This window comes from Paraburkholderia sp. GAS333, from assembly GCF_050435665.1.
In the GTDB taxonomy this organism is placed as follows: Bacteria; Pseudomonadota; Gammaproteobacteria; order Burkholderiales; family Burkholderiaceae; genus Paraburkholderia; species Paraburkholderia fungorum_A.
This window is the reverse complement of the sequence record NZ_JBNDKS010000004.1, coordinates 461,372-518,660: the sequence shown is the minus strand read 5'-3', so window position 1 is coordinate 518,660 and position 57,289 is coordinate 461,372. Positions and strand designations below refer to the sequence as shown.

The window sequence follows — 57,289 nt, the reverse complement described above, 5'->3', positions numbered from 1 at the left end:
CAGCGGGATATCGCGCCGCAATAGCGCGGGAACAGGCATAAGAGCGCGAACGGGAGCAGGCACGGCGAACGGTGTTCAAGCGCACCGAAGATGGCTCCCACGCGTGGCATCGTGTCGAAAAACCAGCGCCGGAGACCATCTTGTCACGCACGTTGTCACCCCTTTTCGACGCAATTGCATGGACCCCCAGGCTCCTTTGGGTCTGGCTTCTGCTGTGCTTTATCCGCGATGAACAAACAGTCGCGCCGCGTCGCCCTGCCGATTACCGCGCCAGACGCGCCAACCGCGCTGCGTCGATCCGACCTGATCTGACCGCAGGCGAGCGCATAACACTGCAATAACGAATTTGGCGCACCCGGAGCAACCGCTTCCAGGTGCGCGTCACGCTTCATCAGGCCTTAGTACGACAGCCCGTACCCGTACGGATATAACGGATGCGCGGTGTCGTGCGGCACGTCTTCGAGTTGCGCGGTGACTTCGGCCATCGACGACGGCAATTCGAACGGCAGCTTGCCCTCGGGCTTGCCCTTGCCGGTCAGCACGTCGAACAGCGCGGTGTCGCTCGCGCCGAAGTTGGCGAGAATGGCAGTTGCCTTGTCCTGCACGTTGGTCAGAATGGCCGGCCGGTCCATGTAGACAGAGACAATCGACTGCGGCGCCGCAGCCGCCTGCTTGATCGCCTCGTAGTCCGCACTGCCGTCGACGAACGCGAGACTGCCTTCATGCTGCATCGAGCCGAACACGTAGTTCGGATGCAGCGTTTCATGAGGCGTACTCACACGCAGAATTGCCACGTCCGCGTCCTGCGGTTGCGCGACCACCGTCAGGCCGTACTGCTGCGCGACCGTCGGGTCGATGCCATACAGCCAGACCTTCTTACCCGTCGCCGCCAGCGGCAACACCTTGCCGTTGTTCTGCAGCAGCACCATCGAGCGACGCTGTGCATCGAGCGCCTGCGCCTTGAAATCCGCATTGCCGACGACCGCGTTGGCTGCGCTGGCATCGACATACGGATGATCGAACAGGCCTTGCTGGAATTTTTGCAGCAGCACGCGATAAGCCGAGTCGGCCAGCCGTGCTTCACTCAGCAAGCCCTGATTGACGGCCTGAACGAGAAACGAAGGATCGTCTTCGCCGCCGAACTGGTCGACGCCCGCCGTGACCGCTTTCACGAAACGTTGCAGACGCGTGGCGCTTTCCATGCCCCACGGCATGCCCAGTCCGACGAACGACGGCGTGCCGGACGACACGCCGTTCATGCAGTCGGCGTTGCAATCGGACGCGATCAGCCAGTCGGAAACGACCAGCCCCTTGAAGCCATACTTGCCGCGCAGCAGATCGGTGATCAGCGCCTTGTCGTACGCCGCGCCCACCTGTTCGAGCGAAATACCATCGATGGTCACCGGCGTATCCGACTCGGAGTAGGTCGGCATGACTGAGCCGACGTTCGCGGCGAACGCACCCTCGAACGGCTTGAGGTGATACGCGAAGTTATTGCCGGGATACGTCGCCCAGCGGCCATAGTAGTTGTGGCTGTCGAAGCCCGACTTTTGTGCGCCGTAAGCGGCCCAATGCTTGACCACCGCGATCACGCTCGTGTCGTTGATGCCGGTACTGCCGCCCTGAAACCCTTCGATATAAGCCTGAACCTGCGCGCGGGCGACATCCGCGTCTTCACCGAACGTACCGTTGATGCGCGACCAGCGAGGTTCGGTCGCGAGATCCGCCTGCGGCGACAGCGCCTCGGTAATGCCGACCGCGCGATATTCCTGACGCGCGATGTCGCCGAACTTGCGCGTCAGCGCCGCGTCGCCGATCGCCGCGAATCCGAGTGTCTCAGGCCATTGCGAAAATCCGCTGCTGCCCGCGCTCGCGCCCAGCACATACTGGAAATGATTGCGCGGATCGGAACTGATCGACACCGGAATGCCGAGCCGCGACTGTTCTGCGAGCGTCTGAATCTGGTTGTATTGCGACGCCATCGAGTTCGCGTCGCCGCTCATCCGCGTGATGTACGTGCTGATGTCGAGATCGTTGATCTGCTTCTTCAATGTATCGAGGTCGTAGGCCGTGCCGGTTCCCGCACCCGTCGTATCGTTGAGCACAGGCGCCGTGCCGTGCATCATCAAGCCCGCTTTTTCGGCCAGCGTGAGCCGGTTGGTCAGATCGCGCGCGCGAACCTCGGCGGACAGACGCCAGTCTTCGTAGGGATCGAGTTGACCATTGCGGTTCATGTCCTTGAACTTGAGATTGCCCTGCGAGATCACCGGCAACGTGGTGTATCCCAGGTCGCGCTGGGTGACCGTTTTCGAATTACTGTCGATGTCGCTGCCGCAGGCAAACAGGCCGACCGCCAACGCCGCGCTGGCCGCCGCGATGGCCGTGACCCGGCAGGCAGGCTGGGAAAAAAGGTGCATCTGTGTCTCCGGATTCGGTGGATTTTTAGAGTTTGGACAAGCGGGTATGACCTTATCCTTACCGTTCCCTACCGGTTTGACTCTCAGGTGCACGGTTTATCTTCGCGGAGCAGCCCGCGTAAAAACGAAGATGAAAGCACGGGAAGGCAAAATGTAATGGCAATTCCTGGTAGCTTTGATTTTGCGGTGCGCAGCATGATCGGTGGATTCCGTACTGTCTTTGGGTCACATGCCGACATTCATGCCCGACATTCCGCTGCCGCGCGTCGGCCGACGCCTTCGCACCGTCTCGAATCGAATCGCCTGCGCCGCGCAGCAGGTCGCGCAATCGGCGGGGATGTCGCCGGATATTTTTGTCGCGCGCACCGGCATTGCGGCGCAGGACCTGGCTGACTCCGATGGCCGGATCGACGGCGCGCGGCATCGACGGCTCGTGGAATTGATGGTGTCGGTCGGGCCGGCCATCGAGCCGCTTCTGGATGACCGTTGCAGTCTCTTTCCCGATTTCCCCTTGCTCGGCAACCTGTGTCTGAACGCGCGCACCTTGCGCGAAGCGATCAATGCGTTCATCACGTTTCGACCCATCATTGGCGAGTTCGATTTTCTTTTCTACAAGGAAACAGCGGACGCCGTGCAGTTCGAGTACATCGCGGAATTCGCGCCCGATAGCAGCTTCCAGGCAATCGCGAATTTCCGCGTGCTGGCCACGCTAATCCGCGCTTACGACATCGATCATCGAACGGTATTTCGGGTTGCGTTGTCGGGCAGCGAACCCGCCCGCTCCCGCTCGTTCGACGAGTTTTTCGGCGACTCCGTGCAGTACCGCGCGTCTGCGAACCGGATGCAGTTTGCGTCGGCCGCGCTTGACCGGCCTTTCCCGCAATACAACGCGGTGCTCGCGCCGTTCCTGCTGCAACAGACGCAGCAGCAGATGTTGCGCATCCAGCAGCACAGTCTGTTTTCCGCGAGCGTGGCCGCTCTGATCAAGGAAGTCTTTGCCGAACAAACCGGCGACGCCTGCACGTCGTCTTCGTTGCTGGCGCAGATTTGCGCACGGCTGAACATATCGCGCTGGACCTTGCGGCGTCAGTTGCAGGCCGAAGGCGTTCATTTCAGCGAACTGGAAGCGCGAGTCAGACTAACGGAAGCGCGCAGGCTGCTGGCCGAAACGCGTCTGAGCGTCGCGCAGATCAGCGAGCAACTGGGCTTTTCATCGCAAAGCGCGTTCACGCGTTTTTTTCGCAGCCGGCACGAGACGCCCCCCGTCGCGTTCCGTCAATGGGCGCAGCGACAAAAGTCGCAGCAGGGTGCGCTGGTGTCCGGCTAGCGTCATGACCAGCGAAGCATTGCGCTGACGACGGCTTCGATGTTGACGCCGGTCAGCGGTTGCTGGTGCTCTCCGCTGCCGGCTGCTGCTCGCATACGATCGCCGTCAGCACCATGGGGATGACCGGATGCACGACGGCGGAACTTCCCGCGTCGGTGAGACGCCGTTTGACCGCATCTGCCGAACCCAGCACGACCACACCGTAGACCGGACCCGACGGTGTTTCATTGCCGCCCGCCTTGAACAGCGGATCGCCCGGCTGGTATCCGAACACAGCGTGAACGCGCAGACCGAACGCGGTCAGCGGGTTGTTTTTTGTGGGGCGAAACGCGTTGACCGAATTCGGTTCGACACGCATCGGCGTGACTTCGATCGATTGTGTTCCGACGAGATCGGCGACGAAATCGTGGGCGGTTTCCGCGCACGACAAATCGTGATCCAGCGTCTGGCTGAAGGCCGATGCTGGAACAATTGCAAGGAAAGCCAGTAACGCAAAATTCAGACGCATGGCACAAATTTCCTTCAACGTCGCCCCAAAATTGGTCACCGGGTGACCGCCTGGTGATGTCTGGACCGCGCAGTGCTGACAATGCGCGTGGCCACAGGGTTTGAAGCATGTGTTGTACCAGGCTCTTGTGACCCGGAGTTCATCTCCAACTCATCGTCGCCCTCGCAGCAGTGGCCAGCCCAGGCGGGTCGCGCTACGCAAGCTCCGCCCCCGCTTCCCGCTTGCCGCCGCGCAACTCGCGCACCCCTTTGCCCAGGCGCCGGCGCAATAACGTACGCAGCGTCGCGCCATCCACATAACCGACCTCGGCGGCGATTTTCTCGATATCGAGTCGGCTCGTACGCAACAGATGGACCGCGCGCTCGACCCGAAGATCCTGAAAATACGACAGCGGTGATTTTCCCAGCACGGCCTCGATGCGACGTTGCAACGTACGTGTGCTGGTCGCCAGCGAAGCGGCGGCGGCGTCGAGCGAAAAGCCCTCTGCCAGCCGCGCTCGCGCCCATCGTTCGAAACGTTCGACCAGCGGATCGGCGCGCGCCAGATGATCTGGAATCATATAAGCCGCTTGTGAAGGCCGTGAGTCCAGCAGCAGATAACGCGCGACCACCGCAGCGACGTCGGGGCTCGCCTGGTTCAGCAGCCACAGCGCGAGATCGAGATGCCCCAGCGCCGCGCCCGCCGTGCAGAAATCGCCGGATGGCACCACCATCCTCGAACTGTCCAGACGCACTTCAGGATAACGCTGCCGGAAAAGCGGGGCGAGCCACCAGGTCGTGGTGGCTTCCTGCCCGCTCAGCAAGCCCGACTCCGCCAGCACGAACGTGCCGATGCAGGCCGCGGCGACCTTTACACCGTCCGCGTGACTGTCGCGCAGCAGTGCCATGGCGTCGGCGACATCGCGCCTGGCGAGCGCGGGCAGCAACTGCTCGGGCATCTTGGTGCCGGGCGCGGGCACGACGATCCAGTCCGGCCGGTCCATCGTACTGGCGGACTTGACCGGCACACGCATGCCGAAACCGGTGCGCACGTCGCGCCTCATGCCGATCACGCTGACGTCGAAATGCGGACCCACGCCGGGTTGCTGGCGGGCCGACAGATCGTTGGCGGTTTTGAACGCGTCGACCAGCGCGGCGAGGCCGGTATCGAACAGTCCATCGAGCGCGAGGATCGCAATCTTCATGGCGCAAATGACTCCAAAAATGTCATTTGCGACAATAGTACGGATGCTGTCCGGTGTCTACAGTGGACCCCAATCCGGAGCGCGACAACGAACATTCCGGACCACTTCCCAACGACACACAACGATTTTTTTCTTCTGGAGCAAATCATGAAAGTGATGGCAATCGGCACCCTCAAACCCCTCAGCCCCGAACAGCAGCAGACCTATATGCCGTCGGAAGTCCCGGCGACGCTGCAGCTTTACCTCGAAGGAAAAATGGAACAATTCTGGTTGCAGGACCAGAAGAAAGGCGTCATTTTCCTGATGAATGTCGATTCGGTCGACGAAGCCGACCAGCTTCTGAAAAACCTCCCGTTGGGTCGCGCTAACCTGCTGACCTTCGACCTGCTGCCGATCGGCCCGCTTCTGCCGCTCGGTCTGCTGATGAAAGCCGCCTGACAACACCACACGAAAGTAGCGCAAGCAAAAAGGCAAAAGGAACCGCAATGAATGATTCTGCACACCACCCGCTCGATCGCCCGATCTGGTCGGCGCTCACGACCCGTCAGGCGCATCTGCGGCAAGGCGACCGGCTTGTTTGCCGCTACTTTCCCGATGTGGCGCCGTTCGCCGCGATGTCGGCGGACCCGGCGCAGGCCGCAGACGCGTGGCAGGCTCTGCACGAGCTTCTGCAATCCGACGAACAGGTCGCGATGTTGTCGCTCGACGCGCTCAGTCCGATCGAAACACTGCACGAGGAGCGCATCGGCCAGCTTCATCAGATGATCGCGCCGCACCCGGTCGATCAAGCCGCCGACGACCCGGACATTGTCCGCCTGACTGAACGCGACGCGCCCGAGATGTTCGATCTCGCGCAAAAAGCCAAACCGGGCCCGTTCGGCAAACGCACGCACCAGATGGGTAACTACATCGGCATTCGCGATGAAGGGCGTCTCATCGCGATGGCTGGCGAGCGCATGCAACTCGACGGATTCGTCGAAATAAGTGCGGTGTGCGTGGACGCCGATTATCGCGGCAAAGGTCTCGCGGGACGGCTCGTGAACGCGCTGCGCCAGCAGATCGGACTGCGCGGCGACACACCTTTCCTGCATGTCCTCAGCGACAACCGCGCCGCCATCGCGCTGTACGAACGGCTCGGCTTCGAACAGCGTCAAACGTTCTTTCTCTCGCGGATCAAACTCGCAAACGCCGCCTGAACGCGACCCCATGTCCGGAAACTGAACACTTTCAGGCCGCCCTGCCGCCCGCCGCAATGCTTCCAGCCGGTGGAAGAAATACCGATAGCCGCCCAGTCGTCGACCCCCTATCTTCAACGACCGGCGGCCCTTTCGCGGCGGGCCTTGGCGATACTGAACCGTTCAGGAGAAAGCATGAGCGTGGACCTTCCGTCGACACTACTCGACAGCGACATCTGGCAAGCACGTCTTTACACCGGCAACTGGCGCACCGGCAGCGGTGAGGCCGACGTTGTCGAGCCGGCCACTGGCCAGCGCCTCGGCCGAATCGGCATGGCCGACGCGGCGCTCGTCGCGGAATCGGCCGCGAGCGCAGCGCGTGCGCAGCTTGCGTGGGCGGCGACGCCTTACGACGAACGCGCGGCCGTGTTGCGCCGCGCCGCGCAAATCGCCGAAACGCATTTCAAGGAAATCGCCGAATGGATCGTTCGTGAAAGCGGCTCGACCCAGATCAAGGCGGGTTTCGAGACCTCGGTGACCATCAAGGCGCTTCACGAAGCGAGCGGCCTGCCGTCGCGCTCGGCGGGCGAAGTGCTGCCGTCGTCGCCCGGACGACTGTCGCTCGCACGCCGGCGGCCGCTTGGCGTAATCGGCGTGATCTCGCCGTTCAACTTCCCGCTTTATCTGGCGATGCGCGCCGTTGCGCCCGCGCTGGCGCTCGGCAACTCGGTCGTGCTGAAGCCGGACCCGCGCACGGCAGTGTGCGGCGGCTTTGCGATTGCGCGTCTGTTCGAACTGGCCGGTTTGCCCAAGGGCGTACTGCATGTGCTGCCGGGCGACGGCGGCGCGGGCGCGGCGCTGACCAGCGATCCGCATGTGGCGATGATCCAGTTCACCGGTTCGACGGCAGCGGGCCGCAAGGTCGGCGAGGCGGCGGGACGGCATCTGAAGAAGGTGTCGCTCGAGTTGGGCGGCAAGAATTCGCTGATCGTTCTCGACGACGCCGACCTCGATCTCGCGATTGCGAACACCGCGTGGGGCGTCTATCTGCATCAGGGACAAATCTGCATGGCGACCGGCCGCGTGCTGGTGCAACGCAAGATCTACGACACGTTCGTCACGAAACTGGTGGCGAAGGCGGCCAGCCTGAAAGTCGGCAACCCCGCTTCCGGCGATGTCGCGCTCGGCCCGCTGATCAACGCGACGCAACGCGACCACGTCGCGCGCGTGGTCGCGGCTGCGCAGCAAGCGGGCGCGAAACTCGAGACCGGCGGCAAGAGTCAGGACCTGTACTTCGAGCCGACCGTGCTGAGCGGCGTCACGCCCGACAACCCCGCGTTCCACGAAGAGATTTTCGGACCGGTCGCGGTCGTGGTCCCGTTCGATACAGACGACGAAGCCATCGCGCTCGCCAACAACACCGAGTACGGGCTTTCCACCGCCATCGTCACGGCCAACGTGGGCCGCGCGTTGCAGATGGGCGAGCGTCTGCGCACCGGCCTGCTGCATATCAACGATCAGACCGTCAACGACGAGGTGATCAACCCGTTCGGCGGGGTCGGCGCGTCGGGCAACGGCACCAGCATCGGCGGACCGGCGAACTGGGAAGAGTTCACGCAGTGGCAATGGCTCACCGTGAAGGGCGAAGCGCCGCTCTATCCGATCTGACAACAGGGAGACACACATGACAACAACAACGGGATTTCGCACGATCACCGCCGCCGTCGCCCGTGCAAAGGGCGAGCCGTTCTCGATCCAGCAGGCGCGCATTCGCGGCCCGAAAGCCGACGAGGTGCTGGTGCGCGTGGTGGCGACCGGCCTCTGCCACACCGATCTGATCGTGCGCGATCAGTACTATCCGGTGCCGCTGCCTTCGGTGCTCGGTCACGAGGGCGCGGGCATCGTCGAGGAAGTCGGCCCGGCGGTGAAGGACCTCGAGCCCGGCGATCACGTCGTGCTGACCTATGGCGCGTGCGGCCACTGCAACGCGTGCAACGGCGGTCACGGCGCGTACTGCAAACAGTTCTTCGGGCTGAACTTCGGCGGCGGCGATCTGGAAGGCCGTAGCGCGATCGAAGACGAAGAAGGACGGCCGCTGCACGATCACTTCTTCGCGCAGTCGTCGTTCGGCAGCTTTGCGCTGGCTCGTGAGAACAACGCGATCAAGGTGCCGCACGACGCGCCGCTCGAGTTGCTCGGGCCGCTCGGTTGCGGCATCCAGACCGGCGCGGGCGCGGTGATCAACTCGCTGAAGGTGCGCCCCGGCAGCAGTTTCGCGAGCCTCGGCGCGGGCGCGGTCGGCCTGAGCGCGGTGATGGCGGCGCGGGTCGCGGGTGCCACCACCATCATTGCCGTCGATGTCGTACCGTCCCGTCTCGCGCTCGCCAAAGAACTCGGCGCGACGCACACGGTGAATAGCCGCGAAGTCGACATGATCGAGGCGATCCGTCAGATCACCGACGGCGGCGTCGATTTCGCGCTGGAGTCGACCGGACGGGCGGAAGTGCTGTCGCAAGGCATCGACGCGCTCGGCAGTCTCGGCGCGATGGGCGTGGTCGGTGCGCCGCCGCTCGGCACGAAGGCCGAGTTCGACATCAACAGCCTGTTGCTCGGCGGGCGCACGATTCGCGGGATTGTCGAAGGCGACAGCGTGCCGCAAGTGTTCATTCCGCAGCTCGTGCAGTTGTATCAGCAGGGTCGTTTTCCGTTCGACAGGCTGGTCAGGTTCTATTCGATCGACCAGATCAACCAGGCCGCCGACGACAGCACGAGCGGCGTCACGCTGAAGCCGATTCTCCGGTTCGCGCATTGAGACGATTGATGTGCGTTGAGGTGCATTCACGCGAGCCGGGCCGCCGACGGTGCGCGCAATTGCTGAGGTATTCTGTGCACGAACAAACGCGGCGCATGCCGGGCAACCTGGCCGCGCCGCGTTGACAGGAGACTCGTGTGGCAAAAATCTCATCGGCGGATTCAGCGGATTCCCGGCAGGCACGTCTGAACGCGGCTCGCGCGCAGTTCATCGGCGGCGAGCAGTTGCCCTCCACTCTTTTATCGGCGCCGGTTGCGCGCTCGTGGGAGCGTTCGCGCGGCGCGGGTCTTCTGCCTTCGAGTGCGCCGCAATACGAGTTGCTCGACAAATCCCGCACGGTGCCCGACTCGAAGGCCGACCGTCGTCTCTACAGCTGCGTCGTCGATGAAATCGAGCAGTTGTGGAGTGCATTCGGCGGCAACTACTGGACGATTTTCTGCGTCAATACCGAAGGCACGGTGATCCACGCGCGGCACAGTCCCGCTTGCGACGACGACCTGTTGCTGCCCATCACCTGTGGCCGGCGCATCGTCGAATCCAACATTGGCACGACCGCGCCGAGCTGCGTGATCCACGAGGGCATCGAAGCGATCGTGACGGGCGGCGAGCATTATCTCGACGAGTTCGAACGGGCCTTCTGCGTCGCCGTGCCGCTGTTCGGATTTCACGGCGAAGTGATCGGTGCGCTGGATATCACGGGGACGGGAGAGCGCGACGTATCGCAGGTTCAGGAGCAGTTCCGGCTTGCCGCGCTGGCCGCCGAACAACGTCTGTTCGCGACGCTGCGCGGTTGTCATCTATTGCGCTTGCAACATGATCCGCGCTGGCTGGGCACACCGCTCGCGGGCGTCATCGCCATCGAGGACGACGGCCAGGTGCGCGCCGTCAGCCGGATGGCGCGGCGCATGCTGTCGTTGCCTGCCAGCGGCCCGCTGCCCTCGCTCGATCTGCGGCGGATTTTCGACGATGCGTCTCCAGCGCTACTTGGCCGGCTGCTTCAGCGGGGCCGTGGCGTGCAACGGGTAGCACGCGCGGACGGCAGTCATGTGTGGATCGAATATACGCGCGGGCCGCTGAACCGGAGCACGGCGCGCCGGACGAATCAGACCGTCGCAGCACGCTTCGATGATCCCGCACCGGCTGCGACGGCCGCCAGCGCAAGCGGCAGTCTGAAGGAACAGACGCTCAGCGCGATCCAGAGCGCGCTACAGGAGCACAACGGAAACATCGCGGCGGCGGCGCGGCAACTCGGCTTGTCGCGGACCACGCTCTACACGAAGCTGCGCCAGCTTCGCGACACGGGGATGATCGGCGCGGCGGATTAGCGCCACGCTTCGTCTGGTGCGTTGTTCTCGCCGCTTGCCGGCTTGGCGCGGCAAGCCTGTTGCTCGCCGCGCGACCGGCGCTTTGTCGAGCCAGCCTTATTTCTTCGAAATCGCCGCCGTAGCCGGGTCGTACTGAAAACCCTTCTGCGCGAGCCGCTCGCCCATCGTCGAACTGATGAGTTTTTGCTGCGCGTCGCGCGATATCAATTCGTGATCGGGCTTGAAGCGTTCGAGTTCGGTCGCAAGCCGGCGAATCAGCGCGACTTCGCCCATGCTGCGGGCGTCGATGAACACGATTCTTTCGTTCGATACGCTAAGGCGCTGCTTCAGATCCTTCGCGTGCGCGACCCATTGTTCGGCCAGAGCATGAAGTTCGTTGAAGGCTTTTTCGTGCGCTTTGGCCTGGGCCGTCAGTTGACGTTGCAGCGACGCATATTCGTCCGGTTTCGACGAGTCGCCCCGCTGGGTTTCCTCCTGATGCGCGGCGCTGAGTTCGGCGAGACGCTGCTTCAGTTCGGCGACCTGCTGTTCGGCGGCCTGGGTCCGTTGCAACGCGGCGGAGAGATGTTGCGCGGCCTCGGCAGCTTCGCCGCTGGTCGCCGCGTGGGTGGTCTCGACGGCGGCGAGTTGCTGCTCGGCGGCTTCAGCACGCTGTATTGCTGCTGACAGTTGCTGCGCGGCCTGGGCCTTTTCATCGCTGGCGGCGGCTTTCGCGTCTTCCAGCGCGGCGATTTGATGTTCGGCGGACTCAGCGCGCTGAAGGGCGGCGGATAGCTGCTGCGTGGCTTGAGCTGCGTCGTCGCTGGTGGCGGCTTTGGCGTTTTCCAGCGCGGTGATCTGCTGCTCGGCAGCTTGCGCGCGATGCATCGCAGCGGACACCTGTTGCGAGGCCTGGGTTACTTCGTCGCTCATTGCGGCTTTGGTGTTTTCCAGCACCGCGACCTGCTGTTCCGCAGCTTCCGCACGGTGTAGTGCGGCGGATAGCTGTTGTGCCGCTTGTGCGATTTCGTCGCTCGCGGCAGCTTTGGCGTTCTCCAGTTCCATGACTTGCAGCTCGGCGGATTCGGCGCGTTGGGTCGCGGCGGACGCCTGTTGCGCAGCCTGAGCCACTTCATCGCTCATCGCTGCCTTTGCACTTTCCAGAGCCGAGACCTGCTGTTCAGCAACTTCTGCACGTTGGATTGCAGCCGATAGCTGTTGTGCAGCCTGAGCAACTTCATCGCTCGAAGCGGCTTTGGCGTCTTCCAACTCCATGACTCGCAGCTCGGCGTTTTCGGCGCGTTGCGTCGCCGCCGACACCTCTTGTGCCGCTTTAGCCACTTCGTCGCTCAGCGACGCCTTTGTGGCTTCCAATGCGGCGTTTTGTTGCTCAGCAGCTTCCGCGCGCTGCATCGCGGCGGATAGCTGTTGCGCGGCTTGTGCGATTTCGTCGCTCGCTGCAGCTTTGGCGTCTTCCAACTCCATCGCTTGCAATTCGGCCGTTTCTGCGCGTTGCGTCGCGGTCGACACCTGTTGCGCAGCTTGAGTCACTTCATCGCTCAGCGCTGCCTTTGCGATTTCCAAAGCTGAGACCTGCTGTTCAGCAGTTTCCGCCCGTTGCATCGCGGCGGATAGCTGCTGCGCCGCTTGAGCAACTTCATCGCTGGCTGCAGCTTTGGCGTCTTCCAACGCCATCACTTGCAGTTCGGCAGTTTCAGCGCGCTGTGTCGCTGCCGACACCTGTTGCGCAGCCTGAGCCACTTCGTCGCTCATCGCTGCCTTTGCGCTTTCCAAAGCTGAGACTTGCTGTTCAGCAGCCTCTGCGCGTTGGATCGCGGCGGATAGCTGTTGCGCGGCTTGAGCCACTTCATCGCTCGCAGCGGCTTTGGCGTTTTCCAGTTCCATCACCTGCAACTCGGCAGATTCAGCGCGTTGGGTCGCTGCCGACACCTGCTGCGCCGCCTGAGCCACTTCATCGCTCATCGCCGCTTTTGCATCTTCCAGAGCGGCGACCTGTTGTTCAGCAGCTTCCGCCCGCTGTGTCGCGTCGGAAATCTGCTGCGCAGCCTGTGCCACCGCGTCGCTCGCGGCGGCCTTCGCCCCCTGTAGCGCCGCTATCTCCTGCTGTGCTTTTTCGAGCGCTTCGACCAGCCGCTGCAACTCCTCCAGATGAATCGACGCCTCTTCCATCCGCGCCGCCGACGTATGCTGTTCCGCCGTGAGCGCAGTGCGAGCTTCATCGAGATCGGCTTCGCGCGCGGCGATCTGCGCGAGATGCTCGTTCGCCTGCGCCGTCGCGGCGTCAGCGCGCGCCGACGCGTCACCGGCCTCGGCGGTCAAGCGCATCAGTTCCGCCGACGCCGCCTGGCCCGCCTCACTCAGCGTGGCCGCTTCGTGGCGCGCGTCGTCGCGCTCGCGGGTGATCTGCGCAATCGCTTCGTCCTTGCCCGCAGCAGCCGACTCAGCCGAGGTCAACTTCTCGCGCGTTTCATCGAGTGCCGATTGGGTGGCTTCGAGCCGCGCATCGTTTTCCGATGCCCGCTGCACCAGTTCGCCGACCCGCGCCTCGGCCGCTTCGGCGCGGCTGATTGCGCTCGCGAGTTCCGCCGTTAGAAGCGAGGCCGCCTGGTCCGATGCATCGCGCTCGTGGTTGATCCGCGCGATCTCCTCGTCCTTGCTCGATACGACCGACCCTAGCGTCGCGCGCGCGTCGTCGAGCGCCGACTCGAGATAGTCGATCCGGCTGTCGTCCTGTGCGGCCCGCTGCACGAGTTCTTCGACCCGCGTTTCGGCCACGCCGGCGCGGCTGGTCACATCGGCGAGTTCCGCCGACAGACGCGCGGCCGCCTGCTCCGACGCAGTGTGCGCGTCAGTCAGCGCGGCGAGCCGTTCGCGCTCGATCCTCACCTGCTCGACCGTTTTTTGATACTCGGCCAGCGCTTCACTGCGCTCGGTCAGCGTGACGTCGAGATGGCGATTCACTGCCTCCACGCGCTGGGTCGCGACTCGCTGCGCCTCGTCGTGCGCGGTGGACCAGATTCGCGATGCCGCGCCGATCAGCGTTTCGGCAAGATTCTCCGGCAACGCAACCGCAGCCTGAGCGGGCGGCGATTGCGATTCGCGCGTGTTGCGCCAGCGGTCGAGCGCCGCGGCGACCGCGACGATCGATTCGCCCTGAACCTCTGACCAGACGGCCACAGGAGACACCTTCCGACCTTCCTGAATCAGGCGATCGGCCGCTCCTGCGACCAGTTCATCCGTGATTGCGTTTGCGTCCGTCGACATAAATCGCCTCGAAAACCTGCATGATCCAAGGGTGTTTAAAGCTTTCAATACACTTTTTCCACCCGTAACCTCTTAATGATAATGGATGACACCCCTCCTTCGCTTCGTCGAAATGACGGGACAACCGCCGCCAATTCTGCGCATTGACGCTCGCGCACGGATAACGCACAGCCCACCGGCAAGCCATTCCGGCCACCAATTTTTAACTATCCAGTTAATATTTTTGTAAATCAGAGGCTGCATCCGGCCCGAGGCCGATAAGCGTCGATTGACGGCATAGCCACTGAGATTGCACGAAAAGCCGGCGTGGCGACACGCCGGCTTTTTGCATTCCTGGCGACGACATACTGCGTCGAAATTATGCGTATCAGTAATTTCCCCAGGATTGACCTCGGCTGTCGGGCCTCCCGATAATAGCCATATAGTGGACTACACGTCCACAATATGGACATTCTAAGAAAGGATCCCCTTATGTCTGAGGCTGCTTACTCCCCGATGACGCCGTACCAGCTGCCGTTCCCGAAGGAAGCGCAGCAGGAAATCGTGGTCCCCTTCGCGATTCCGACCGATGAGCGCGTGTGGGTCCCGCAGGCGGAAAACGTGTCGTTCCGCCCGCTCTGCCTGAACGCGTCGCAGGGCTACTGGATGAACCTGCTGCGTGTGCGCAAGTCGGGCGTGCTGAGTCGTCACCGTCATCCGCAAAGCGTGCACGGGATGGTGCTCAAGGGCCGCTGGCGCTATCTCGAACACGACTGGGAAGCGACCGAAGGCAGCTACGTCTACGAACCGCCGGGCGAAACGCACACGCTGTATGTGCCGGAAGACGTCGAGGAAATGATCACGTACTTCCAGGTGAACGGCGTGATGTTCTACTGCGACCCGTACGGCAACTACACCGGCTACGAAGACGTGTTCACGAAGATCGACATGTGCCGCAAGCACTACGCGGCAGTGGGCCTCGGCGAAGACTACGTGGACCAGTTCATCCGATGAGCACGGCCGCCGGTTTCGCCAGCTACGATTTTTCCGGGCGGGTCGCGGTCGTGACGGGCGCGGCCACGGGCATCGGCCGCGCGATCTGCGACGCGTTCGCGCAGAACGGCGCGTCGGCGGTCAACTGGGACCGCGTGCCCGGCGACCTCGACACGCCGCACGCGCCGCGCCACTTCGCGGTGGACATCACGCGGCCCGAGTCGATCGAAGCCGCTGTTGCGGCCACGCTCGACGCCTATGGGCGCATCGATTACCTCGTGAACAACGCGGGTTTCGCCGGTCCGACGATGCCGCTCGACGAATACGATCCGCTCGAATGGCAACGCGTGATCGACGTGAATCTGCTCGGCACCTATCACGTGAGCCGCTTCGTCGTGCCGGTGATGCGGCGTGCGAATAGCGGGCGCATCGTCAACGTGGCGTCGCTGGCGGGCAAGGAAGGCACGCCGAACGCGTCCGCCTACAGCGCGGCGAAAGCCGGCGTGATCGCGATGACGAAGTCGCTCGGCAAGGAACTGGCGCAAACCGGCATCCTCGTGAACGGCATTGCGCCGGCTGCCGTCGAAACCTCGCTGCTCGCGCAGATGTCGCCAGCCCACGTGCAGACGATGATCGACAAAAGCCCGCTGCGGCGTCTCGGCACCACGCAGGAAGTCGCGCAACTCGCACTGTGGCTCTGCTCGGATTCGTGCTCGTTCAGCACTGGCGCGATTTTCGATCTGTCTGGCGGACGGGCCACTTACTGATAGCGGCGCCCTGAATCACCACTACTAAAGCCACCGAAAACCACATTGGGCAGGAGACAAAACATGCTTCAGAAGTCACCGCGTCTGAAACGCATCCAGGTCGTCGCAGTCGTCTTTCTGACGATTGCGGGCGTGGTCAATTATCTCGACCGCAGCACGCTGTCGATTGCGAATCATCTGGTCAGTCAGGAGCTTCATCTGTCCGCTTCGCAGATGGGCTTGCTGCTGTCCGCGTTTTCCCTGTCGTATGCGTTTGCGCAGTTGCCCGTGGGCGCGCTGCTCGACCGTTTCGGCTCGCGCGTGATGCTCGGGCTCGGCATGCTGGTGTGGTCGATCGCGCAGGTGGCGGGCGGCTTCATCCAGACGCTCAACCATTTTCTGATCGCGCGGGTCGTGCTCGGCGTCGCCGAAGCGCCGCTCTTTCCGGCGGGCGCGAAGGTGGTCAACGAATGGTTCGCGGTGCGTGAGCGCGGCGGCCCGACCGGCACCTTCATCTCGTCGTCGACGATTGCGCCGATGCTCGCGCCGCCGATCCTGACCGTGCTGATGCTTTCATTCGGATGGCGAACCATGTTCATCATCATGGGCGTGCTCGGCATTCTGGTCGCGCTCGGCTGGTACATGGTCTATCGCAACCGCGACGAGATCGCGCTGACCGAAGCTGAAACCGCGCACCTGAACGAAGGCTCGGTGCAGACCGAGGCGCGCGCGAGGAAGGGCCTGAGCTTTGCCGAATGGGGCGCGCTGTTCAAGCTGCGCAACACGTGGGGCATGATTTTCGGCTTCATGGGCGTGATCTACATGGTCTGGCTGTATCTCACGTGGCTGCCGGGCTATCTGGAGAACGAGCGTCATCTGAGCATTGCGCATACCGGCTGGCTCGTGTCGATTCCGTATATCTTCGGCACGATCGGCATGGTGAGCAGCGGCTATGTCGCCGACTTTCTGCTCCGCCGCGGCATGGCGCCGATCCGCAGCCGCAAGTGGCCGGTCTGCGTCGGACTGATCGGCGCGGCGGCGTTCACGGTGCCCGCTGCCTACACGCCAAGCACGGCGCTCGCGATCACCTACGTGTCGCTCGCGATGTTCTTCGTGAATCTTTCCAGCGGCAGTGCGTGGGCGCTGGTGACGGTTGCCGCGCCCCGCCATCTGGTGGCGTCGCTCGGCAGCATGCAGAACTTCGGCGGCTATCTGGGCGGATCGTTTGCGCCGGTCATCACTGGCATCGTCGTCGATCAGACGCATTCGTTCGTCAACGCGCTGCTGATCAGCGCCGGGGTCGCGTTCGCCGCCGCCTTCGTTTATCTGTTCGTGGTGAAGGAAGTGGCGCCCGCGCCGCTGCCCAACGCTGCCACGACTCAACCTACCTGACCTCAACCTGAGCACTCGTTGCCGACTCTTATGACATTCCAGAACAATCTCCTCGAAGGCAAGGTCGCATTCGTCACGGGCGGCTTGTCCGGCATCGGCGCGGCCATCGCCAACGGACTCGCGCAACTCGGCGCAAAAACGGTCGCGGCCGGGTTGCCGCTGCCACAAGGCGCACCCGATACGCTGAACCGCGATGTCGAGCGCGTCACGCTCGACATCCGCTCGACCGACGACGTCGCCGCCGCGCTCAAAGCGTTCGACCGGCTCGATATCGTGGTCAATTGCGCGGGCGTGATCAGCCGCATCGAAGAACATCGGATCGACGTGTTCGAGCGCGTGATGGACATCAACCTGAATGGCACGATGCGGGTGTGCTCGGCGGCGCGTGAATTGCTGAAGGCGTCGTCGGGGTGCATCGTCAATACCGCTTCGATGCTGAGCTTTTTCGGTGGCGGACTCGTGCCCGCGTACAGCGCGAGCAAGGGCGCAGTCGCGCAGTTGACCAAGTCGCTCGCGCTCGCTTATGCGGCCGACGGCATCCGCGTGAACGCGATTGCGCCCGGCTGGATCGCCACGCCGCTGACGCAGGCGTTGCAGGACGACGACGGCCGCTCGCAGGCGATTCTCGACCGCACGCCGATGCACCGCTGGGGCACGCCCGACGAAGTCGCTCAAGTGGCGGCGTTCCTCTGCACGCCGGCCGCGTCGTTCATGACGGGCGCGATCGTGCCGGTGGATGGCGGCTATCTGGTCGCATAACGGCTGACCGCGCGCCGGTCCCGATGAGCAGGCCACGGTGGATCGACACCATTCGGGCCTGTGATTGAAGGCATAATCTTTCAACCGTGCCTGACTACTGCCTGATGTCGACCCTAGATTCCAAGCCCTCTTCGAAAGAATCCACCGCCGGTGCCGCCAGCACCGCCGATGCGAAAACCGTGGCCGGCGCTGCCGCGTTCTCCAAATTCATTGCCGTGCTGCAACTGGTCGCCGATGCCGAGACGCCGCCCAATGTCGCGAAGCTGAGCGCGGCGAGCGGCTATCCGCGCCCTACTGTTCACCGTATCGTGGCCGCGTTGCAGGCCGAGGGGTTGATCGTCGCGGCGGCCAACGGCACGACCTTCGGCCTCGGCCCGCGCCTCGTGAATCTGGCGAGCCGTAGCTGGGAACGCTCGGACTTGCGCCTCGCCGCCGTCGATGCGCTGATGGAATTGCGCAACGTCACATCGGAGACGATTCACCTGGCGGTGCCGAGTCAGGGCGAGATGGTGTACATCGAAAAGCTGGAAAGCCCGCACGCGGTGCGCATGGCATCGCGCGTCGGCACGCGGGTGTCGCTCACGTCGAGTTCGGTGGGCAAGGCGTATCTCGCGACACTCGGTGTGGCCGAGCGCGAAGCGTTGCTGAAAGACGCGCCGCTGGAGCGCTTCACGGAACACACGCTGGTCAGTCTCGACGACGTGCGCAACGAAGTCGCCGCTACCGAACAACGTGGCTACGCCGAAGATCGCGAAGAAAACGAAATCGCGATTTCCTGCTTCGGTGCGGCGATTCGCGGAACCGATGGGCGTGCGGTCGGCTGCATCAGTATCAGCATGCCGACTTATCGGTTGAAGGCGGACGCGCAAGCGTCCTATATCGAGCCGTTGCTGGCGGCGTGCAGGACGATTGCCGCGCGACTCGGGCCGACTAGCGGCCGGTAGTTTTGCCGAAGCCGCTTCATCCGCTTCGTCCCTAACAGACAACGTAGACACGCCCGGCGCGACCGATAAAGATCGGCAAGCGCCGGACGTGCGTCAATCCCGATCCGGCGTTAAATGCTTACGCCGGCTTCGCAACACACATCACTCCGCCACCGCGTACCGCTCCAGCCAGTGCGCGTACGGCGCGGGCAACACCCACGACGGCTTCTCGGCCTTCAGCGCCAGCGCCGCGTAATACGGCCAGTGCGGATCGGCCAGATGCGCGCGGCCGACCATCACCAGATCCAGTTGCTCCTGCGCGATCACGCGCTCGCAGTTCTCCGGCGAGTCGATGCCCCACGCCGACGATACCGGCAACCCCCCTTCACGCCGCACGCGCTCGGCAATCGGCGCGAGGAACGCAGGTCCCCAGGGGATTTTCGCCTTTGGCGTCGAAAAGCCGACGCTCACGCTCAGCATGTCCAGGCCGCCGGCGCGCATCGCCTTCGTCAGTTCGATCGATTCGTCAAGCGTCTCTTCATCGCGTCCGTCGTATTCGATCACGCCGAAACGCGCGGTCAGCGGCAGGTTGTCCGGCCACACTTCACGCACGGCAGCGAGCGTTTCCAGCAGGAACCGGCTGCGGCCCGCGAGGTCGCCGCCGTACTGATCGTCGCGCTGGTTCGCGTGCACCGAGAAAAAGCTCTGCGCGAGATAGCCGTGCGCGAAGTGCAGTTCGAGCCATTCGAAACCGGCGTCGCGGGCACGGCGGGCGGCGGCCACGAAGTCGGCCTTCACACGCGCGATGTCGTCGAGCGTCATCGCTTTCGGCACTTTGGGCAGGTTCGCGCCGAACGCGATCGCCGACGGCGACAACGTGTCCCAGCCGCGCGGATCGCCTTCGGGAATGTGGTCGTCGCCTTCCCACGGACGGTTCGCGCTCGCCTTGCGTCCCGCATGCGCGATCTGGATGCCGGGCACCGAGCCCGCCGCCTTGATCGACGCCGCGATCTGCGCCATGCCTTCGGCCTGCGCGTCGTTCCACAAACCCGTGCAGGCCGGCGTGATGCGTCCTTCCGGCGACACCGCCGTCGCCTCGACGATCACCAGCGCCGCGCCGCCGCGCGCGAGGCTCGCGTAGTGCGTCTGATGCCACGCGTTGGTGAAGCCGTCGACGGCGCTGTACTGGCACATCGGCGGAACGGCGATGCGGTTGCGCAGTGAGACGTCCTTGAGTTGAAACGGAGTGAAGAGTGCTGACATGCTTATTCCTCGGTGTGTCCCGATGTTGCCGGGAGAAATCGGTTGTTCAGGCTGGCTAGACCGGCTCGGTGTGTCGGATCGGCTCGACGGCGACCAGCGGCTTGCCGGAGAAACGGCGCTGTCTCAGCGCGTCCAGTTGTTCGGCCAGTCCCTCGAAATCGCCGACGATACCCGGTTCCGCTTGCAGTTGCCCTGCCGCGATCTCGCCGAGCATCTGCTCGCCGGCCTGCGTGAGCGCGTTCCATGCGGCGCTGTCGCCATAAATGTGCAATGCGCCCAGCGCGACCTCGTGCATCGACAATGCGCGGCCAAACGGCGCGCACGGCCATTGCGCGACACGCCCCTGGATGCAGACCAGGTGGCCGTTCGCCAGCAACGCGGGTGCAAGGCGCGCGGCGTGATCGGCGTCGACGCTGTCGATGATCGCGAAGAAGCGTTTCGGATCGTTGACAGGCCACGCCTGTCTGTCGCCCAGCGGACCTTCGATACATTCATCGACGCCGAGCGCCAGCAGGCGTTCCCAATGTCGCCGGTTGCACATGGCCGTGACGGCAAAGCCGCGCGCCACCGCCAGTTGCACCAGATACCGGCCCACCGCGCCGCCCGCACCGCTGATCAGCAACGTGCGGCCCCGGCCCGGCGGAAGTTTTTCGATTGCCTGAAACGCGGTCAGCGCCGGGCACGGGAAACTGGCCGCCACCGCGAAGTCCATGTTCGCCGGTACGCGCAGCAGCACTTCGGCGCGTATCGACGTGTATTCGGCGAAGCTGCCGTGTCGATGCAGGCTCTGGTGATAGGCGACGCGCTGCCCCAGCAGATCGTGCGGCACGCCGTCGCCGATTGCCACCACCGTTCCCGCGCCGTCGACTCCCGGTACATGGCCGGGTTGCCAGCCGAGCTGCTCGTCGCCGAGCACTTTCCAGTCGACCGGATTCAGGCCGATCACCGCGTTGCGCACCAGCACTTCGCCGGGCGCGATGGCCGGACGCGTCACGCGCTCCAGCACCAGATCGAGCGGACTCGCGCCGCCGCGCCAGACCCACGCCCGCCACGAAGCGGGAAGTTCCCTCTGCATTGCTTCAGCCTTGTCAGACATATGTGAGTGGACCATTGGACAAGCGGCGGATCAGCTAGCCGTGCCCGACTGATAAGCCCCCGCCGAATACGTCAATTCGTAGCTATGGCTATAGATTTCGAGAATGTTGCCGAACGGATCTTCCATATAGACCATGCGGTACGGCTTCTCGCCAGGAAAATATTCGCGCACCGGCATGCGCTGCTTGCCGCCCGCCGCGACGATCTTTGCGGCCAGCCCTTCGACGTCGGGGTCCTGCACGCAGAAATGGAACACGCCGGTCTTCCAGTATTCGAAGTTGTTGGCGGGTTTTTCTGCATTCGGAAATTCGAAGATTTCCACGCCGACGCGGTCGCCCGTCGACAGATGCGCGATACGGAACGAGCCCCAGCCCGCGCCGAACACATCGGTGCACATCACGCCGATCGCGCTCGGGTCCTCGGCAATCGTGGTGGGCGGCATGATCAGATACCAGCCGAGCACTTCAGTGTAGAACTTGACCGCCGCGTCGAGATCGGTCACCGACAGGCCAATATGGGAAAACGAACGAGGATAGGTTGTGGACATAAGCGGGCTCCTTCCGGGCAAATGGTGTGCTGGAAGGTTAGGCTTCCGTCGCTATAATTAAAACCACGTCCAGATTATCAATTCGATAAATTATCCTTATGCTGAATCCGCAATGGCTGCGAACTTTCACGACGCTGGCCGAACTCGGCAGCTTCACGCGCGCGGCTGAGCGGCTGCAATTGACGCAGGCCGCCGTGAGCCAGCATCTGCGGCATCTGGAGGACGAGTTGGGGTTGCTGGCGATCCGCCGTCCGCGTCAACTCGAATTGACGCCCGCCGGCCATGCGTTGCTCGCGTATTGCGAAGAAGCCGATCTCGCCGACAAGCGCTTGCGGCTAAGACTGAGCGGCGCGGACACCGAATCGGGTGAAATCAGTCTGATCAGCCCCGGCAGCATTGGACTTGCGCTGTTTCCGATCTTGCTGGGATTGCAGCAGGCCCATCCCGGCTGGGTCGTGCGGCACCGCTTCGCGCCCGATTCCGAAGTGTTGGCCGCCGTGTTGCAGAACCAGTACGAACTCGGTCTGGTCACGCTCAAGCCTGACGATCCCCGGTTGGCCGCCAGTCATTTCACCGAGGAACCGCTGGAACTGGTCGTCCCCGCCGCGCATGCCGAGATGCACGAATGGAGCGATCTCGAACGGCTTGGTTTTATCGACCACCCGGACGGCCAGGCGATGGCAAGCCGGCTGCTGAGCCGCCGTTTTCCCGGCAATCCCGGTGTGCAGACATTGCGCCGCCAGGGTTTCAGCAATCAGATCGGTTTGATTCTCGAGCCGGTGGCGCGTGGCCTGGGATTCACGGTGATTCCGCGTTATGCGCGCACCGCGTTCGCGCGTCAGGAGGCGATTGCAGTCGTCGAATGCGGCGCGCCGGTCGTCGATACGCTGTGGCTGATTCATCGGTCGGAATGGCCGGTGTCCAGCTTTGCCGCGCGGGCTATCGAGCACCTTCGCGAGCAGGTCGCGAAACTTGGGACGGCGGGACGGTAGCAGCAACGCAGGCTGCCATTGCTGCGACCGCTGCAACTCGCCGCGATCCGTCCCCGTCGATTCCCCCGACCTCAATCTGCCGCCGCTCCTGGCTGCGTCGTGGCCTGGTCAGCCGTTCTGAGCGATTTAGCGCCATCGGTGCCGTGCTGGATCGCATACAGTTCGCGGTTGCGCTCGACCGTGGCCGCCGACGGCGGATAGTCGTTGCTGCGCGTCGGGACGATGCCGTCGACCTGTGCCTCGTGCAACTGCGCCATCACTTCGGCCCGCGTCAGTCCTGAATGGCTGGTCTGAGCAAACGCATTCGCGCCGAACGGCAGGCTGAGGGCGGCAATGGCAATAGCGGTAAGCAGTTTCATGGTGTTTCTCCGTTAGCGACCGGCCAATTGACCTGTCATGACAAGGACGTGTTGTGGCCTGAACCACGCTTGCATTCTTGTCATTCGAACTGTCGGAGCGCTGACCCGCTGATTACGGTTTCGTTATCTGCGCCTCGCCGTCGCCGCCCGAACCTTGTCCCGCGTTGCGCAGATCGTCCGTTGTCGTTACGCCGTCGGGCCGTTAGATAACAAAACGGTAATCTGGCCGTCCGCCGCCGGTAAGCGCCCCGCCCGCACACTCCCGATTCACACAGTTCGCGTCACGCATCCGTGCATTCGTGCATTCCGTGCGGCCGTGCCCGCTCACCGGGCACGGCCAGGACGCGCGCTTCCCTGGTCTCTTTTCAGGAACCCCTCATGTGGATCGTCAGGCTCGCGCTGCGCCGGCCCTATACCTTCGTGGTCCTCGCGGTGCTGATTTTTATCGTCGGCCCGCTTGCGATACTGCGCACGCCGACCGATATCTTTCCGAATATCGATATTCCCGTCGTCAGCATCGTCTGGACGTACAACGGTTTTTCCGCGCAGGACATGGCGAACCGGATCACGTCGAACTACGAGCGCGCGCTGACCTCCGACGTGGACGACATCGAGCACATCGAGTCGCAATCGCTGAACGGCGTCTCGGTGGTGAAGATCTTTTTCCACCCGGGTGCCGACATCAATCGCGCGATTGCGGAAGCGGCGTCCAACTCCGCATCGATCCTGCGCGTGCTGCCGCCGGGCACGTTGCCGCCGAACATCATCACGTACAACGCGTCGACGGTGCCGATCCTGCAACTCGGGCTGTCCAGCAACACGCTGTCCGAGCAGCAGCTTTACGACCTCGGTAACAGCGCGATCCGCACGCAACTGGCGACCGTGCAAGGCGCGTCGGTGCCGTTGCCGTTCGGCGGCAAGGTGCGGCAGATCATGGTCGATATCGATCCGCGCGCGTTGCAGGCCAAGGGGCTCGCGCCGCTCGACGTGGTCAACGCGGTGAATGCGCAGAATCTGATCCTGCCGGGCGGCACCGCGAAGATCGGCACGAAGGAATACAACGTGCAGATGAACGGCAGCACCGACACCGTCGCCGCGCTCAACGATCTACCGGTCAAGACCGTGAACGGCGGCGTGGTCTACGTGCGCGACGTCGCCCATGTGCGCGACGGCTACGCGCCGCAAACCAACATCGTGCGGGCCGACGGCAAACGCGCCGCGCTGCTGACCATCGAGAAATCCGGCAGCACGTCGACGCTGACGATCATCCAGCAGGTCAAGTCTATGCTGCCGCATATCGCGGCCGGCCTGCCCAGTTCGCTGCACATCACCGCGTTGTCGGATCAGTCGGTGTTCGTGAAGTCGGCGGTGCTTGGCGTGGCGCGCGAAGCGTTGATCGCCGCCGCGCTGACCGCGCTGATGATCCTGCTGTTTCTCGGCAGCTGGCGCGCGACGCTGATCATCGCGGTGTCGATTCCGCTCGCGGTGCTGACCTCGCTGATCGCGCTGTCCGCGCTTGGACAGACCATTAACATCATGACGCTCGGCGGGCTGGCGCTCGCGGTCGGCATTCTCGTCGACGACGCGACCGTCGCGATCGAGAACATCACCCATCATCTGGAAAACGGCGAGCCGCTGCATGACGCGATCCTGAACGGCTCCGGTGAAATCGCGGTGCCGACGTTCGTGTCGACGCTGTCCATCTGCATCGTGTTCGTGCCGATGTTCCTGCTGTCCGGCGTGGCGCGCTATCTGTTCGTGCCGCTCGCCGAAGCGGTGGTGTTCGCGATGATCGCGTCGTACTTCTTCTCGCGCACGCTGGTGCCGACGCTGGCGATGTATCTGATGCGCGCGCGCAGCCGGACGCCGGTTGGCGGCAACGGGCCGGTGGCGCGGCTGATCCGTTTTCAGGGCGGCTTCGAACAGCGTTTCGAGCGCTTGCGCGAGCGGTATCGCGGCGTGCTCGGCGCGGCGATGGCGAGTCCGCGCCGCTTCATCGTGATTTTCCTTGTGCTGTGCGTCGGCTCGCTCGCGTTGCTGCCGTTCGCGGGCCGCGACTTTTTCCCCGCTGTCGATACCGGTGAAATCCGTCTGCATCTGCGCGCGCCGACCGGCACGCGAATCGAGGACACCGCGCGCATCACCGATCAGGTCGAAGCACGCGTGCGCAGCGTGATTCCGAAACCGGAACTCGCGGCGATGCTCGACAACATCGGCGTGCCGGTGAGCGGCATCAACCTGACTTACGATTCGTCCGATCCGATCGGCCCCGAAGATGCCGACGTGATGATCTCGCTCGCGGCCGGGCATCAGCCGACCGCCGGCTATGTCGCGACGCTGCGCAATACGCTGGCGAAAGAGTTTCCCGGCGTCACGTTCGCGTTCCTGCCCGCCGATATCGTCAGCCAGATTCTGAATTTCGGCTTGCCCGCGCCGATCGACATCCAGATCGTCGGCAACAAGCTCGATGCGAACCGCGCGGTCGCCAACCGCCTGCTCGCGCAATTGCGCGGCGTGCGCGGGCTGGTGGACGCCCGTATCCAGCAACCCGGCGATGCACCCGCGATCAACGTGAACGTGGACCGCACGCGGGCAATCCAGGCGGGCCTGCTGCAACGCGACGTGTCGCAGAATCTGCTGATCGCGCTGTCCGGCAGTTCGCAGACGTCGCCGAATTTCTGGCTCGATCCGCGTAACGGCGTGAGCTATCCGCTGATGGCGATGATGCCGCAGTACGACGTCAACTCGTTGCAGGCGCTGGCGAATATTCCGGTGGCGGCGGGCGGCAGCGCGAGCGCCGCCGCGACGCCTGGCGTGCCCGCTCCGCAAAACCTGCTCGGCGCGCTGAGCACGCTGACGCGCGGCACGCAGCAAGCCGTCGTGTCCCACTACAACGTGCAGCCGGTGCTCGACATTTTTGCGTCGACGCAAGGACGCGATCTCGGCAGCGTCGCCGCCGACGTGACCCGCCTCGTCGATCAGATCCGGCCGCAGCTGCCGCCTGGCGCGTCGATCGTGATGCGCGGCCAGGTGCAGGCGATGCACGACTCGTTCAGCGGTCTCGCCGCCGGTCTCGTGTTCGCCATCGGCCTCGTGTACCTGCTGATGGTCGTGAACTTCCAGTCGTGGCTCGATCCGCTGATCATCGTCAGCGGCCTGCCGGGCTCGCTCGCGGGCATCGCGTGGATGCTGTTCAGCACGGGCACGCGCGTGAGCGTGCCGGCGTTGACCGGGACCATTCTGTGTATCGGCATCGCGACCGCCAACAGCATTCTGGTGATCAACACCGCGCGCGAATTCCACCACGGCGGCCAGCCGCCGCTGCAGGCCGCGCTCGATGGCGGTTTCAGCCGCTTCCGCCCGGTGCTGATGACCGCGCTCGCGATGCTGATCGGCATGCTGCCGATGGCGCTCGGTCTCGGCGACGGCGGCGAACAGAACGCGCCGCTCGGCCGCGCGGTGATCGGCGGGTTGGCGCTGGGGACGGTGTCGACGCTGCTGTTCGTGCCGGTCGTCTATGGGACGGTGCATGCGTGGCTCGACAAACGCCGCGCGGCACGTTCTGAACGGCGGGGCGATCCGCAGAAAAACCCGCACGAAGCCAGCATTGCCGAACGCACCCATTGATTCAGACGAGACCTCGCCCATGAACGATTCATCCCTTCCGCCCGAACTCGATGAGCAGCGCGCAGACCGAAGCGCCGGAGCACAACAGGAGGCGCAGGCTGCAAGTGCTGGCGGCAGCGTGCCCGCAGGCGTGACCCAGGACGAAAAGTCCTCTCATGCCACCGACGCGAGTTCGACCGCCCATGCCGCGACAAGCGCCGATGCAGGCACAACGGCCCCGAGACGCGCAGACGCGAACGCAGGCACCTCGCCGACCGCAACCGCAACCCCACACCGGCGTCGCCTGTGGCCGCTCGCGCTAACCGGTCTCGCCGCCGCGTTACTGCTGGTCGGTATCGTGCCCCGGCTCCACGCAAGCGCCGCGCTGACCCAGCAGACGCAAGCGCAAAGCGTCCTCAGCGTGTCGGTCGTCACCCCGCGCGCCGCGCCCGCCGTCAACGAAATCCTGTTGCCCGCTGCCGTGACGCCGTTCGCCGAAGCGTCGATCTATGCGCGCACCAGCGGCTATCTGGCGCACTGGAATGCCGACATCGGCGCGCATGTGACGGGCGGCCAGACGCTGGCGACCATCGAGGCGCCGGAACTCGACGCGCAACTGCGTCAGGCCCGTGCCGACGAAGCCACCGCGCAGGCCAATTTCAACTTCGCGAAAACCACCGCGCAACGCTGGCTGGACATGCTGCAAACGCAGTCGGTCGCGCAACAGGACGCGGACACCAAAGTCAGCGACATGGAAGCGCGTCGGGCGATGCTGGCGTCGGCTCAGGCCAATGTCGCGCATCTCGCCGAACTGGTGTCGTACGAGAAGATCACCGCGCCGTTCGACGGCGTAATCACCGCGCGCAACGTCGACACCGGCGCACTGGTGACGGCGGGCGGCACGCCCGGTACGGCAGGCATGTCGGGTGAGTTGTTCCACATCCAGCAGACCGGCGTGCTGCGCGTGTTCGCCGACGTACCGCAGAACGACGCGCCTTACGTCACGTCCGGCACCGGCGTGTATCTGACCGCGCCGCAGTATCCCGGGCGGCATATCGCCGGGAAGGTGGCGCGCAGCACCGGTTCGATCGATCCGTCGAGCCGGACGCTGCGCGTCGAAGTCGATGTCGACAACAAGGACGGCGCGCTGATGCCAGGCGCGTACGCGCAGGTGCATCTGCAATTGCAGAACCCTTCGCCCGCGCTCGATCTGCCGGTCAGCGCACTGCTGTTCCGCCCGGACGGCGTGACGGTGGCGGTGGTCGACAGTCACGGCCGGGCGGCGCTCAAGACGGTGCATATCGGCCGCGATTTCGGCACGCACGTGGAGATCACGACCGGGCTCGCGGCGACGGATCGCGTGATCAACAACCCCGGCGATTCGCTCGGCAACGGCCAGATGGTTCAGGTCATGCCGGCCGCGCAGGGTTGAACCGGGTTGATCCGTGTTGAACCACGTTAAGCCCGGCCCTCGTCATCGAAAGGATTTGCCGATGTTTTCATTGAATGTTTCGCGCTCGTCGTTGCGCCGCTCCGTCGTGGCAACGCTGATCGCCGCGCTGTTCAGCGCGTGCTCGACGCTGCCGCCTTATCAGCGGCCTGCCACCGACATGCCCGCGCGCTATGCAGGCGCGGCTGACACCGCCGCCGCCGCGCCCGGCTGGGCCCAGGCTGCTCCCGCCGACGCCTCCCCGCGCGGCCCGTGGTGGACCGTGTTCGGCGACCCGGTGCTGAACGGCCTCGAAGCGCGCATCGACGTGTCGAACCAGAGCGTGCGCAAGGCGGTCGCGCAGGTCCAGCAGGCGCGATCGATGGTCGACTATCAGCGCTCCGGCTTTTTCCCGACCATCACCGCAGGCGTCGCGCAGAACCGCTCGCGGACTTCGCAGAATGTCGAAGGCAAGTCGCTCGCGGGCAAGACGGTGCCCGACTACGCGGCGGGCGTGTCGGCGAGTTGGGAGCCGGACCTGTTCGGCCGCGTGCGCGACAGCGTGAACGGCGCTCGGGCCGACGCGCAGGCGAGCGAATCGGACCTCGAAAGCGTGCGTCTGACGATGAGCGCCGATCTCGCCACCGACTACTTCACGCTGCGCTCGCTGGACGTGCAGAAAAAGCTCCTCGACGACAGCGTGAATGCCTACGCCGCCGCGTTGAAGCTGCTGCAGCAGCAACTCCAGCACGGCGCAATCGACGCCTCCGCCGTCGCGCAGGCCACCGCGCAACTCGAAGCGACGCGCACCCAGGCCACCGACATCGACGTGACCCGCGCGCAGATGCAGCATGCAATCGCGACGTTGATCGGCGAACCCGCATCGACCTTCACGCTGCCGCCGCAGGAAGCCGTGGCCGCGCTGCCCGCCGTGCCCGCGATTCCGGCCGGTCTGCCGTCGCAACTGCTCGAACGGCGGCCCGATATCGCCGCCGCCGAACGGCGCGTGGCGTCGGCGAATGCGCAGATCGGCGTCGCGCACGCGGCGTTCTTTCCCGATCTGATTCTGTCCGCGAGCGCCGGGCTGGAAAGCACCTTTTTCGCGCCGTGGCTGAGCGCGCCGAGCCTGTTCTGGTCGATCGGTCCGCAACTCGCCGGCACGCTGTTCGACGGCGGCAAACGCAAGGCGAGCCTGCACGGCGCGACCGCGCAATATGACGGCGCGGTCGCCGATTACCGGCAGTCGGTGCTGGTGGCGTTGCAACAGGTCGAGGACAACCTGTCCGCGCTGCACGCGCTCGCCGACGAAGCCGCCAGTCAGCAGCGCGCGACCACGGCCGCGAATCTGTCGCTGCGGCTCACGACCAACCGCTTCAACGCAGGCGCGGTCAGCTATCTGGATGTGGTGACGGCGCAGACCATCGCACTGACGAATCAGCGGCTCGCCGATCAGATCGCGGCGCGGCAGTTGACTTCAAGCGTGTCGTTGATGAAAGCGCTGGGCGGGACGTGGGGAGCGGCCGCGCCGGTTTGACTGTCAACGTCCGCTTGACGCCGTGGATGCGGCGCTCACCCTGCCCGTCTGAACGTCAGGACAAACCGCGTGCTTCGTGCATCGCTCTCCGCGTGCACGGAGCCGCCGTGCAATTCCATGATGGTGCGCACGATCGCGAGCCCCAAGCCCGTCGATCCCGCCGATCCTTGCGACAACCCCGCCGACGGCAGCGCGCTGCGCGACGGATCGACACGATAGAAACGGTCGAAAATCCGTTCGAGGTCTGCCTCGGCAATCGGCTGACCCTCGTTCGACACGGTCACGCGCACCGCGTCGGGCGACGGCTCGACATCGAGCCCGATCGCGCCGCCCGGCGGCGTATAGCGAATCGCGTTCGCCAGCAGATTGCTGACCGCGCGCCTGAACAGTTCGAGGTCGGCGGTTAGCGTGGCGGTGCCGCGCACCTGCACGCGCACGCTCGCTTCGTCGGCGACACCTTCGAAGTAGTCGGCGATGTGAGTCAGTTCCTGCCCGACGTCGAATTCGCGCATGTGCCTGACAAATTGCGGATGCTCGGCGCGCGCAAGAAACAGCACGTTCTCGATCATTCTCGACAGCCGGTCGCACTCTTCCACATTCGACGCGAGCAGCGCCTCGTATTCGTCGACGGAACGCGGGCGGCTGAGCGCGACTTCCGCCGCGCCGCGCATATTGGACAGCGGCGTGCGCATGTCGTGTGCGAGGTCGGCGGTAAAGCGCGAGAGCCGCTGAAAACCCTGCTCGACCCGCTCGAACATCGCGTTCAGCGATACCACCAGCGCGTCGAGTTCGCTCGGCACGCGCGCCACCGCAATCCGCGTATCGAGTCGGTTGACGGTGACGCCGCCCGCGCTCGCCGCGATATCGCGCAACGGCCGCAACACCGCGCGGATCAGCAGATACCCCAGCAGCATCGACAGCAGCACCCCGGCGACGCCCGCCGCCTTGATCTGGTCGCGGTAATGGTCGAGCAATTCCCAGCGGTCGCTCATGTTGCGCGCGACCAGCACGCTCGCCGTGTCGCCGTTCTGCAGGCGCGCGTCGGTGAGGATGCCGCGAATCGGCGCGCCGTCGTGGCCGGTCCAGTCGCTGATATCGGCATCGGTGATACGCGCCGTCGCCGAGGCACGCGCGAGCGGCGGCAGCGCGGCAACGGTGGCTGCGCCGCTGGCCGAATCGGGCGCGGCGAGCGCCTGCGCGATGTTGTGATCGATGATGCGGCGGCCGTCGGGACCGAACACTTCCATCGACATCGCCTCGTTGCCGAGCACGATGCTGGCGAGGCGATCGCCGTGCTCGCGAATGTCCTGCGCCGATTCGAGTTCCTGCGCGAGCCGCCGGGCGTGACGCGCGGCCAGCACGATGTCGAGATTGTCCTGCGCCTTGATCTGCTTTTCGAGCGCGAGGTACAGGAAGCTGCCGACCAGCACGAACACCGCGAACGTGGTGACGCCGAACGCCAGCGCGAGCGTGGCGGCGAGGGAGCGGCGCCGCATCAGGCGGAGTCCTTCAATTCGAGCACGTAGCCGACGCCGCGTACCGTGTGGATCAGCTTGACCGGGAAGTTGTCGTCGATCTTGGTGCGCAGACGGCGGATCGCCACCTCGACCACATTGGTGTCGCTGTCGAAATTCATATCCCACACATACGACGCGATCTGCGTGCGGCTCAGCACCTCGCCCTGACGGCGCGCGAGCAGTTGCAGCAACGAAAACTCACGCGGCGTGAGATCGATGCGCTGGCCGCCGCGTTTCACGCGCCTGCGGTTCACGTCCATTTCAAGATCGCCCACGCGGATCAATTCGCTTTCGCGCGGCGGCCCGCGCCGTGCGAGCGTGCGCACGCGGGCCAATAGTTCGACGAACGCGAACGGCTTCACCAGATAATCGTCCGCGCCGAGTTCCAGCCCGCGCACGCGGTCGTCGACGTCGTCGCGCGCGGTGAGGAACAGCACCGGCGTGGTGCGCGTGCTGCGCAAGGTCTTGACGATGGTCCAGCCGTCCATGCCGGGCAGCATCACGTCGAGCACGATCACGTTGTATTCCTCTTCCTGCGCGAGGAACAGGCCGTGCGGGCCGTCGTTCGCGACGTCGACCGCATAGCCCGACTCCTCCAGGCCTTTCTTCAGATAGGCCGCTGTTTTCAGCTCGTCCTCGATTACCAGGATTCGCATCGATTGCTCCGCTTTGCATTGACGATCCAATCATACCGGCAGCGCCATGGCCCCAGATTACGATCCGGTAATGTGCGTACGCATGGCGGATAGCGGCACGCGAAGTTCATGCGCAGCCGGTATTTGCAGTACACCAACCATCATGCAACAAGGCCTTAAAAGGGCCGCGCCGATCCCAGGCGCACACCCTGCCCAGCCGCTGGCGACGCCCGCCAACCGATCACCCGCCGCGGCCGCCAACCTCGCGCCCGCAGCCGAAACTGTTATTCTTCCCTCTCTTCCGACCGTCACCTGGTCGCCTGCCGCCAACGCGCGGCGCTCCCATGCGGCGCTCTGGCGCCCGGCATCCGAGAGACAGGAATAGGCATGTTCGGTTTTCTACGCGGCTATTTTTCCAACGACCTGGCCATCGACCTCGGCACGTCAAACACGCTGATCTACATGCGTGGCAAAGGCATCGTGCTGGACGAACCTTCGGTGGTGTCGATCCGTCAGGAAGGTGGTCCGAACGGCAAGAAAATCATCTTGGCCGTCGGCAAGGAAGCAAAGCAGATGCTCGGCAAAGTGCCGGGCAACATCGAGGCGATCCGCCCGATGAAAGACGGCGTGATCGCCGACTTCAACATCACCCAGCAGATGATCAAGCGCTTCATCCAGATGGCGCATGAGTCGCGCATGTTCGCGCCGTCGCCGCGCATCATCATCTGCGTGCCGTGCGGTTCGACCCAGGTCGAGCGGCGCGCGATCAAGGAAGCCGCGCATAGCGCCGGCGCTTCGCAGGTCTATCTGATCGAGGAGCCGATGGCCGCCGCGACCGGCGCGGGCCTGCCGGTGTCGGACGCGACCGGCTCGATGGTGGTCGATATCGGCGGCGGCACGACCGAGGTCGGCGTGATCTCGCTCGGCGGCATCGTCTACAAAGGCTCGGTGCGGGTGGGCGGCGACAAGTTCGACGACGCGATCGTTAATTACATCCGCCGCAACTACGGGATGCTGATCGGCGAGCAGACCGCCGAGGCGATCAAGAAGGAAATCGGCTCGGCGTTCCCCGGCTCCGAAGTGCTGGAGATGGAGGTCAAGGGCCGCAACATGTCCGAAGGCATTCCGCGCAGTTTCACGGTGTCGAGCAACGAGATTCTCGAAGCGCTGACCGATCCGCTGAATCAGATCGTGTCGGCGGTGAAAATCGCGCTGGAACAGACGCCGCCGGAACTCGGCGCGGATATCGCCGAGCGCGGCATCATGCTGGCGGGCGGCGGCGCGTTGCTGCGCGATCTCGACCGGCTGCTGGCGGAGGAAACGGGCTTGCCGGTGTTTGTCGCCGAAGCGCCGCTCACCTGCGTGGTGCGCGGCTCGGGCATGGCGCTCGAGCGGATCGAGAAGTTCGGCGGCGCGTTTTCTTACGATTGAGTGTGAAGCGCGCCACGCCGGATGAGTACGCGTGACGGCCTAAGCCGAGCGGAGCTAAACGGTGCGCGCTGTCCGGTCAACCGCATTCACGACACGAACGGCAACTTGCTGTCGCGCGCGGCGGCCAGCATCGACAGCGTGATCTTGCGCACTTCCAGCTTGCTCTGCGTAATATGCGCGCGCAGCAGGATGATCGCTTCGGTCAGCCGGTTGCGCTCGATCAGATTCAGCATCGTCGAATGCTCGTCGTAGGTTGCGCTGGTGCGGTGCGGCTTCAGAAAATCGAGCCGCCGCACGATGCGGATGCGCTCGGTCACTTCGTTATGCACGCGCAGCATTTCCGCATTGCCCGTCGCGGCCACCAGTTGGCGGTGAAAGTTTTCGTCCATGCCAAACATCTTCACCGGATCGCTTTCGCGTAGTTCGGGCTCGACGCACCACACCGCCTTCAACGCTTCGAGCGCCGCATGCGCGATCTCGCCACCCGCGCCGACCCGCTCCACCGCCGCCACTTCCAGCACGATCCGCAGGTCGTAAAGCTGATCGAGCTGATCGAAGTTGATCGGCGACACTTTCCAGCCGCGCCGGAACCCAACCTCCAGATAGCCTTCGCGTTGCAGCCGGAACAGCCCGTCGCGCATCGGCGTACGCGACACGCCGTAGTGCTGCGCGATGCCGTTCTCCGAAAAGCGGTCGCCCGGAAACAGCCGGAAACTGAAGATGTCGTTCTTCAGCTGCTGATAGACCTGCTCGGCGAGCGGGTTGGCCGCAGCCGGCACCTGCGCTTGACCTTGCGCAGCGGATGCTTCGGCGGACGTCTCCAGCAGATTGGTCGGGTCGTCGTTCATAAGTGAAACCAGGGTCCTGTTTTCTTATTATCGGCGCTTCGCAGCAAGCGGATCAGCACCTCATTTCCGTCACGACACGACCGCAGGATCGATCAGGCTGACATGCGCGGCGACGATCTTCCAGCCCTCGGTGGGACCGAGCCGGGCCCAGCTTTGCATCTGACGGCCGATGAGCGCGGTCGCGTCGCTGGTGAACTCGGTGCTGACGGTCGCGAAGTCCGAACCGAAAGTCGTCACCACCGTTCGATGCAGCTTGCGCGACTTCGGCACCGGCGCGCAATTCTCGCGCCACGCACGGATCGCTTCACCGCCGTGCTGGATTTCCGCGATGCCGTAGCGGACCGTTTCCGGCGCGTGCCAGAACAGCGCGTTCATCGCGGCGACATCGTTATCGACCAGCGCGCGTTCGTATTCGACAAATGCCGCCTGAACCTGCGCGACGATTTCGGGCTGATTGATATCCATGCTGAGGTCCATGCGTCAGTTTTTTCCTTCGATGCGAATGAGTGACGAAAGCGGTGCGGTCCAGCCGACAATGCCGCCTTGCGAGCGCACCATGTCGAGCGTCGCCTGTTTGAAGGCGGGGAAATAGCTGGCGGTCGCATCGTCGACGAGCAGACTGTCGTAGCCGCGATCGTTGGCTTCGCGCATCGACGTCTGCACGCAGACTTCGGTGGTCACGCCGGCGAACACGAGGTGCGTGATGCCGCGCATCGCCAGTTCCTCGCCGAGCCGGGTCGCGTAGAACGCGCCCTTGCCGGGTTTGTCGATGACGATCTCGCCCGCTACCGGCGCGAGCGGCTCGATGATCGCGTTGCCCGGTTCGCCGCGAATCAGGATGCGGCCCATCGGTCCCGCATCGCCGATACGTGCATTCGGTGCGCCCCGGAGCCGCTTGGCGGGCGGACAGTCCGACAGATCCGCCGCATGCGATTCGCGCGTGTGTACGACCAGCCAGTTCTGCCGGCGCGCGAATGCGAGCAGTGCGGCCACGGTCGGCACGATTTCCGCGAGCAGCGACACGTCGTTGCCGAGCGATTCGCCGAAGCCGCCCGGCTCGATGAAATCGCGCTGCATGTCGATCACGACCAGCGCGGTTTTCGTCGAGTCGAACGTGAACGGGCCGGGCTGGGCGTCGATCGAATGGGTCGTGCTGCTGATCGTGCTGTTTGAAGTGTTGTCGCTCATCCAACCGTTTCCTTGATTTTCTCGACCGGCGCGGCGTGCGTTTGCGCATGCGCGTCGCCGTGTCCTGCCATATGTTGCCCGAGCACGGCGCGATCCGCATGCGCGGCGGGCGTGTCGAACACCAGTTCGCCTTCGGCAATCACGATGATGCGGTCCGCGAGTTCAAGCAGTTCGTCAAGGTCTTCGCTGACCAGCAGCACGGCCGCACCGGCGTCGCGCGCGGCCATCAGGCGTGCATGAATATCGGCGACCGACGCGAAATCCAGCCCGAATACCGGATTGGCGACGATCAGCACGTCCACCGGCTGACCGAGTTCGCGCGCCAGCACCGCACGCTGCACATTGCCGCCGGACAGCGTGCCGATCGCGCGTTCGGGCACCGGCGGCCGAACATTGAATTCGGCGATCCGCTGCGCCGCGCGCTCGCGCATCGCGCGCCGGTCGAGCCACCAGCCGCCGCGCCGCAACGGCTCGCGGTCGAAGTCACGCAACGCGAGATTCTGCGCGACGCTCATCGAGCCGACGCACGCGTTCTTCAACGGCTCCTCGGGAATCGCGAACACGCGCTGTTGGGTCATCTCGTCGCGCGTTGCGTGGTACGGCTTGCCCGCCACCTGCATGTCGCCCGTTTTCACGCGACGCTGGCCGACCAGCGCTTCCACGAGTTCTTTCTGGCCGTTGCCGGACACGCCCGCGAGGCCGAGAATTTCGCCCGCGCGCACCGACAGCGTGGCGTGCTTCACCGCGGTGTGGCCGCGATCGTCTTCCACGGAGACATCGCGCAACGCGAGGCGTACCGGCGCGGTTTCGTCGAGCGGCTTGCGCGGCACGCGCTCGACGCTGACGGCCGCCATCACCGGCGCGTCCTGCGCGGCGACGGTGCCCATCATCCACGCGGCGAGTTGGTCGCGGTTGGTGGCGGCCACCGCGCTCGTGCCGACCTGGCGGCCTTTGCGCAACACGGTGACGTCGTCGGCATAGGCCATCACTTCGCGGAACTTGTGCGTGATCATCAGCACGGTCAATTCGCCGCGTGTGGTCAGGTCGCGCATCAGGCCGAGCACTTCGTCGGCTTCCTGCGGCGTCAGCACCGAGGTCGGTTCGTCGAGAATCAGAAAGCGCTGCTGCAGATAAAGCTGCTTCAGGATTTCGAGCTTCTGCTTTTCGCCGGCGGCGAGCGTCGAAACCGGCGCATCCAGCGGCAGGCGGAACGGCATCCGCTGCATGAACGCATTGAGCGCTGCCCGCTCCGCTTTCCAGTCGATTTTCCACGGCATCTTGCCGCGCGCGAGCAGCAGGTTTTCTTCCACCGACAAGCCCGACGCCAGCGTGAAATGCTGATACACCATGCCGATGCCCAACGCCTGCGCGTCGCGCGGCGAGTGGATGTGGACCTCCTTGTCGTCGGCGGCGATCTGGCCGTCGTCGAGCACGCCGTAGCCGACCAGCCCCTTCACGAGCGTGCTTTTGCCCGCGCCGTTCTCGCCGAGCAGCGCGTGGATCGTGCCCGCCTTCACCTTGATCGACACGCCATCGAGAGCACGGAACGCGCCGAACGATTTGCTCGCGTTGATCACCTCAACGCCTAGCGCCTGCCGGGGTAGCGTGGACATGATCAGCCGCCCAGCGTTTGCAGCAACGCGCCCGAGTCGGACACCGTGCCGAACACGCCGCCCTGCATCGTGATCATGTGCAGCGCGGCGTCGTGATTGCTTCTGTCGGTCGCGCCGCAGCAGTCGGCCAGCACCGTGCATTCGAAGCCGCGGTCGTTGGCTTCGCGCATGGTCGTGTGGACGCAGACGTCGGTGGTGATGCCGGTCAGGATCAGATTGACGATGCCGCGCGTGCGCAGCACCAGTTCGAGATCGGTCGCGCAGAACGAGCCCTTGCCCGGTTTGTCGATGACGATCTCGCCGTCGAGCGGCTTGAGTTCGTCGATGATCTCCCAGCCCGGTTCGCCGCGTACGAGAATTTTTCCGCACGGGCCGTCGTCGCCGATACCCACGCCTTCGGTGCCCGCACGGCGGCTGCGCCAGCGCTTGTTGGCAGGCAGATCCGACAGATCCGGCCGGTGGCCTTCACGCGTATGAATGATCGTGAAGCCCTGCTCGCGCATCGCCTTCAGCACGCTTTTGATCGGCTCGATTGGCGCGCGCGTCAGCGACAGGTCGTAGCCCATCTTGTCGACATAGCCGCCGTGGCCGCAGAAATCAGTCTGCATGTCGATGATCACGAGCGCGGTGTTGTCCGGGCGCAGATTGCCGTCGTACGGCCACGGGTAGGGTCTCGCTTCGATGAATCGGTTCATGGTGAGAACGTCCTGATGAGGGTTCGAAAAGATCAATAGCGTTTCGAGAGGAGCGAACATGGCGCGCGCCTGCTAACGTGGTCAGTGGATCAGCGGGTCAGGCTCAGTTCGCCCGGCGCGCCGGCCAGCGTGCGATCCGGCCGGCAGTTGACGATCATGATCAGCAGCGTCAGAACGTACGGCGCGGCGTTGTACAGGTAATAGCCGCTTGTCACGCCGATCGCCTGCAACGCGGGGCCGAGCGCGCCCGCCGCGCCGAACAGCAGCGCGGCCCACAGGCAGCGCAACGGCTGCCAGCGCGCGAAAATCACCAGCGCGACCGCCATCAGGCCCTGTCCGCTGGAGAGTCCTTCGTTCCAGCTCCCCGGATACACCAGCGACAGATACGCGCCGCCGACGCCCGCGAACACGCCGCCCACCGCGGTGGCTGCAATCCGGACGCGCGTCAGCGGATAACCCATCGCGCGCGCCGTTTCCGCGTGATCGCCGACGAGCCGCAGCACCATCCCCCAGCGCGTATTGCGCAACGCCCATTGCAGAACGAAGGCCAGCACCACGCCGATCACGAACAGCAGATTCAGATGCAGCGCGTTATGCAGTTGCGGCGACGAACTCCACGCGCCGAGATCGATGAACGGCAGCATCGGCGCTTGCGGTTCGATAAACGGCTTGCCGAGATAGAACGCGAGGCCGGTGCCGAGCAGCATCAGCGCGATGCCGAACGCGATGTCCGACACGCGCGGCAACGAACAGACGAGCCCGTGCAGGCAACCGAGCAGCAAGCCGACCAGACCGGCGCACAGCACGCCGATCCACGGCGAGCCGCTCAGAAACGCGCCCGCATAGCCGCTCATCGCGCCGGACACGAGAATGCCCTCGAGGCCGAGGTTCACGCGGCCACCCTTCTCGGTCAGACATTCGCCGAGACTGACGAACAGATAAGGCGTGCTGACGCGGATCGCTCCGGCGAACAGCGACAACAGCAGGATGACGATGGGCGAGTGCATATCAGGCATGGGTCTGCTCCAGTTGCACGGGAAGATCGGTTTGCGCGGCGGCCTGCAACTTCACGCGCCACGCGGCGATGCGTCCGCCGAGCGCTTCCCACGCGAGCAGGTTCGCGAACAGCAGGCCTTGCAGTACCAGGGTGGTGGCGTCGGGCAAATCGAGTCGCCGTTGCAGCAAACTGCCGCTCGCTTCGATTCCGCCGATCATCAACGCGCAAGCGATGATCGCCAGCGGGTTCTGACGCGCGGCGAACGCGACGAGAATGCCCGCGTAGCCATAACCCGCGAGCAGCGACGCGTTGGCGCTGCCCTGCACCGCCGCGACTTCGAACATGCCGCCAAGACCCGCCGCCGCGCCGCCGAGCACGCACGCGCCCAGCGCCAGCAGATTGACCGGCAACCCGACCAGCCGCGCCGCGCGATTGCTGCCGCCGACTACCCGCATCGCGAAGCCCTTCGTGCTGAATCTGACGAACACCCAGGCCGCGACGCACGCGACGATGCCCCAGAACAGTCCCCAATGCGTGTCGAGGCCGGGGATCGAGCCGATCATCATCGAGTCGGGAACGGGATACGTGGACGGCTTGTTCAGGCTCGCCGGATCGCGCAACGGCCCTTCGACCAGATGCTTGAACACGGCGATCGCGATGTACGACATCAGCAGACTGCTGATTGTCTCGTTGACCCCGCGCCACTGCCGCAACGCGCCGACCGCGCCGATCCAGACGCCGCCCGCGAGCATCCCGGCGACGGCCATCAGCGGCGTCGCGACGAGCCAGGGCGTGCCATGCGGCAGCGCTTGCGGGACGATCGCCGCGCACATGCCGCCGAGTGCGAGCGCCCCCTCGCCGCCGATCACGATCAGCCCGACCTGCGCCGGTAACGCGACGCACAGCGCGGTCAGCATCAGCGGCGCGGCGCGCAGCAAGGTGCTCTGCCACGCAAACGACGAACCGAACGCGCCCTGGAAAATCAGCGCGATGGCATCGGGCGCGGGCTGCCCCTGCACCACCAGGAACAGCGAAAACAGCAGCAGCGTGCCGAGCACCGCCAGCACGGTCGGCAGTGCTGGCAGGAGCGACAGCATCACTCTTGCCGCAGCGGGATGGGGGGCATGGGCGCGCATCGCGGCTCCTTTCAATCGACGCAAAGAGATGGCCGGAACTCAGATCTGCCCGACGACGCCGTGCACCAGATAATTCATGCTTTCCAGCGTGTAGTCGGTCTGCGCGTGACTCGTGCCCGACGCAATCGCGACGCCGCCCTTGTTGTCCTGCATCGGGCCTTTGAAGATCACGAAGTTGCCGGCCACCATGCTGGTTTTGATCGTGTCGGCGTTTTTCTTCGCGACGTCCGTGACCTTCGCGCCGTACGGCGACATCTTCACGAAGCCTTCCTTGAGGCCGCCGCGCAGCACGTTCGGTTGCGCGGTGCCCGCTTGCGCGCCGCTCACGAGTTGCTTGTACGGTGTCGCCCAGTCCCATTCCGCGCCGGTCAGATAACCCTTCGGCGCGAGCGCGGCCTGGCTCGCGTGATAACCGCAACTCATCGCGCCGCGTTTTTCCGCTGTCTCGACCACCACCTTCGGGCCGTCCACGTGACAGGTCAGCACGTCGCAGCCCTGATCGACGAGGCTGTTGGTCGCTTCGGCTTCCTTGACCGGCATCGACCAGTCGCCGGTGAAAATCACCTGGGTGGTGATCGACGGATCGACGGATTGCGCGCCGAGCGTGAACGAGTTGATGTTGCGCAGCACCTGCGGGATCGGTTTGGCCGCGACGAAGCCGAGCTTCTTGCTCTTCGTCATATGACCGGCGACGACGCCGTTCAGGTACTGGCATTCGTCGATATAACCGAAGTAGCTGGTGATGTTCGGCGGGTTGCCCTGCTTCCACAAACCGCCGCAGTGAGCGAATCGCACCTTCGGATACTTCGCGGCCATTTTCAGCACGTGCGGGTCGAAGTAACCGAACGATGTCGCGAAGATCAGCGTCGCGCCGTCCTGCTCGATCATCGCTTCCATGGTCTTCTGCACGGCGATGGTTTCGGGCACGTTCTCTTCTTCGACCACCTTCACGCCCGGCATCTTCTTGATGACGGCGGCGGCCGTCGCTTGCGCCTGGTTGTAGCCGTAGTCGTTGCGCGCGCCGACGTAGATCACGCCGACCGTCGTGTTTGGTGCGGCAAACACCTTCTGGATGGGCAGAATATTGCCGAGCGTCAACAGGCTGGCGCTCTTGATGAAATTGCGGCGGCTGGTCATGGTGTCCTATTCCTGGTCGAGGTTGAGTGAGCGGGCCGGGTTGGCGTGGTCAGGGCGTGCGTTGAGCGGTAGCCCGGTGGTCAGGCTTTCAGGCTGTCGAGATAGGCGAGCCAGCCGCCGAACGACGTGATGTCGAGTGCGCCGCTGTCGTCGCCGACTGCCGACGGCTCGCAGATAAAGCCCTTCACCGTCAGCCCTTCCGCGAGTTGCAGCGTGCCGATGCCGAGCGGCGCGGGCACCTCGGCGACGAACTGGCCGAAGGTGCGCAGCGGCACGTCCCAGAGTTCGACGGCGATGGGCTGGCCGTACGTGGTGGTGCGCACGAGGCCGGGCTTCGGCGGCTGGGTGTTCGCGAGTGCGTAGAGCCGGTAGTTATCGGCGGTGTGAGTCGCTTCGATAAAGCGCGCGCCGGCCTGCTGAAGCTGCCAGTTCAACGGCTGCCCGCGCAGATGCGCGCCGACCACCGCCAGCGTGACGCTCGGCTCCTGGAACGGCAGCGGAGTGATGGGCGTGGCGGGTGTGGCATCGGCTGCGAACAGCGCCTGGATTCGTGCGCCCAGATCCGCCAGCAATCGGTCCGCTCCGCTTGGCGCGATCAGCGTGACGCCTGCGTGCAAGCCGTCCTGGCGACGCTGACACGGCACCGACAGCGCGCACAGATCCAGCAGATTTACGAAGTTCGTATACGTGCCCAACTGGCTGTTCAACTCGATGGGATTCGCCTGCACGTCCGCGATCAACGGATGCGTCGGCGTAGTCGGCACGATCAGCACGTCGATGTCGTCGAACAGCGACTCAGCGTGACGCTTCAGATCGGCCAGCGCGTACTGCCCGTTGAACAGATCGACGGCGCTGAATTGATTCGCCTTGCCGATCACTTTGGCGACGGTCGGATCGATTGCCTCATGATGGCTGTCGAAAAAATCGCCCAGCGCGGCGCGGCGCTCGGCGACCCAGGGGCCGTCGTACAGCAGTGCCGAAACGGCCTTGAGCGGCGCGAAATCGACCGGTTGCGCAGTGAGATGCAAGCGCGTGGAGAGCGTGTCGAGTGCGGCGGCGAACGCCTGGCTTGCAGCGGCGTCGCCGAAAAATTCGAGCGCATCGGGCACGCCGACGCGCGGCTCGCCACGCGGCAATCCACGCGCTGCAATCTTGCGCGAATATCCGTCGAGCGGATCGAAGCAGGCGATCTCGTTCAGTACGCGCCACGCGTCGTCGACATCGTGCGCGAATACCGAAATCGTATCGAGGGTGCGGCATGCGGGCACCACGCCGCGCTTGCTGACCAGTCCGAGCGACGGCTTCAGACCGACCAGTCCGTTGAAGCCTGCGGGCACGCGGCCCGAACCCGCCGTATCGGTGCCGAGCGAAAACGCGACGCACCCCGCCGCGACCGAAACCGCTGAACCGGAACTCGATCCGCCCGACACGCGCAGCGGAAATTCGGTGTTGCGCACCGCGCCATAAGGCGACCGGGTGCCGACGAGGCCGGTCGCGAACTGATCGAGATTGGTCTTGCCGATCAGGATCGCGCCCGCGTCGAGCAGACGCTGCACGGCGAAGGACGACGCGTCCGGCGTGTAGCTGAAAGGGTCGCAAGCGGCGGTGGTCGGCAAACCGGCCACGTCGATGTTGTCCTTCACCGCGAACGGCACGCCGAACAGCGGCATGCGTTCGAAAATCGCGCTGCCCTGTTCGTCGAATAGTGCTTCGAGCGCGCGGGCGCGTGCTTCGAGATCCGCTGGCGGCACGCGCAGAATCCACACTTCGGGGCGGTCGATTTCGTCGATGCGCGCAAGCGCCGACGCTACGGTCTGGGTGGGCGTCGAGCTGCGATCGGCATAAGCGCGGAGCAGACCTTTAACCGTCGGGGATGCAAATTTTGGCACTGGTTTTTCCTTGAGTTCAATCTTGAATACAAGTTTGAACTCAACTTAGCAGGAGGTATGCCATGTGCGTTATCGCTGGGGTCGATCCGGCTGTGTGCCTTGTTCGGCGGGCTTGTGCGGGGTGTGAGCAAGGCTGCTCGGGATGCTTTCAATTGCCTGCCGCCCACGCGCCGCTGGTGCAGCGCTCACCAACTCGGGGATTGCACGCCCCGGCTTCGCGCGTGCGGATTCAACGATGAGTTCTGCTGCGGACGCGATGGTTCAGCTAATGGAACTGGCGACTAGCAAGGTCATTCGGGATGCGGTACGTCATCCACGCGAAGCGAGGAAAATCGCGTGCGGGATGTGGCATGGCCGCGATCAGGGGGATAGGCTCGCGGGCGGCACGGACGCGCTCGGAAAGATAAACGGCGGCAACCTGTCAACGATCCGGCAAGCCCGCATTCAGGCACTCATCGATTTGCGCTTCTCCGCTGCGCCCTTCGCACCACCTTTCGCCGCCACCTGCTCAACCCCGCCCGCCACGACGAACGCGCGCACCATTTCATGCGCCTGCACCTTGTGATCTTCCTGCCATTGCGCGGCGAGCATGTCGGTATTGAAGATTCGCGACAACGTGTACGCATTCGACTTGTGAAACGAGCACAAGCTCACCAGCCCCACATACAGATGCAGCGCATCCATCCCCTTGCGCAGCGAGCCGTCGCTCTCGCCGCGCGCGATCACCGTGCCCAGCAGACTCAACACCGGCGACGACATCTCCGGGATCGCCGTCGATCGCTTCATCACGCGCGCGCGGTTCAGGTTTTCGAACGACAGCAGCTTCGACAGTTCGGGATGCGCGGCAAAGTGCCCTTCGATGAAATCGTAAAGCTGCACGATGGCCGTAACCGGATCGATCTTGTCGACATCCAGCTTGAGCTTCAGCTCGGCTTCCCGCAGACGCGCCAGCACGAATTCGAGCACTTCCAGATAGAGCGCTTCCTTGCCGCCGAAGTAGTGGTAGATCATGCGGATGTTGACCTTCGAGCGGCTCGCGATCGTTTCCACGCGTGCGCCGCTCAGCCCTTTGTCGGAGAACTCCGCGAGCGCAATCCTGAAGATGCGCTGACGGGTAGCCGCCGCGAGTTTCTGACGCTGGGTCGCCGGAGCGGATGCGGCTGCAGATGAGGATGCGGCGGTCGTTCCCGGCGCGGAAACCGATACGGCGGAGGTCGTGCGAACTGAGGCGCGTGTCATGTGGATGGCAAGCCTGGGCGGTGGCGGGTTGCTTTTAAAAATCGGTTGGCGCTCACGCCGGCGTTGCGCGCAGCGTGACGAGCCAGCATTGTAAAGCGCGGCTTGCTGGTCGACTCATTGGTCAACGGTATTGGCAAGCGACATAGGCCAAACGCATTGACCAGACTCGTTGACGCAACCCGGCGCAACTCACTGGCCAAACTTATCGGCACAATGCCGTGCGATACCTCACCGCCGGAACGGTTGAGTCAACGCGAGCGGCGCAGTTTGCCGTCCGATCAACCCGGCCACCGCGATCAGCGCAAGCAGATACGGCAGCATCACCAGCAGCGCGGTCGGCACATGCACGCCGATCAGCGGCAACTGGAACTGCAACGCGCTCGCCGCGCCGAACAGCAGGCACGCGCCCACGGTGCGGCCAATCTTCCAGTTTCCGAAGATGATCGCGGCAATCGCGAGATAACCCGCGCCGCTCGTCATCCCTTCGGTGAAGGTGTGGATGTCGCCGATTGAAATGAAGCAGCCCGCCGCACCCGACATCACGCCCGAAAACAACACTGCGCCATAACGCAGTTTCGTGACCGAAAGCCCGGATTGATCGACCGATTTCGGTGCCGCGCCGACCGCATGCAGCGCCACGCCCAAAGCCGTGCGCCGCATCACGAGCGATGTCGCGACGAGAATCGCCAGCCCCAGATAGACCAGCCACACCTGATGAAACACCGGCTCGCCGATCACCGGAATCGCGCCGAGTCCAGGCGGCGACCAGCGCGCGAGCCCGGGAATCACGGCGCTGGAACGCTCGCCGAACAGCTCGCGATAAGCCAGCGTCGTCGCGCCCAGCGCGAGAATGTTGATGCCGATGCCCGTCACGATCTGATTCGCGCGCAACGTCACGCTCAGGAACGCCTGCAACAGCGCGATCGGCAGCACGCCGAGCATGCCGATCGCCAGTCCGAGCGACGCGTTGCCGGTCGCCCATGCACCTGCCGCGCCGAGAAACGCGCCGGACAGCATCATCCCTTCGACGCTCATGTTGAGCACGCCCGCGCGCTCGCTGATCAATTCGCCAGTCGACGCCAGCATCAGCGGCGCGGCAAAGCGAATCGACGAGCCGACGAAAACCGCTACGAATTCCGCATTCATTACCGTGCTCCTTTGGGTTCGAGCCACAACGAACCGCCCGCCAGCGCGACGATCACGATGCCCTGCACGATCAGCACCAACGCCGACGGCACCGACGCGACCATTTCCATATTGATGCCGCCCGAGCGCATGAAGCCGAACAGCAGCGCCGCCGCGCACACGCCGGTCATCGAGCCGCGCGCAAGCAGGCCGACCACGAGTCCGTCGAAACCGTAGCCGGACGAAAAACCCGCTTTCAGCGAGTACTGGTCGCCTTGCAGCATCAATGCACCGGCGAGTCCGCCGAGCGCGCCCGCCAGCGCCAACGCACCGACGATCGTCGACGTGATCGGCATGCCCGCGCGACGCGCAGCCAGCGCGTTCAGCCCGACCGCGCGCAGATGCATGCCGAAGCGGCTGTACGCGAGCACGAGCGCGACCGCGATGCACAGCACGACGGTGATCGGCAAGCCGATATGCAGGCCGGTCGAACTCGACGCCGACAGCATCGGCAATTTGGTCGCGTCGGGAATGTCGAGCGATTCGGGCAGCGTGGCGGCGTTGCTCATCGGCTGACGCAGGAGCGCCTCCGATTGCACGCACCAGTAGAGAAACCACACGGCGATGAACGTCAGCAAAAGCGTGCTGATCACTTCGTTGGTTCCGGCGCGCGCTTTCAGCCAGCCGGGAATTGCGCCCCATGCCGCGCCTGCGAATGCCGCCGCGAGCATCGGCAGAATGAACGACAGCCCGAGCGGCAGATGCGCGACATGGCCGTACAGGCTCACGGCCGTCGCCGCGATGCCACCCATCGCAATCTGCCCTTCTCCGCCGACGTTGGTCAGTTGCGCGCGGTTCGCCAGCACGAAGCCGCCGCCGACCAGCGCGAACACAAGGCTGCGGTTGATCGATGCACCGATGGCGTACGGCGAGCCCCAAGCGCCGTCTGCGAAGGCGGCGAGCGCGTCGCCGAGCGGCACGTGGACCAGCGCGATCAGCGCCAGTGCCGCGGCAACCGCGACCAGCGCCGCGCCCGCCAGCACCAGCGCGGTTCGCAAACGCCGTGAAGCGCGCCATGACGGGCGCGGAAAAGAGGCTAATGAGGTCGTGGTCGGAGTCATGCTGTCTGCCCTGCCATCCATGCGCCAATGCGCTCGCGTTGAAGAGTGAGTTGGCTCGCATCCGGCACGCAGGTGCCCATGATGCGGCCGCGATACATGACGAGGACACGGTCGGCCACCGCCATCAACTCGTCGAGTTCCGACGAGATCAGCAGAACGCCGACGCCGTCGTCGCGTGCCGCGCGAATGTGGTCGTACACGGCGGCGACCGCGCCGACATCGAGTCCACGGGTCGGTTGTGCGGCGACCAGCACGGCGAGGCCGTCGAGCGTGAGTTCGCGCGCAAGCACCGCCTTCTGCTGATTGCCGCCGGACAGGCCGCGAAACGCGACATCGGGGCTGGCCGCGCGGACGTCGAAGCGCTGCATCAGCGCGCGTGCGTCGCGCCGCATTGCGCGGCGGCGCATGAAGCCGCGTCGCGCGTAGTCGTCGAGCCGGTTCAGAAACAGGTTGTCGGTGACGCTCATATCGGGCACGCAGCCCACCGCGTGGCGATCTTCGGGCACCACGCCGACGCCCGCTCTGGTGAGCATCTGCGGAGCGGCGTGCGTGCACTCCTTGCCTTGCACGAAGAAGCGTCCTGCACTCGCCTTCTGCATGCCCGCCAGCACCGCGCCGAGTTCGCTTTGCCCGTTTCCTTCAACCCCCGCAATGCCGACGATCTCACCCCGGTTGACTACCAGCGTGCAGTCCTGCAGACGCGTCACGCCGTCGGCGTCGCGCACGGTGAGACCGTCGATCTGCAACGCTTCGTCGGCGAGCGGACGGCCGTAGGGCGACGCGCTTTGCTTTGCCGCCCGTGACACTGCGTTGTTGGTGACGCCCGCCTCCTGCGCGTCCTGAGCGCCTGCCGGGCGCTGGATCATCGCCCGCACCAGCGCATCGACATCGGCGGAAGGCGTGCTCGAACGGGCCACCACGCGCCCGCTTTGCAACACGGTCGCGCGATTTGCGATGCGGCGGATTTCCGCGAGCTTGTGCGTGACCAGCACCACCGCACAGCCGCGCGCGACCACCTTCGCGCAGGTGTCGAGCAATGCGTCGATCTCGACCGGCAACAGCACGGCGGTCGGCTCGTCCAGCACCAGCAGACGCGGCTCGCGAATCAGGCATTTGACGATCTCGACCCGCTGCTTCTCGCCCACCGACAGCTCCGCGACCCGCGCGTCCGGATCGAGCGCGAGGCCCAGTTCCGCGACCAGATCGCGCACGCGCTGCGCCTCGCGCTTGCGATCCAGCCAGCCGCGCGCCTGGCCCAGCAGCAGGTTGTCGAGCACGCTGACATCTTCGACGAGGCTGAAGTGCTGATGAACCATCGCGATGCCGTGCGTCAGCGCATCGCGCGGGCTCTGCGGACGATAAGGCGCGCCGTCGAGCCACATCGTCCCGGCGTCGGGCTGATGCACGCCGAACATCACGTTGCACAGCGTCGATTTGCCCGCGCCGTTCTCGCCGAGCAGACAGTGCACTTCACCGGCGCGCAGTTCGAGCGACACGTCGGTCAACGCATGGAACTGACCGAAGCGCTTGCCGATGCCGTCCATGCGCAGCACGCTGGCGCGGTCGGCGTCATGGATCGCGGGCGCCGCAGCGGAAGCAGGAGTCGCGTTCATATCAGCCTTCGGAGACCTTGATCTTGCCGCTTTCGATGTCCTGCTCGATCTGCTTGAGCTTCGTCGTCATTTCGGGTGACGGCTTGCACACCACCATGTCCGACGCCTTCGGTCCCATCGCCAGGCCGAACGCCTTGTAGCCCGGTTGCCACGTGCCGGCCGCCATCTGATCGATCGCGTATTGCACCTGATAGCCGACCCCGGTAATCGAATACGCGATATACAGCGGGTCCGTGCCGCAACGGTCGGTGTAGCTGCCGATCACGTGCGTGTGCTTTTCGTTGGCGGCCTGCTCCATGCCGCGCAAGCCGAGATTGAGAATGTGATAGTGGACATCCGCGCCTTGCGAAATGGCCGCGAGCGTTGCTTCCTTCGCCTTCGACACGTTGTCGAAATCGCCCGTGTAGCTCTCGAAGTATTTGATCTTCGGATTGATCGAGCGCGCGCCGTTGCCGAATTCCTTGCCCGCGTTGACGATCGACGGAATCTCCATCCCGCCCACGTAGCTCACCGCGCCGTTCTTCGACAGCATCGCCGCCGCCGCGCCCGCGACATAGGCGATTTCCGCCTGCTTCACGTCATAGCCCGCGACGTTCGGCGGCATGTCCTGCCCTTTGTTGCCGCCGACAATCGCGAACTTCACGTTCGGAAAGCGCTTCGCGATCTTGATCACCGACGCCTGGGTCTGTCCGCCGACGCCGATCACCAACTGGTTCTTCGACGCGAGATTGGTCAGCGCCTGCTCCATGTCGGCGTAATTGATGTTCTCGATCATCTGCGTCTTGAGCTTCGGGCCGAGTTCTTTCTGTGCAGCGGTCAGACCGTCGTAGCCGGATTCCATCCAGCCCTTGTCCGATTTTGAGCCGGGAATCAGCACGCCGACCCGCAGCGGATCGGCCGCGACCGCGTGAACCGCTACGCTCGAAGCAGCGACTGCGACAACACACGAAGCGAGAGTTTTGAGCGTGGCGATCTTCTTGAGCGACATTCTGGCATTCCTTTTGCGTTTGGTTTGGGTAAGTAGGTTATTCATGAACGAAGCAAATGCAACTTCGATGCCAACTGATGGTTTTGCCGGCCTGGAAGCTTCGTTCGAACCTGCATGAAATAGCGGATCACGCGCTGAGTTGCGGGCTCGCCTGGGCGCACCGACGGCCTCTTTTAGATAACGATTCAAACCCGATGGAGAACTTCCGATGAAACAGCACGACGCTTACGGCACAAGCGTTTCCGGTCAACTGGGCCGCGACGGACGGCCTCGCTGGAGCGCGAGCGACACGCTCGTCGACATGTCGTTGCCCGCGCCCGCGCCGGTCGTCGCGACGCTGCCGTGCGAGCCGCAAAATGTGCGGATCGATCTGCGCAGCACCGCGATTATCGTGATCGACATGCAGAACGATTTCTGCACCAACGGAGGATGGGTTGCCCAGATTGGGGGCGATTTCAACGCCGACCGCGCGCCGATTGCACCATTGCAGCGCCTGCTGCCGGTGCTGCGCGACAACGGCGTGCCGGTCATCTGGGTGAACTGGGGCAACCGGCCCGATCTCGCGAACATGCCGCCGAACCAGTTGCATCTGTATAAGCCGAAGGGTGTGGGAACCGGCCTTGGAGAGCCGCTCGCGAGCAACGGTTCGCATGTGCTCGAAAAGGATTCGTGGGCGGCTGCGGTCGTCGACGAGCTTGCGCCGTTGCCGCAGGATATCTGCGTCGACAAGTATCGGATTAGCGGCTTCTGGGACACGCCGCTCGACAGCATTCTGCGTAATCTCGGCATTCGCACTGTGATGTTCGCGGGCGTGAATACCGATCAGTGCGTGATGCATTCGCTGACCGACGCGAATTTCCTCGGCTATGGCTGCGTGCTGGTCGAGGACTGCTGCGCGACTTCGTCGCCGGACTTCTGTACCGAAGCGACGATCTGGAACGTGAAGAAGTGCTTCGGCTTCGTCACCGATTCGGTGCGGATCGTCGATGCGCTGGCTGACGTCAAATGAGCGCGTTTATTCCTGGTCCGCGTGCGCGGGTGGCGGCCACATCGCCGGGGCCGCTGGACGGGTTGCGCTTTGCGGTGAAGGATCTGATCGACGTGGCTGGCACGGTGACTGGCGGCGGCAATCCTGACTGGCTGGCGAGTCATCCGGCGGCGTCCGCCAATGCGCGCTGTGTCGATATGTTGCTGGCGGCCGGCGCGACGCTCGATGGCAAGACGATCACCGACGAACTCGCCTATAGCCTCGAAGGCGAAAACCATTACTACGGCACACCGCTCAATCCGTGCTGGCCGCATGCGTTGCCGGGCGGATCGTCGAGCGGTTCGGCGTCGGCAGTCGCGGCGGGCGACGTGGACTTCGCGCTCGGCACCGATACCGGCGGCTCGGTGCGCGTGCCCGCCGCGTTCTGCGGTTTGTGGGGAATGCGGCCCACGCACGACGCGATATCGCTCGATGGCGTGTTGCCGTTTGCGCCGTGTTTCGATACGGTCGGCTGGTTCGCGCGGACTCTTGACGTACTGACAGCAGTCGGCGACGTGCTGCTGCCTGCTGATTCTGTCTCCTCGTCGACTCATCTAACGCAGTTGGTGCGCGTGAGCGAAGCGTTTGCAACGCGCGAGCGCAACGAACCCGATGACGCTGCGCGGCTCGCCAAGCTCGCTGAATCGCTGGGTGCTTCAACCGGGCGAAACGTTTTTGCAGGCGACGAAGCGCGCTGGCTTGCGTGCTATCAGCACGTGCAGGACTTCGAAATCGATGCCACGCTAGGGGCCTGGATTAGATCGACGCAGCCGCTTTTTGGGCCGTCGATCGCTGAACGTTTTGCCAGGCTGAACGCGCTCGATAGAACGCAGGCGTCGCAATGGCGCGCACTTCACGACGAATTACGCAGCGCAATCGCCACGTTGTTCGAAAGCAATGTCGTGCTGATCATGCCGACCACGCCAATTGCGCTGTTATCGAAACACGCGTCGGGCGATGCAATCGGCGTCTTCTATCAGGACGCGTTGACACTCAACTCGCTCGCCACTATCGGCGGCCTGCCGCAAATCACGCTGCCTTTCGTCGACGCAATCGATCGTCCGCTCGCGCTGTCGATCATCGGCGCACGCGGCAGCGATCGCGCGTTGCTCGCGCTCGCGCGCGATCTATACTCGCGGCACACGCACGCGAACCTTCAGTAGCGGAGCATCGATGCACAATCAGAAATCCGTCGGCACCACGGGCGGCATGGTCACCAGTCCTCATGCGCTGGCGAGCGAAGCCGGACGCGACGTGTTGCGCGCAGGCGGCAACGCAATCGAGGCCGCGATTGCGATCGGCGCGGCGCTGTGCGTCACGTACCCGCATTTCACCGGACTAGGCGGCGACGCGTTCTGGGTGATCGGCGATCGCAACGGCATGTTGCGCACGGTGTCCGGCATTGGCCAGGCCGCCACGCAATTGCCCGCGTTCGAGTCGGCGATTCCGGTGCGCGGCGCGGCGTCTGCGATCACGACCGCGGCGACTGTCGACGCCTGGCATCGCGCGTATGAGATCAGCAGAAGCGCGTGGGGCGGCACGCAAACGTGGTCGTCGCTGTTCGACCGCGCATTCGAATATGCAAGCGATGGCTTTGCTGTCACACCGTCACAGCATTTCTGGCAAACGCTGCGCGCCGGAGAACTGAATGCACTGCCCGGCTTCGCAGCCACGTTCGCACCGAATGGGCAGATTCCCGCAGTCGACGAGCGCTTCGCGCAACCGGCATTAGCTAAAAGCATCGAGCGGATTGCACGTTTCGGCGCGCGCGAATTTTACGAAGGCGAACTGGCGGAGCGAATTGCACGCGGCCTGAAGGATGCGGGCTCGCCACTCAGCGCGAGCGACCTGACGCGAACCTATGCACGCGACGAAACCCCGTTGCGCGTCGCGTATCGCGGCGGCGAACTCGTCAGCCTGCGGCCGCCGACGCAAGGTGTGACGACACTGCAAATCATGGGGACGTTAAGCCGTTTCGATCTTCGCTCGATTCCCGAAGGCAGCGCCGATTACTATCATCTGCTGGTGGAAGCGGTGAAATGCGCGTTCGTCGATCGGGATCGCTACGTGTCCGATCCCGAGTTCAACGACGTGCCTGTCGAGCGCATGTTGTCGGCCTCGACCCTGGATGCGCACGCGCGCTCCATCGACCCGCGCGAAGCACGCGCGTGGCCGCACGTGTTCCGTCCCGGCGACACGGTGTTCATCGGTGCAACCGATAGCGAAGGCCGCAGCGTCAGCGTGCTGCAAACCGTCTACTTCGATTGGGGCAGCGGCGTGGTGGCCGGCGACACCGGCATTCTGTGGCACAACCGGGGCGCGTCTTTCAGCACGAACCCCGCGCATCACAATGCGGTACTGCCGGGCAAACGGCCTTTTCACACGCTGAATCCCGGCATGTATCTGAAAGATGGGCGCCCGCATTTACTGTTCGGCACGCAAGGGGCCGACGGTCAGCCACAAACGCTTGCCGCGATTCTGACGCGTTTGATCGACTACGGAATGGACCCGCTAACCGCCCTCGCCCGCCCACGTTTTCTGCTGGGCAAGACCTTCTCCGATACGCGCGATGCGTTGAAGCTTGAAGAAGATGCGGGTGCCGATGTATTCGCCGAGCTTGCGGCGCGACGGCATGAAGTGAGCGCGATACCGGCGCAGAGTCCGTTGGCGGGGCACCCAGGCGTGATTCGAATCGACGCGGACGGTTCGGTTTCAGGCGCGCATGATCCGCGTAGCGATGGGCGTGCGCTGGCGGTTTGATGATTGATCGACACGCGTGGGCTGTTGGATTGTTGGACGCCCACGCGCATGAAATAAAAAACCTCACTCCAGCGTAAAGCGGTCCCGTGTCGTCACATAATCGCTCGCGCCGAAGCGGCCCACCGGAAAATAGTGTTGCAAACGCACACGCCATGTTTCCGTGTCGATCAACTCGTCACGCGCATGCAAGCGATGCACGCGGCCAATGAAAATCTGCCGGCTACTGGTTTCAAGCGTTTCCCAGATCGTGCATTCGAATGCAACCGGTGCCTCGGCAATACGTGGCGGCGCGACGTGAGAACTCGGCACGGGCGTCAGGCCGACCTCGGCAAGCTCGCTCACGTTCGGCGGCAGACGCGCGCCGCAGCGATGCATTTTCAGTGCGATGGCTTCGTCCGCGAGATGCACGACGAACTCGCCCGTCCGCACGATATTGACGGCGGTATCTTTCAGCGTGCCGTCCGTCACACGGTTGATGCTGATCATCACGATGGGCGGCTCCTCGCCCAGCATGTTGAACATCGAGAACGGCGCGGCGTTGATCGTGCCGTCCGCGCCGAGCGTGGTGACGAGCGCGATGGGACGCGGCACGATCAGGCTCGCCATCAGCTTGTAACGCTGGTACTCGGTAATCGCTTCGAAATCGATTTCCATCGAGGTCTGCCTATTGGGAAGTAGCGTGTTCTGTCAAGCCGAGTAGTTGGCCCAGGCTTTTTTCACCGCGCATCCGCGAGGTTTCAATGCGGTCCTGAAGATCGCGCAGATGCGCGTCCATGTGCGCCATTGCGCCCGCGGCGTCGCGTGCTTCGATGCAGTCGACAATCGCGGCATGTTCCGCGTGCTCACACGGCGCATGCCCCGGCGGTTCATAGACACCGACGATCAACGAACAGCGCGACACCAGTTCCTTCAGATAATTTTGCAGGATCGAATTGCCGGCCAACGCGGCGACGCGCATATGAAAACCGCTTGCGAGTGTCGCCCACGAAGGCTGATCGAAGCGATGCATGGCATCGTGCTCGCTAGCGAGTTGTTGCCGCAATGCGGCAATGTCCTGTTTGCTCGCGCGTTGAACGGCAAGCTCCACCAGCATCCGTTCGACCGAACGCCGCGCCTCGAAAATCTCGCGCGTTTCTTCCGGCGTCGGCTCGGCGATCACCGCGCCTTTGTTCGGACGCAACACGACAATGCCGTCGTACGCGAGCTTTTCGAGCACCCGGCGCACCACCGCGCGGCCCACGCCGAACAGCTGGCACAACTCGGGCTCCGGCAGTTTCGTACCCGGCGTCAACCGATGATTCAGCACGCCGTCGAAGATCGATTGATAAATGCGTGCGTCGATATCCGCTTCTTCACGCACGGTCTTTCTAGCGGTGGCCGCGCCGGCCTTCGTATTCATGCAGCAGCCGGGCGCACGATACCGTCCCGCTCCAGATCGTCCATATGACTGGCAATCGCGCCGGGCGTCGTGATCCACACGTCACCTCGTGCGCGGGCCGCAGCGATATGTTCGAGTGCGCGCCGCAGATGCCTCAACCGATACGGCTGTCCAACCAGATAAGGATGCAGCGCAATGCCCATCACCAGCGCCTGAGGTTGCGTGCCGCGATTGGCCTGTTCGAACATCTCGTCGAACTGATCGACGATCATGTCGGCGAACGCGCGGCCGTCCATGTGGCGGCCTACCATCATCGGCAAATCGTTGAGTTCCTGCGGATACGGAATCGACCAGAGCGACTTGCCGTTGCGCGTGGCCATTCGCACCGGACGGTCGTCGTGACACCAGTTCAGCGTGTAGCCGTAGCCTGTCTCCGCGAGCAGATCGGGCGTCAGATGCGACTCCGAAATCCACGGCGACAACCAGCCCTGCGGCGGCGTTCCCGACGCTTCCGCAATCCGCTCGCGGCAATGCAGAAGCAGTTCGCGTTCGCCGTTTTCGTCGAGATCGCTTTGCCGGTGCGCATTCGTATGGCCGTGCCCGATCAATTCGTCGCCACGCGCGACGCAGGCCGCGATCAATTCGGGGCAGTGATCGTAGAGCGCGGTATTGATGAGCGTGCCTGCCGGCAATTCGAGTTGATCGAATAGTTCGATGCAGCGCCATGCGCCGACGCGATTGCCGTATTCGCGCCAGCTATGGTTCAGCACATCCGGCTGCGGTGAGACAGGGCCGAGCGCCGCGCCAAGGCCTTCGCCAAACGCAAAGTGCTCGATATTGAAGCCCAGATAAACCGCAAGCCCGGTGTCGCCAGGCCAACGGAATGCATCGCTGTCGATGATCGGCCGGTAGGCAAAGCGCCCATGCGTGGCGATCGGTTCGCGCGCGCGGTTCAGTGCTGCGGACATGTTCCGTGTGTCGTTCATTGATAAAGCCGTCGTTGATGAATGGCGTCGAACGGTGCAACCGGCCGCATCGCGAATGAACCGGATTGGTTGGTTCATGCCCCGACTCGGACCGAAGACGCACCGTGATTGCGCAAAACAGATCCTGCAGATCGCTAACGATCGTCGTATCGGATCGTTTGCAATATGTGAGCCAACTTGTAGACGTTAAGCACAACGGCGCGTCGGCGATCATCAAGCGCCGCAACGCGGCCGATGGCACATGTCTTGCATTTGCCTGCCTCGCATTAGCGGCATGTCTGTTTCGTGCGTGCCCCACTGTTCGCCGTTCACGAGGACTCTTCGTTCATGATTCAGCCTGCTTCAACAGTGCTCGAAACCAAAGCCGCCGACATCGAACTGGTGCACGTATCCAAGCAATACGGCGATTCGCTTGCCGTCGATGCGATCGACCTGCGCATTGCCGGTGGCCAGTATTGCTGCCTGCTCGGGCCGTCGGGTTGCGGCAAGACCTCGACCTTGCGCATGATCGCGGGTCATGAATCCGTCACTGAAGGTGACGTTCTGATCGCGGGCCGCAACGTCACGCGCGCGGAACCCGCTGCACGCGGAACTGCGATGGTGTTCCAGAACTACGCGCTGTTTCCGCATCTGAGCGCACTCGACAACGTCGCCTTCAGCCTGAAAATGCGCGGCGTAGCGAAGGACGTCCGGCGTAAACGCGCGGCCGAACTGCTCGAACTGGTGGCGATGTCCGCGTATGCCGAGCGCAAACCCGCGCAGTTATCGGGCGGTCAGCAGCAACGCGTGGCGCTCGCCCGCGCGCTGCTCAACCAGCCAGGCTGCCTGCTGCTCGACGAACCGCTCTCCGCACTCGATCCGTTTCTCCGCGTACAGATGCGCGCCGAACTCAAGCGCTGGCAGAAGGAACTCGGCATCACCTTCGTCCACGTCACGCATTCGCAGGAAGAAGCGATGGCTCTGGCCGATCTGGTGGTGGTGATGAGTCATGGCCGGATCGAACAGAGCGGCACGCCGTTCGAAGTATTCAATCGACCGCGCACCGAGTTCGTGGCCCGCTTTCTCGGCGGCCATAACGTTTTCAACACGAATGGCCGACTGTTCACCGTTCGCGCCGATCATCTGCGGGTGGTGCCGCACGGCGTCACGCCGGTGCAAAACGCCAGCGGAGACAGCGGCATGACGCGGATCGGCGGCGTGCCCTGCAAAGTGCGCGAAGCCGAATATCAGGGCACGCATCTGCGGATGACGCTCGATCCACTCGACGGTTCGCCCGAACTGGTTTCATTCGTGAGCGACGGCGATTACGACCCGGCTCGACTCGGTCCCGAGGCTCGAGTCGTGGTCTGGTGGAACGAGCAGGACGCGCATCCGCTCGCGGCCTGATGTATTTGATGCCCTGTTTTCAGGGTGTTTATGTCGGTCGGCAATAAATAGTCCATTAAACAAGCGCTAGAACGAACGTCAACTGAGGAGAAAGCAATGAGTGAAGCGAACGAGAGCCCGGCAGTGGCCGCAGCGGATGTGAAGGAAAAAGGCCTGTCGCGCCGCACGTTCATCAAGGGCGCGGTGGCGGCGGCCGGCATTGCCGGCTTTCCGTACGTGCACGCGCAGGAAAAGATCACGTTGCGCTACCTCGGCACGGCGGTCAACCAGAGCGCCGACATCGCGAAGAAGTTCAAGGAAGACACCGGCATCGAAATCCAGTACGTGCCGGTCACGACCGATGACGTCGCCAAGCGCATCATCACGCAGCCCAACTCGTTCGATATCGTCGACACCGAATACTTCGCACTCAAGAAACTGATTCCGGCCGGCACGCTCGCGGGTATGGACGCCAAGCGCATCAAACTCGCGGACAAGATCACACCGGTTCTCACACGCGGTGAAGTCAACGGCAAGAAGATCGGCGATCAAGGTACTGCGCCGAAAAAAGTGATGTTCCTGACCGGCGCACGCTCGACCGAATTCTCCGCGACGCCGACCGAATGGATGACGCTGATCCCGACCACCTATAACGCGGATACGCTCGGCATTCGTCCTGACCTCATCAAACGTCCGGTCGACAGTTGGGCCGAATTGCTGAATCCGCAATTCAAAGGCAAGGCCGCGCTGCTGAACATTCCCGCGATCGGCATCATGGATTCGGCGATGGCGATCGAGGCGATGGGTCACATGAAATACGGTGACAAGGGCAACATGACGAAGGCCGAGATCGACCAGACCATCAAAATTCTGATCGAGGCCAAACATGCGGGACAGTTCCGCGCATTCTGGAAGGACTTCAACGAAAGCGTGAATCTGATGGCGTCGGGCGAGGTGGTGATCCAGTCGATGT

At 64.1% G+C, this 57,289-nt stretch carries 49 protein-coding genes (2 of these 49 cut by a window edge); 22 read left to right on the top strand and 27 right to left on the bottom strand.

The features are described from left to right. Window positions 1-24, top strand: the final stretch of a protein-coding gene (locus ABH945_RS24260) for a FadR/GntR family transcriptional regulator (protein WP_429252192.1). 717 nt of this gene lie to the left of the window's left edge; only the last 24 of its 741 coding nucleotides appear in the window; its start codon lies off the left edge, out of view; it ends in the stop codon at window positions 22-24. A gap of 374 nt (window positions 25-398) precedes the next feature. Here ABH945_RS24260 and ABH945_RS24255 read toward each other — a convergent pair whose 3' ends face one another. Further along, entirely contained in the window at window positions 399-2,417 is a 2,019-nt protein-coding gene (locus tag ABH945_RS24255) for a glycoside hydrolase family 3 N-terminal domain-containing protein (protein WP_429252191.1), read from the bottom strand. Between the two features lie 241 nt (window positions 2,418-2,658). Between ABH945_RS24255 and ABH945_RS24250 the strand changes: the two genes are divergently transcribed. Further along, window positions 2,659-3,744 carry a helix-turn-helix domain-containing protein gene (locus ABH945_RS24250; RefSeq protein ID WP_429252190.1) on the top strand — a complete coding sequence of 362 codons (1,086 nt, stop codon included), beginning with the start codon at window positions 2,659-2,661 and terminating at the stop codon, window positions 3,742-3,744. Window positions 3,745-3,796: 52 nt separating this feature from the next. Here ABH945_RS24250 and ABH945_RS24245 read toward each other — a convergent pair whose 3' ends face one another. Both ABH945_RS24245 and ABH945_RS24240 read right to left on the bottom strand, forming a co-directional pair. Further along, complete coding sequence (locus tag ABH945_RS24245) at window positions 3,797-4,252, bottom strand: hypothetical protein (protein ID WP_429252189.1); 456 nt, start codon at window positions 4,250-4,252, stop codon at window positions 3,797-3,799. Between the two features lie 193 nt (window positions 4,253-4,445). Next, complete coding sequence (locus ABH945_RS24240) at window positions 4,446-5,435, bottom strand: GlxA family transcriptional regulator (protein ID WP_074768546.1); 990 nt, start codon at window positions 5,433-5,435, stop codon at window positions 4,446-4,448. 147 nt (window positions 5,436-5,582) lie between these two features. Here ABH945_RS24240 and ABH945_RS24235 point away from each other — a divergent pair, with 147 nt between their 5' ends. The 5 genes from ABH945_RS24235 to ABH945_RS24215 all read left to right on the top strand — a co-directional run bounded on the left by ABH945_RS24235 (window position 5,583) and on the right by ABH945_RS24215 (window position 10,747). After that, complete coding sequence (locus ABH945_RS24235; protein WP_429252188.1) at window positions 5,583-5,873, top strand: hypothetical protein; 291 nt, start codon at window positions 5,583-5,585, stop codon at window positions 5,871-5,873. A gap of 47 nt (window positions 5,874-5,920) precedes the next feature. Next, window positions 5,921-6,631 carry a GNAT family N-acetyltransferase gene (locus ABH945_RS24230; RefSeq protein WP_429252187.1) on the top strand — a complete coding sequence of 237 codons (711 nt, stop codon included), beginning with the start codon at window positions 5,921-5,923 and terminating at the stop codon, window positions 6,629-6,631. Window positions 6,632-6,805: 174 nt separating this feature from the next. After that, entirely contained in the window at window positions 6,806-8,278 is a 1,473-nt protein-coding gene (locus ABH945_RS24225) for a benzaldehyde dehydrogenase (RefSeq protein WP_429252186.1), read from the top strand. 16 nt (window positions 8,279-8,294) lie between these two features. Next, window positions 8,295-9,422, top strand: coding sequence for an NAD(P)-dependent alcohol dehydrogenase (locus ABH945_RS24220; RefSeq protein ID WP_429252185.1), 1,128 nt, complete (start codon window positions 8,295-8,297; stop codon window positions 9,420-9,422). Window positions 9,423-9,559: 137 nt separating this feature from the next. Further along, entirely contained in the window at window positions 9,560-10,747 is a 1,188-nt protein-coding gene (locus ABH945_RS24215; RefSeq protein ID WP_429252184.1) for a helix-turn-helix domain-containing protein, read from the top strand. A gap of 96 nt (window positions 10,748-10,843) precedes the next feature. Here the strand turns inward: ABH945_RS24215 and ABH945_RS24210 are convergent, their stop codons facing one another. Beyond that, window positions 10,844-14,011, bottom strand: a complete 3,168-nt coding sequence (locus ABH945_RS24210) for a DNA-binding protein (RefSeq protein ID WP_429252183.1) — start codon at window positions 14,009-14,011, stop codon at window positions 10,844-10,846. A gap of 471 nt (window positions 14,012-14,482) precedes the next feature. On the opposite strand from ABH945_RS24210, the gene ABH945_RS24205 reads away from it, so the two are divergent. The 5 genes from ABH945_RS24205 to ABH945_RS24185 all read left to right on the top strand — a co-directional run bounded on the left by ABH945_RS24205 (window position 14,483) and on the right by ABH945_RS24185 (window position 18,824). Continuing rightward, window positions 14,483-15,004, top strand: coding sequence for a 2,4'-dihydroxyacetophenone dioxygenase family protein (locus tag ABH945_RS24205; RefSeq protein ID WP_074768558.1), 522 nt, complete (start codon window positions 14,483-14,485; stop codon window positions 15,002-15,004). Further along, the gene (locus tag ABH945_RS24200) at window positions 15,001-15,750 is read left to right on the top strand and encodes an SDR family NAD(P)-dependent oxidoreductase (RefSeq protein WP_429252182.1); all 750 of its coding nucleotides are present in this window, start codon (window positions 15,001-15,003) and stop codon (window positions 15,748-15,750) included. The genes ABH945_RS24205 and ABH945_RS24200 overlap by 4 nt, the downstream gene beginning before the upstream one ends. Window positions 15,751-15,813: 63 nt before the next feature. After that, entirely contained in the window at window positions 15,814-17,121 is a 1,308-nt protein-coding gene (locus ABH945_RS24195) for an MFS transporter (protein WP_074768562.1), read from the top strand. Between the two features lie 30 nt (window positions 17,122-17,151). Next, window positions 17,152-17,880, top strand: a complete 729-nt coding sequence (locus ABH945_RS24190) for an SDR family NAD(P)-dependent oxidoreductase (protein WP_429252181.1) — start codon at window positions 17,152-17,154, stop codon at window positions 17,878-17,880. Between the two features lie 104 nt (window positions 17,881-17,984). After that, on the top strand, window positions 17,985-18,824 hold the full coding sequence (locus tag ABH945_RS24185) for an IclR family transcriptional regulator (protein ID WP_429252180.1): 840 nt from the start codon (window positions 17,985-17,987) through the stop codon (window positions 18,822-18,824). Window positions 18,825-18,965: 141 nt separating this feature from the next. Here ABH945_RS24185 and ABH945_RS24180 read toward each other — a convergent pair whose 3' ends face one another. From ABH945_RS24180 to ABH945_RS24170, 3 genes are read right to left on the bottom strand one after another with little or no spacing between them, the layout of a single operon-like run. Next, a complete protein-coding gene (locus ABH945_RS24180) occupies window positions 18,966-20,066 on the bottom strand; it encodes an NADH:flavin oxidoreductase/NADH oxidase (protein WP_074768566.1) in 1,101 nt (366 codons plus the stop codon). Window positions 20,067-20,121: 55 nt separating this feature from the next. Continuing rightward, window positions 20,122-21,141 carry a zinc-binding dehydrogenase gene (locus tag ABH945_RS24175; protein ID WP_429252179.1) on the bottom strand — a complete coding sequence of 340 codons (1,020 nt, stop codon included), beginning with the start codon at window positions 21,139-21,141 and terminating at the stop codon, window positions 20,122-20,124. Between the two features lie 51 nt (window positions 21,142-21,192). After that, window positions 21,193-21,708, bottom strand: a complete 516-nt coding sequence (locus ABH945_RS24170; protein ID WP_429252178.1) for a lactoylglutathione lyase family protein — start codon at window positions 21,706-21,708, stop codon at window positions 21,193-21,195. A 98-nt stretch (window positions 21,709-21,806) separates the two neighbouring features. Between ABH945_RS24170 and ABH945_RS24165 the strand changes: the two genes are divergently transcribed. Then, complete coding sequence (locus ABH945_RS24165) at window positions 21,807-22,700, top strand: LysR family transcriptional regulator (protein WP_429252177.1); 894 nt, start codon at window positions 21,807-21,809, stop codon at window positions 22,698-22,700. A 71-nt stretch (window positions 22,701-22,771) separates the two neighbouring features. On the opposite strand, the gene ABH945_RS24160 is transcribed toward ABH945_RS24165, so the two are convergent. After that, a complete protein-coding gene (locus ABH945_RS24160) occupies window positions 22,772-23,059 on the bottom strand; it encodes a DUF4148 domain-containing protein (protein ID WP_074768574.1) in 288 nt (95 codons plus the stop codon). A gap of 378 nt (window positions 23,060-23,437) precedes the next feature. On the opposite strand from ABH945_RS24160, the gene ABH945_RS24155 reads away from it, so the two are divergent. From ABH945_RS24155 to ABH945_RS24145, 3 genes are all read left to right on the top strand, one after another. Beyond that, the gene (locus ABH945_RS24155) at window positions 23,438-26,686 is read left to right on the top strand and encodes an efflux RND transporter permease subunit (protein WP_429252176.1); all 3,249 of its coding nucleotides are present in this window, start codon (window positions 23,438-23,440) and stop codon (window positions 26,684-26,686) included. Between the two features lie 19 nt (window positions 26,687-26,705). After that, a complete protein-coding gene (locus ABH945_RS24150; protein ID WP_429252175.1) occupies window positions 26,706-28,097 on the top strand; it encodes an efflux RND transporter periplasmic adaptor subunit in 1,392 nt (463 codons plus the stop codon). Between the two features lie 61 nt (window positions 28,098-28,158). Beyond that, the gene (locus ABH945_RS24145) at window positions 28,159-29,628 is read left to right on the top strand and encodes an efflux transporter outer membrane subunit (RefSeq protein ID WP_429252174.1); all 1,470 of its coding nucleotides are present in this window, start codon (window positions 28,159-28,161) and stop codon (window positions 29,626-29,628) included. A 35-nt stretch (window positions 29,629-29,663) separates the two neighbouring features. Here ABH945_RS24145 and ABH945_RS24140 read toward each other — a convergent pair whose 3' ends face one another. Both ABH945_RS24140 and ABH945_RS24135 read right to left on the bottom strand, forming a co-directional pair. Beyond that, entirely contained in the window at window positions 29,664-31,124 is a 1,461-nt protein-coding gene (locus ABH945_RS24140; protein ID WP_429252173.1) for a heavy metal sensor histidine kinase, read from the bottom strand. Further along, the gene (locus ABH945_RS24135; RefSeq protein WP_074768583.1) at window positions 31,124-31,801 is read right to left on the bottom strand and encodes a heavy metal response regulator transcription factor; all 678 of its coding nucleotides are present in this window, start codon (window positions 31,799-31,801) and stop codon (window positions 31,124-31,126) included. The genes ABH945_RS24140 and ABH945_RS24135 overlap by 1 nt, the downstream gene beginning before the upstream one ends. A gap of 366 nt (window positions 31,802-32,167) precedes the next feature. Between ABH945_RS24135 and ABH945_RS24130 the strand changes: the two genes are divergently transcribed. After that, entirely contained in the window at window positions 32,168-33,211 is a 1,044-nt protein-coding gene (locus ABH945_RS24130; RefSeq protein WP_074768585.1) for a rod shape-determining protein, read from the top strand. Window positions 33,212-33,297: 86 nt separating this feature from the next. Here the strand turns inward: ABH945_RS24130 and ABH945_RS24125 are convergent, their stop codons facing one another. From ABH945_RS24125 to ABH945_RS24060, 14 genes are all read right to left on the bottom strand, one after another. Beyond that, entirely contained in the window at window positions 33,298-34,059 is a 762-nt protein-coding gene (locus ABH945_RS24125) for a GntR family transcriptional regulator (RefSeq protein WP_429252172.1), read from the bottom strand. Window positions 34,060-34,128: 69 nt separating this feature from the next. Continuing rightward, complete coding sequence (gene hpxZ / locus ABH945_RS24120) at window positions 34,129-34,524, bottom strand: oxalurate catabolism protein HpxZ (protein WP_074768589.1); 396 nt, start codon at window positions 34,522-34,524, stop codon at window positions 34,129-34,131. Window positions 34,525-34,539: 15 nt separating this feature from the next. Further along, complete coding sequence (locus tag ABH945_RS24115; RefSeq protein WP_429252171.1) at window positions 34,540-35,247, bottom strand: cysteine hydrolase family protein; 708 nt, start codon at window positions 35,245-35,247, stop codon at window positions 34,540-34,542. Further along, entirely contained in the window at window positions 35,244-36,860 is a 1,617-nt protein-coding gene (locus ABH945_RS24110) for an ABC transporter ATP-binding protein (protein WP_429252170.1), read from the bottom strand. The genes ABH945_RS24115 and ABH945_RS24110 overlap by 4 nt, the downstream gene beginning before the upstream one ends. Before the next feature lie 2 nt (window positions 36,861-36,862). Next, window positions 36,863-37,555 carry a biuret amidohydrolase gene (biuH, locus tag ABH945_RS24105; RefSeq protein WP_429252169.1) on the bottom strand — a complete coding sequence of 231 codons (693 nt, stop codon included), beginning with the start codon at window positions 37,553-37,555 and terminating at the stop codon, window positions 36,863-36,865. An 89-nt stretch (window positions 37,556-37,644) separates the two neighbouring features. Then, entirely contained in the window at window positions 37,645-38,571 is a 927-nt protein-coding gene (locus tag ABH945_RS24100; RefSeq protein ID WP_074768595.1) for an ABC transporter permease, read from the bottom strand. Then, window positions 38,564-39,688, bottom strand: coding sequence for an ABC transporter permease (locus ABH945_RS24095; protein WP_429252168.1), 1,125 nt, complete (start codon window positions 39,686-39,688; stop codon window positions 38,564-38,566). The genes ABH945_RS24100 and ABH945_RS24095 overlap by 8 nt, the downstream gene beginning before the upstream one ends. 39 nt (window positions 39,689-39,727) lie before the next feature. Continuing rightward, window positions 39,728-40,825 (bottom strand): BMP family ABC transporter substrate-binding protein, encoded by a 1,098-nt coding sequence (locus tag ABH945_RS24090; protein WP_429252167.1) that lies wholly within the window; start codon window positions 40,823-40,825, stop codon window positions 39,728-39,730. An 80-nt stretch (window positions 40,826-40,905) separates the two neighbouring features. After that, on the bottom strand, window positions 40,906-42,714 hold the full coding sequence (gene atzF / locus ABH945_RS24085; RefSeq protein WP_429252166.1) for an allophanate hydrolase: 1,809 nt from the start codon (window positions 42,712-42,714) through the stop codon (window positions 40,906-40,908). Window positions 42,715-43,158: 444 nt separating this feature from the next. After that, on the bottom strand, window positions 43,159-43,953 hold the full coding sequence (locus tag ABH945_RS24080) for a TetR family transcriptional regulator (protein WP_429252165.1): 795 nt from the start codon (window positions 43,951-43,953) through the stop codon (window positions 43,159-43,161). Window positions 43,954-44,181: 228 nt separating this feature from the next. Continuing rightward, window positions 44,182-45,099 (bottom strand): ABC transporter permease, encoded by a 918-nt coding sequence (locus tag ABH945_RS24075; RefSeq protein ID WP_074768605.1) that lies wholly within the window; start codon window positions 45,097-45,099, stop codon window positions 44,182-44,184. After that, the gene (locus tag ABH945_RS24070; protein ID WP_429252164.1) at window positions 45,099-46,199 is read right to left on the bottom strand and encodes an ABC transporter permease; all 1,101 of its coding nucleotides are present in this window, start codon (window positions 46,197-46,199) and stop codon (window positions 45,099-45,101) included. Before ABH945_RS24070 ends, ABH945_RS24075 begins: the two co-directional genes overlap by 1 nt. Then, a complete protein-coding gene (locus tag ABH945_RS24065; protein WP_429252163.1) occupies window positions 46,196-47,812 on the bottom strand; it encodes an ABC transporter ATP-binding protein in 1,617 nt (538 codons plus the stop codon). Before ABH945_RS24065 ends, ABH945_RS24070 begins: the two co-directional genes overlap by 4 nt. A gap of 1 nt (window position 47,813) precedes the next feature. Continuing rightward, the gene (locus ABH945_RS24060) at window positions 47,814-48,800 is read right to left on the bottom strand and encodes a BMP family protein (protein WP_143026339.1); all 987 of its coding nucleotides are present in this window, start codon (window positions 48,798-48,800) and stop codon (window positions 47,814-47,816) included. 208 nt (window positions 48,801-49,008) lie between these two features. Here ABH945_RS24060 and ABH945_RS24055 point away from each other — a divergent pair, with 208 nt between their 5' ends. The 3 genes from ABH945_RS24055 to ABH945_RS24045 are packed head-to-tail and all read left to right on the top strand — an operon-like array spanning window position 49,009 to window position 52,587. Beyond that, window positions 49,009-49,809 carry a cysteine hydrolase gene (locus tag ABH945_RS24055; RefSeq protein ID WP_429252162.1) on the top strand — a complete coding sequence of 267 codons (801 nt, stop codon included), beginning with the start codon at window positions 49,009-49,011 and terminating at the stop codon, window positions 49,807-49,809. Beyond that, entirely contained in the window at window positions 49,806-50,990 is a 1,185-nt protein-coding gene (locus tag ABH945_RS24050; RefSeq protein WP_429252161.1) for an amidase, read from the top strand. Before ABH945_RS24055 ends, ABH945_RS24050 begins: the two co-directional genes overlap by 4 nt. Window positions 50,991-51,000: 10 nt before the next feature. Then, window positions 51,001-52,587 (top strand): gamma-glutamyltransferase family protein, encoded by a 1,587-nt coding sequence (locus ABH945_RS24045; protein WP_429252160.1) that lies wholly within the window; start codon window positions 51,001-51,003, stop codon window positions 52,585-52,587. 63 nt (window positions 52,588-52,650) lie between these two features. Here the strand turns inward: ABH945_RS24045 and ABH945_RS24040 are convergent, their stop codons facing one another. From ABH945_RS24040 to ABH945_RS24030, 3 genes are read right to left on the bottom strand one after another with little or no spacing between them, the layout of a single operon-like run. Next, entirely contained in the window at window positions 52,651-53,241 is a 591-nt protein-coding gene (locus ABH945_RS24040) for a flavin reductase family protein (RefSeq protein ID WP_074768619.1), read from the bottom strand. Window positions 53,242-53,251: 10 nt separating this feature from the next. Continuing rightward, window positions 53,252-53,986: a GntR family transcriptional regulator gene (locus ABH945_RS24035; RefSeq protein ID WP_429252159.1), complete on the bottom strand. Its 735-nt coding sequence runs from the start codon at window positions 53,984-53,986 to the stop codon at window positions 53,252-53,254. Then, window positions 53,983-54,951: a polysaccharide deacetylase family protein gene (locus ABH945_RS24030; RefSeq protein WP_429252158.1), complete on the bottom strand. Its 969-nt coding sequence runs from the start codon at window positions 54,949-54,951 to the stop codon at window positions 53,983-53,985. The genes ABH945_RS24035 and ABH945_RS24030 overlap by 4 nt, the downstream gene beginning before the upstream one ends. A gap of 327 nt (window positions 54,952-55,278) precedes the next feature. Between ABH945_RS24030 and ABH945_RS24025 the strand changes: the two genes are divergently transcribed. Then, window positions 55,279-56,337, top strand: a complete 1,059-nt coding sequence (locus ABH945_RS24025; protein ID WP_429252157.1) for an ABC transporter ATP-binding protein — start codon at window positions 55,279-55,281, stop codon at window positions 56,335-56,337. A 96-nt stretch (window positions 56,338-56,433) separates the two neighbouring features. Further along, on the top strand, window positions 56,434-57,289 hold the 5' portion of the coding sequence (locus ABH945_RS24020; protein ID WP_074768627.1) for an ABC transporter substrate-binding protein. The gene runs 440 nt beyond the window's last position; 856 of the gene's 1,296 nt are visible here — the first part of the coding sequence; the start codon lies at window positions 56,434-56,436; its stop codon lies off the right edge, out of view.

Excerpts from the sequence above, each read along its gene's own strand:
- ABH945_RS24250 (WP_429252190.1), top strand. The coding sequence starts at position 2,659 with ATGCCCGACATTCCGCTGCCGCGCGTCGGCCGACGCCTTCGCACCGTC.
- ABH945_RS24225 (WP_429252186.1), top strand. The coding sequence starts at position 6,806 with ATGAGCGTGGACCTTCCGTCGACACTACTCGACAGCGACATCTGGCAA.
- ABH945_RS24210 (WP_429252183.1), bottom strand. The coding sequence starts at position 14,011 with ATGTCGACGGACGCAAACGCAATCACGGATGAACTGGTCGCAGGAGCG.
- ABH945_RS24025 (WP_429252157.1), top strand. The coding sequence starts at position 55,279 with ATGATTCAGCCTGCTTCAACAGTGCTCGAAACCAAAGCCGCCGACATC.
- ABH945_RS24205 (WP_074768558.1), top strand. The coding sequence starts at position 14,483 with ATGTCTGAGGCTGCTTACTCCCCGATGACGCCGTACCAGCTGCCGTTC.
- ABH945_RS24065 (WP_429252163.1), bottom strand. The coding sequence starts at position 47,812 with ATGAACGCGACTCCTGCTTCCGCTGCGGCGCCCGCGATCCATGACGCC.
- ABH945_RS24195 (WP_074768562.1), top strand. The coding sequence starts at position 15,814 with ATGCTTCAGAAGTCACCGCGTCTGAAACGCATCCAGGTCGTCGCAGTC.
- ABH945_RS24245 (WP_429252189.1), bottom strand. The coding sequence starts at position 4,252 with ATGCGTCTGAATTTTGCGTTACTGGCTTTCCTTGCAATTGTTCCAGCA.
- ABH945_RS24155 (WP_429252176.1), top strand. The coding sequence starts at position 23,438 with ATGTGGATCGTCAGGCTCGCGCTGCGCCGGCCCTATACCTTCGTGGTC.
- ABH945_RS24040 (WP_074768619.1), bottom strand. The coding sequence starts at position 53,241 with ATGGAAATCGATTTCGAAGCGATTACCGAGTACCAGCGTTACAAGCTG.
- ABH945_RS24130 (WP_074768585.1), top strand. The coding sequence starts at position 32,168 with ATGTTCGGTTTTCTACGCGGCTATTTTTCCAACGACCTGGCCATCGAC.
- ABH945_RS24095 (WP_429252168.1), bottom strand. The coding sequence starts at position 39,688 with ATGCGCGCCCATGCCCCCCATCCCGCTGCGGCAAGAGTGATGCTGTCG.
- ABH945_RS24255 (WP_429252191.1), bottom strand. The coding sequence starts at position 2,417 with ATGCACCTTTTTTCCCAGCCTGCCTGCCGGGTCACGGCCATCGCGGCG.
- ABH945_RS24125 (WP_429252172.1), bottom strand. The coding sequence starts at position 34,059 with ATGAACGACGACCCGACCAATCTGCTGGAGACGTCCGCCGAAGCATCC.
- ABH945_RS24240 (WP_074768546.1), bottom strand. The coding sequence starts at position 5,435 with ATGAAGATTGCGATCCTCGCGCTCGATGGACTGTTCGATACCGGCCTC.
- ABH945_RS24145 (WP_429252174.1), top strand. The coding sequence starts at position 28,159 with ATGTTTTCATTGAATGTTTCGCGCTCGTCGTTGCGCCGCTCCGTCGTG.
- hpxZ (WP_074768589.1), bottom strand. The coding sequence starts at position 34,524 with ATGGATATCAATCAGCCCGAAATCGTCGCGCAGGTTCAGGCGGCATTT.
- ABH945_RS24100 (WP_074768595.1), bottom strand. The coding sequence starts at position 38,571 with ATGCCTGATATGCACTCGCCCATCGTCATCCTGCTGTTGTCGCTGTTC.
- ABH945_RS24235 (WP_429252188.1), top strand. The coding sequence starts at position 5,583 with ATGAAAGTGATGGCAATCGGCACCCTCAAACCCCTCAGCCCCGAACAG.
- ABH945_RS24170 (WP_429252178.1), bottom strand. The coding sequence starts at position 21,708 with ATGTCCACAACCTATCCTCGTTCGTTTTCCCATATTGGCCTGTCGGTG.
- ABH945_RS24115 (WP_429252171.1), bottom strand. The coding sequence starts at position 35,247 with ATGAGCGACAACACTTCAAACAGCACGATCAGCAGCACGACCCATTCG.
- ABH945_RS24055 (WP_429252162.1), top strand. The coding sequence starts at position 49,009 with ATGAAACAGCACGACGCTTACGGCACAAGCGTTTCCGGTCAACTGGGC.
- ABH945_RS24230 (WP_429252187.1), top strand. The coding sequence starts at position 5,921 with ATGAATGATTCTGCACACCACCCGCTCGATCGCCCGATCTGGTCGGCG.
- ABH945_RS24185 (WP_429252180.1), top strand. The coding sequence starts at position 17,985 with ATGTCGACCCTAGATTCCAAGCCCTCTTCGAAAGAATCCACCGCCGGT.
- ABH945_RS24045 (WP_429252160.1), top strand. The coding sequence starts at position 51,001 with ATGCACAATCAGAAATCCGTCGGCACCACGGGCGGCATGGTCACCAGT.
- ABH945_RS24140 (WP_429252173.1), bottom strand. The coding sequence starts at position 31,124 with ATGCGGCGCCGCTCCCTCGCCGCCACGCTCGCGCTGGCGTTCGGCGTC.
- biuH (WP_429252169.1), bottom strand. The coding sequence starts at position 37,555 with ATGAACCGATTCATCGAAGCGAGACCCTACCCGTGGCCGTACGACGGC.
- ABH945_RS24160 (WP_074768574.1), bottom strand. The coding sequence starts at position 23,059 with ATGAAACTGCTTACCGCTATTGCCATTGCCGCCCTCAGCCTGCCGTTC.
- ABH945_RS24035 (WP_429252159.1), bottom strand. The coding sequence starts at position 53,986 with ATGAATACGAAGGCCGGCGCGGCCACCGCTAGAAAGACCGTGCGTGAA.
- ABH945_RS24110 (WP_429252170.1), bottom strand. The coding sequence starts at position 36,860 with ATGTCCACGCTACCCCGGCAGGCGCTAGGCGTTGAGGTGATCAACGCG.
- ABH945_RS24150 (WP_429252175.1), top strand. The coding sequence starts at position 26,706 with ATGAACGATTCATCCCTTCCGCCCGAACTCGATGAGCAGCGCGCAGAC.
- ABH945_RS24080 (WP_429252165.1), bottom strand. The coding sequence starts at position 43,953 with ATGACACGCGCCTCAGTTCGCACGACCTCCGCCGTATCGGTTTCCGCG.
- ABH945_RS24175 (WP_429252179.1), bottom strand. The coding sequence starts at position 21,141 with ATGCAGAGGGAACTTCCCGCTTCGTGGCGGGCGTGGGTCTGGCGCGGC.
- ABH945_RS24060 (WP_143026339.1), bottom strand. The coding sequence starts at position 48,800 with ATGTCGCTCAAGAAGATCGCCACGCTCAAAACTCTCGCTTCGTGTGTT.
- ABH945_RS24135 (WP_074768583.1), bottom strand. The coding sequence starts at position 31,801 with ATGCGAATCCTGGTAATCGAGGACGAGCTGAAAACAGCGGCCTATCTG.
- ABH945_RS24200 (WP_429252182.1), top strand. The coding sequence starts at position 15,001 with ATGAGCACGGCCGCCGGTTTCGCCAGCTACGATTTTTCCGGGCGGGTC.
- ABH945_RS24090 (WP_429252167.1), bottom strand. The coding sequence starts at position 40,825 with ATGACCAGCCGCCGCAATTTCATCAAGAGCGCCAGCCTGTTGACGCTC.
- ABH945_RS24180 (WP_074768566.1), bottom strand. The coding sequence starts at position 20,066 with ATGTCAGCACTCTTCACTCCGTTTCAACTCAAGGACGTCTCACTGCGC.
- ABH945_RS24030 (WP_429252158.1), bottom strand. The coding sequence starts at position 54,951 with ATGAACGACACACGGAACATGTCCGCAGCACTGAACCGCGCGCGCGAA.
- ABH945_RS24220 (WP_429252185.1), top strand. The coding sequence starts at position 8,295 with ATGACAACAACAACGGGATTTCGCACGATCACCGCCGCCGTCGCCCGT.
- ABH945_RS24075 (WP_074768605.1), bottom strand. The coding sequence starts at position 45,099 with ATGAATGCGGAATTCGTAGCGGTTTTCGTCGGCTCGTCGATTCGCTTT.
- ABH945_RS24070 (WP_429252164.1), bottom strand. The coding sequence starts at position 46,199 with ATGACTCCGACCACGACCTCATTAGCCTCTTTTCCGCGCCCGTCATGG.
- ABH945_RS24190 (WP_429252181.1), top strand. The coding sequence starts at position 17,152 with ATGACATTCCAGAACAATCTCCTCGAAGGCAAGGTCGCATTCGTCACG.
- ABH945_RS24165 (WP_429252177.1), top strand. The coding sequence starts at position 21,807 with ATGCTGAATCCGCAATGGCTGCGAACTTTCACGACGCTGGCCGAACTC.
- ABH945_RS24050 (WP_429252161.1), top strand. The coding sequence starts at position 49,806 with ATGAGCGCGTTTATTCCTGGTCCGCGTGCGCGGGTGGCGGCCACATCG.